This is a genomic window from Streptomyces sp. NPDC060184 (assembly GCF_042728795.1).
In the GTDB taxonomy this organism is placed as follows: Bacteria; Actinomycetota; Actinomycetes; order Streptomycetales; family Streptomycetaceae; genus Streptomyces.
This window is the reverse complement of the sequence record NZ_JBHWYX010000043.1, coordinates 1-56202: the sequence shown is the minus strand read 5'-3', so window position 1 is coordinate 56202 and position 56202 is coordinate 1. Positions and strand designations below refer to the sequence as shown.

Below are 56202 nucleotides of genomic sequence, written 5' to 3'. Positions count from 1 at the left end.
CGCGGCTGGACTACAACCAGGACTGGGCGGCGCACAGCCACGGGCGTCCGATCGACTCCATGGAGATCCGCATCGACGCCTGCCACGATCCGGACAAGCGTGCCCCGGTGGGCCGGCTGCGGGTGCGCGGCGCGTCCCGGGCGCTCGGCTACTACAAGCGGGCCGACGCGTTCGACGCCGAAATGAACGCGGAGGGCTGGTTCGACACCGGCGACGTGGCCCGCGAGGACGGGCGCGGCGGCATCCGGCTGCTGGGGCGGGCGAAGGACGCCATCCTGCGTGACGGGATCGTCGTCCCGATGGCCGAACTCGAGGCCATCATCGCCCGGCACCCCAAGGTGACCGAGGCTGCCGTGGTCGGCCCCGCCGGCCGCCTGGACGACCTGATCCTGGCGGTGGTCGTACCGAGGGGCGACGCTCCGCCCTCCCTGGAGGAGATCCGCGCCCATCTGGCGGACGCCGGCCAGGACGCGCGGTTCCTCCCCGACCGGCTGGAGGTGCTCGCGGCCCTGCCCAAGACGCTCACCGGCAAGGTCCGGAAGATCGAACTGCGGGAGCGGTACGCCGACCACGAGCCGGTCCCGGCCGGCGCCGCACGGTAGGACAACCGGTCCGCAATTCCCCCTCGCCCGAAGGAGAGAGCATGTCTGATCGCGCGCCGGTGGCCATGTCGGCCACCCTCGCCGCCGACGAGGAGCTGACGCGCCGCCGGGCGGCCGGGGAGCAGGTCCTGTCCCTGGCCGGCGGTGAGATCGGCCTGCCCGTCCTGCCGGTCCTGGCGGAGCGGCTCGCCGCGGCGGCGGGCCGCAACGCCTACGGTCCGGTGACCGGGGACCGGGCGATGCGGGCCGCGGCGGCCGGGTACTGGGGCCGCCGCGGTCTGCCGACCGACCCCGACCTGGTGGTCTGCGGGCCCGGGAGCAAGCCGCTGCTGTTCGCGCTGATGCTGGCGATCGGCGGTGACGTGGTGGTGCCGGTGCCGAGCTGGGTGAGTTACGGGGCGCAGGCGGCGCTGGCCGGGGGGCGGGCCCTGCCGGTGGCCGTCCGCCCCGGTGAGGGCGGGGTGCCCGATCCCGACGCGCTGGTCCGGGCCGTGGCGCGGGCGCGGGCCGCCGGCCGGGACCCGCGGTGCGTGGTGGTCACCCTGCCCGACAACCCGAGCGGCACGGTCGCCCCGGCGGCCACCGTGCGCCGGCTGGCCGAGGCCGCCCGGGAGCTGGACCTGGTCGTCGTCTCCGACGAGATCTACTGCGACCTGGTCTTCGACCCCGCCGACCGGGCGGTCTCCCCGGCGGTCTTCGCACCGGAGAGGACAGTGGTGACCACCGGGCTCACCAAGAACCTGGCCCTCGGCGGGTGGCGGACGGGCGTCGCCCGCCTGCCCGACAGCGACCTCGGACGCAGGCTGCACGCGGGACTGGCCGGCGTCGCCAGCCAGATCTGGTCGAGCACCGTGGCCCCCGTGCAGACGGCCGCGGCCTACGCCTTCGAGGAGCCGCCCGAGGTCGTCGCCCGCGTCGCCGCGAGCCTGCGGCTGCACGAGGTCGTCGTCCGCGCGGTGGCCCGGCAGTTCGTCGCCGCCGGCGCCGAGCTGCAGCCGGTGCGGGCCACCTGCTACCTCTACCCCGACTTCGAACCCCTGCGGCAGCGTCTGGCCCGCGTGCACGCTGTGCGGGGCAGCGAAGAACTGGCCCGGCTGCTCTCGCGCCGGTACGGGGTGGGGGTGCTGCCCGCCACGGCCTTCGGCGAACCCGAGGGTCCGCTGCGGATCCGGGCCGCCACCGGCCGGCTGTACGGCGAGAGCGACGCCGAACGCGACATCGCGCTGACCGCCGCCGCCCCGTTGAGCCTGCCGTGGATCAGTGCCTCTCTCGACCGCGTCGCCGAAGTCCTCGGCGACCTCTCCGGCCGCCCCGTACCGGACGCGGCTGCCCTGGGTGGTGTCCGGCGAATCGGGGCCGGACACCAAACGGCCCACTGAACGCGCCGTCCGGCGCGTTCCCCCGACACGGTCCCGCGCGGACGCCGGGTCCGAACGACTTTCTGGAGGTCAGCGACAGCCATGTCCGTCATCTTCGAGTGCGAGTACAAAGGCCGGCGGTACGCGGGGCTGGGCATGCCCGCGGACGGAGTCCACGAGTTGTACGCGGTGGAGGAGGGGCAGTTGCGAGACGCCCTCCTCGCCGGGTCCGGCCCGGCGGACGTCGCGAAGGCCCTCGGGGCCGGCGGGGAGACCCTGTCGGTCGCCGTGGGAGATTCCGAACTGCGTTTTCTGCCGCCCCTGTTGCCCACGTCGACGAACAACTCACTGATCAACGGCTTCATGGGGACCCACCGTTCCAAGTTCGACCGCGCCCCGGAACCCGACGAGGTGTTCGCCGCGCCGAACTACTACATCAAGGGCTTCGGGTCCTGGCTGCGCATGCCGGACGAGCCCCTCGTCACCCCGGCCGATCCCGTCTGGCTGCTGGAGGAGCCGGAGGTCGTGCTGGTCTACGTCAACGACGAGGAGGGGACCCCGCACTACGCGGGCTACACGTTCGGCAACGACCTCAACGACATCGGCCTCCACCTGGAGAAGCCGTGGGCGTGGACCCCGTACGCCAAGCTGTGCGAGACCTCCATCACCCCCTGGCTCTTCCTGGAGGACCCCCCGGAGACGGTGACCGGCCGGGTCGTCATCGAGCGCGACGGGGCCGAGGCGTGGGAAGGGCCGTTCTCCTGCGGCGCGGACTCCATCTTCCAGCGGTTCGGCGACATGGTGCAGTACCTGTTCTCCTACCCGGCGCTCCGCCGACCGGGCCTGGTCAACTACCTGTTCCTGGGAGCGGACAAGGCCACCTACCACGACGGTTTCCGGATCGAGGACGGTGACCGGATGGTGATCGACGTGACCAGCCACGGGGTCTCGCTGCCCAACGTCGTCCGCTTCGGCCCCCAGGCCCCCTCGGCCGTCCGCTTCGGCCCTCAGGCCGCCTCGGTCACCGAATCCGCTCTCCTGTAGCGGACCGCCGGCACCCCGGCGGAGGGCAGCTGGTCCCGGCGCACCACCTCCAGGTAGCCCACGATGGCCTCGTGGCTGCGGAGCAGGCACCGGATGCGGTGCGCCATGCTGTCGCGTTCGCGCTCCAGGGTGGCGATCGTCTCGGCCGTGGCGCCGGAGATGTGGATGGCCGCGGGGTCATCGATGCAGGGGAGGACCTGCTTGATGATCCGCGTGGGCAAGCCGGAATCGAGCAGGCCCCTGATCTGCAGGACCCGGTCCACGCACCCCTCGGCGTAGTCCCGGTACCCGTTCGACGCCCGCCCGGGCACCAGCAGTCCCTGTTCCTCGTAGTACCGCAGCATTCGGCGCGGCGTTCCCGTGCGCTCCGAGAGCTCACCGATCCGCATCTGGATCCACCCCGTTCCCCGTCCACTTGACATTCACATCAGTGTGAAGGTTTGAGGATACATTCATGTCAGCTTCTCAAACAGAGCTCCGCGGCACGTCCGTGCCCGCGGAGAGTCGCAAGCTCCCCATGTCCCCGCTCCTGGCCCTGTCGACGGCCGCCTTCATGGGGATCCTGACGGAGGCCCTTCCCGCCGGGGTGCTCCCCGAAATGGCCCGGGACCTCTCGGTCAGCGAGTCCGCGATGGGCCAGTCCCTCACCATCTACGCGATCGCCACCGGCGTCTCGGCCATCCCCCTGTCCGTCACCACGGCAGCCTGGGCCCGCAAGAAGCTGCTGCTCCTGGCGGTCATGGCCTTCGCCATCGCCAACACGGTCACGGCACTGTCGTCCAGCTACCCCCTGACGATGGTGTTCCGCCTGATCGCGGGCGTCGCCGCGGCGGCCGTCTGGGCCGAACTCGTCGGCTACGCGCGGCGGCTGGCTCCGCCCCATCTGCAGGGCAGGGCCATCGCCATCACCATGGCCGGCGTCCCGCTCGCCCTGTCGCTCGGCATCCCGCTGGGCACCTTCCTCGGCGGCCTGTTCGGCTGGCGGATGACCTTCGGCCTGGTGACCCTGATCTCCGTGGCCCTGCTGGGCTGGATCCTCGCCTCGGTCCCCGACGCCCCCGGCAAGCGGCCGGAAGCCCGTGAGCCGATCCTGAAGGCGCTGGCGCTTCCCGGCGTCGCGGCGGTGCTGTTCGTGGTCGCGGCCTACGTGCTCGCCCACAACATCCTGTACACGTACATCGCCACCTTCCTCGACGAGAACGACATGGGCGACTCCCGTGACGTGGTGCTGCTCGTCTTCGGCATCGCCTCCGTGGTGAGCATCCTGATCACCGGTGCCCTGGTGGACCGCAGGCTGCGCCATCTGACGGTCATCAGCAGCGCCCTGTTCCTCACCGCCGCGGTCCTCCTGGCCCTGCTGGCCGGCAACATCGTCGTGGTCTACGGCGCGATGGTGCTCTGGGGCCTGGGCTGGGGCGGTGTCACAACCCTCCTCCAGACCGCCGTCACCGACGCGGGAGGCGAACGGGGGCAGGCCCTGCTGGTCACCACGTGGAACTCCTTCATGGCCGGCGGCGGAGCCGTGGGCGGCCTCCTCCTGAACGGTATCGGCCCCGACTCCTTCGCCTGGAGCGTCCTGGCACTCATGGCGCCCGTGCTGATCGTGGTGGTCCTGGCCCGCAAGCACGCGTTCCCCGCGAAGCGGCCGGACATGGTCGACGCGGCCTAGCCAGGGCGTGTGGATCACCCCGGCCCGCCCGTACCACCGAACACCGCGAGACGGTGCGGGTCGGGTGTGATCGCGAGATCTTCCAGACACTCCCGGTTCGTCTTTTCGAAGTCCCCGGCGACGGGGAGGGCCCGGCACGCCCGTCCCCCCACGGCGGACGATGCCCCCGCCCGACCGGGCGGGACACGCCCTGACCCGGTGTCCGGACTCCGACGACCGGCTCCCGCCCCGAGCGGGGGAAGACTCCGTGCCCCGCAGAAGAGCTCTTCTGCGGGGCACGGAGTTTTCCACGTGGCCACGGCCCGGGGCGCCGGGTCGACCGCGGGCGGCCGGCGGCCGGTGCGCGGCGGCGAATGATTCCTCCCGGTACGCCGACGGACGCGGGCCTGCGGGCACGGGAGCCTCCTCCGGCGGCGGGATCTGCCGCTCCGTCATGCCGCGTCGGGCGTCGAGCCCTCCCCGGCGACGGGCGGTGCGCCCGCCGCCGCGGCGGTCGCCCGGGCCTCGGCCTCGGCGATGAGGTGAGCGCCGCGCTCGGCGCGCAGGTCGAGCTTGCCCAGGACCGGGGGGATGGCGATGCTGGGCATCACGTGGTGCAGCAGCACGGAGATCCGCTGCGGCAGGTCCGCGTACCCCGCCAGGAGCTGTGACATGTGCTGGAGGCCCGCGAAGGAGCCGACGAACAGCTCGGCGGTGGCGGCGACGTCGACGTGCGCGAGCAGTTCCCCCCGCCGCCCGGCCTCCTGGAGGATCGCGAGGTTGGCCTCCGTCCAGGTACGGAACGCGCTGCTCCGGTCGAGCTCGGCGGCTTGCTGGTCCAGGCTGAGACGGACGCTGGCGCGCACGAGGCGGTCCGTGTGGAGCCGTTCGGCGAGCACCAGGCCCGAGTCCACTATCTCCTGCAGCTTCACGTTCTGCGGCAGGAGTGCGTCCACGGCGCCGCGCTGCTGCTCGTCGAGGATGGTGTGGGCAAGCTCCTCCTTGCCGCTGAAGTGGAAGTACACGGCTCCCTTCGTCATGCCGGCCGCGGCGGCGATCTCACTGACGGTCGTCGCCCGGTAGCCCTCCCGTTCGAAGACCTCCGCCGCCGCCTCCAGCACACGGCGCCGGGTACGTACTGATCGATCCTGTTTAGCCACGTTGCTCCCTGCGGGTACTGCCGAGGCATTTTTAAAGACTGAACCGTATGAATTTAACAGCCCACACACCGCCAAGGCCCGCAGAAGGCCCCGCACCAGCCGACGACGTGCGCCGGTGACGGGCAAAAGCGGCCGAAAAGCCCCGTACGGAATGGCCTTCACCTGCACTTGTGCCGAAGAATCCGGAGGAGAGCTGGCCACTTTCCAGGGGCCATTGCAAAACATACTCCGGCGTACGTATCTTGTCGGCGCGGACTGCGTGGGGCAGTTCGCCACATACGTAGGAGAGTGCAGCGTGTCGGACACGTATGCCCTGGTAGAGGGCGCGAGATCCGGGGTGCCGATGGAACTCGTCCACCGGGCGAGACCGCAGGACGTCGTACCCACGGGATGGGAACGCAGAGCGGAGAACCGGTTTCTGGTGAGCGGAAGGTGGCCCGAGGACCACGCCTTCTTCGCGCCGGCGGACGGCCTGCACGACGCCCTGCTGCTGGTGGAGTCCATGCGGCAGAGCACGATACTGATCGGTCACGGCGCCTACGGCGTGCCGCTGGACCATCACTTCCTGATGTGGGCGCTGGACTTCACCTGCGACCCGGCTCACCTGCGCGCCACCGGCAGTCACGAGGTGGAGATCGAGGTCTCCCTCTCCGGGACGACGTGGCGGGCGGGACGCCTCTCCTCGATGGACAGCCGCGTCACGGTCCGCAGGGAGGGCCAGACGGCCGGCGTCGGCGTCAGCAGCATCAGGATCATGAACCCGCGGACCTACGCGCGGCTGCGCGGCGGGCGGACGGATGCCGCGGGGATGCTCCCTCCCGAGTCCGGCGTCCCCCCGCACACCGTGGGACGGACCCGGCCCGAGGACGTGCTCCTGGCCCCCGCCTCCCGGAGCGGCCAGTGGCGGCTGCGCGTGGACACGGGGCACACCACCCTGTACCAGGGCGCCAAGGACCACATCCCGGGGATGGTGCTGATCGAGGCGGCCAGACAGGCGGCGTACACCTTAATGGGCCCGGCGGCGTTCCACCCCGCCGCAGCGACCAACTCCTTCGGCCGCTACGCCGAGTTCGGCGAGCCGATATGGATCGAGGCGCACTCCGGACAGCGGAGGAACACGGTCGTGGTCACCGGGCGCCAGGAAGGCGAGGAAGTCTTCAGGTCCTCGGTGACCGCCCCCGAGGGCGGAGCGGTCCGTTGATCCTCGTCACCGGCGCCACCGGCGTCACCGGCGCCCTCGTGGCCCGCCGGCTGGCCACGCACCGGGTGCCTGTACGCCTGATGGCCAGGGACCCCCGCCGGATCGACGCGGACATTCCGCGGACCGAGACCGTCACGGCCGACTACGCCGACCCCCTCTCCCTCAGGCGCGCGCTGCGCGGGGTGCACGCGGCGTTCCTCGTGACGAACCATCCGACCGCCCCGCACGACGCGCACTTCCTCAGGGCGGCGACCGTTGAAGGCGTCGGGCACGTGGTGAAGCTGTCCGCCGCGGCGGTGGACGACGACATCGACGACTTCCTCACCCGACGCCAGCGTGAGATCGAGGAGTTGGTACGCGGTGCCGCGCTCTCCTGGACGGTGCTGAGGCCCCGGGCCTTCATGTCGAACACACTGGCCTGGGCGGCCGGCCTGCGCGCGGAAGGGACGGTCGACGCCCTGTACGGGGACGCCCCGAACACCCCGGTCGATCCGCGTGACGTCGCCTCGGTCGCGGTACGCGCACTGACCCGGCCGGAACACCGGGGCAAGACCTACACCCTGGTAGGGCCCGAGGCCCTGACGGCCAGGCAGCAGACCGGAATTCTGGGCGCGCTGCTCGGTACACCGGTGATCTTCCGGGAACGGACCAGGCAGGAAGAGGCGGCGGTACTCGCCCGGCGCCACCCGCCCCACGTGGTGGGGGCGCTGCTCCAGCGGGCCGATCTCCAGGCAGCGGGGAAGAAGCGGCGAACCGGCGACGACCTGGAGCAGCTGACGGGACACCGTCCGCGCTCGTACCACGACTGGGCGTCGGACCACCTGCACCACTTCGGCGGCGACCGGGACAGCGGGTCAAAACCGGACCGCGCGAGCGAGCGGCCCACCACCGCACACCCGCCCGCCCCCAACAGCGGGGCAGCCCACCTCAATTGACGGCTCCCCCCATTTTCGTCAGGCGAGCCGTGCCGGACACATGGGACCTCATGCACGACCTGTACAACCTCAGCTTTGTCATGTACCGCGTAGATCGGGCGCGTCCGCGGCCATCCCTGCGGCACCGCCCACCTCCCCGTGCGCCCTCCACCCCCGTGGAGGGCGCACCGCCGTTTGCGCGCGGACGGGGCCCCGCGGAGCGCGGATCCCGTCCGGACCGTCGGCGACCGGCCCGGACGGGCGCGAGACTCAGGCGTGGAGCAGTACGGGGAGCCGGAGGTGACCGTTCGAGATGAACGACGGCAGCGGCGCCAGGGGTTTCTCCGGCTCCGCGAGCCGCATGTCGGGGAACCGTCGGAAGAGAGCTTCGAGGGCGACGGCGGCCTCCATCCTGGCCAGTGGGGCCCCCAGGCAGTGGTGCACCCCGTGGCCGAAGGTGAGGTGGGTCCGGCGCGTGGCCCGGGTCACGTCGAACGCGTCCGCGTTCTGACCGTGGACCTCGGGGTCGCGTCCCGCTCCCGCCGGAGAGACGAGGATCGCGTCCCCGGCGGCGATCACCACACCGCCCACCTCGATGTCCTCGACCGCGTACCGCAAAGGGACGTGGAAACCGGGAGGATCGCACCGCAGGGTCTCCTCGACGACGTCGCCCCAGGTCGCGACGGAGTCACGGACCAGCGCGAGCTGTTCGGGTTGCCGCAACAGATGGTGCACGGCGTGGTCGAGGAGGTTCACCGTCGTCTCGTAGCCCGCGGAAATGATGAGCAGGACGGTGTCCACCAGCTCCTCCTGGGTGAGCCCTCCCTCCACCTCCTCGTCGCGCGCGGCGATCAGGCAGGTGATCAGGTCCTCGCCCGGCGTGGCCCGCCGTAAGTCGACCAGAGCGTTCAGCGCCGCGTAGAGCTCGCCGACGTTCTGCTCCACGGTCCCGGGCGCCCCGTCCGTGAGAAAGGTGAGGCCGATCGTGTCCTGGAGCCGGCGGCGCGCCTCCTCCGGAATGCCGAGCAGGTCGCAGATGACCTGCACGGGCAGAACAGCGGCGAAATGTTCCCTCAAATCCACCGCCTCGCCTTCCGGGGCGGCGGCGAGTTTCTCCAGCAGCAGGCCGGTGAACTCCTCGACCCGCGGTTTGAGTTCACCGATCCTCCGCGCGGTGAACGCCTTCGCGGTGAGCTTCCTCAGACGCTTGTGATCCTCGCCGTACGCGGTGATCATGCTGCGCACCGAGACCCAGAGGGAAAGAGGCCAGCCGGCTGGGACGTCGCCGTTGATCCAGACCGGCCAGTGCTGTTCCGCGTCCTTCGAGACCCGTGGGTCCGCCATCAACTGCTTGATCTCCTGATGGCCCGTGATCGACCAGACCACGATGCCGCCGGGCAGCACGACCGGAGCGACCGGGCCGTCCCGGCGTATGCGCGCGATCTCCGCGTGCGGATCCGCACCGAGGGCGTCGATCCGGACGAGACCGGGGGAAATGACTGCGGACTGGGCTTTCACCGGTGACCCTGCTCTCCGTAGGAGGACGACAAAGCGAAAATGGCCTCCGCCCCGCCCATTCTCACGGGAGAGCGCCGACCATGTACCAGGGCACAGCAGACTCCATTTGTCGACCACCGTCAACAGGGCCCGCATTCCACCCGGCATTACTCGAGGAACAAAGCAGGTAAGGCCATTTCAAGCAGAAGAGCGAATGGCCGGAACCCCCTTCCTCCCACGCAATGGAGAACGCTCCCGCACGGCAGCAGCGCACGGGAAACAACGCCTCGATCCCGCGCCTTCACCCTCCCCGCACCGCTCCCGGGTGCGTCAGGTGCGCCAGACCGGGGCCCGGCGTCACCGCGCACCCCCCGCAAAGAGGTCAGCAGTTCGACCGGCACCCGGCCCGAGGGGGAAGACCGCGGGAGCGGCCGGCCCGTCGCGCCTGCGCCTTCAGCGGGGTCCGATCTGGAACCCGACCCCGCGGACGGTGAGGATCCAGTCACCCGACCCCAGCTTGTTCCGCAGGCTGCATACGTGGGTGTCCAGCGTGCGCCGGGACCAGGAACCGGCCCAGATTTCCTGCATCAACAGCTTCCGGGGCACCACGTCCCCCCGATGCGCGGCAAGGAGATGGAGGAGGTCGAACTCCTTCGGGGTCAGGTCGAGCGGCTGACCCCCCAGGGTCGCCCTGCGCCTCTCCGCATCGATCCGGAGCCCGCCGCACGCCGTGACACGACCGCCCGGCCCGCCGGGAAGAGGAGCATGCGGCTTGAAGCGCCGCATGACCGCTTCCATACGCGCCATCAATTCCTGCAGTCCGTAGGGCTTCGCCAGGTAGTCGTCGGCGCCGGCACGAAGACCGAGCACCCGGTCCAGTTCACTGTCGCGCGAGGTCACCGCGATCACCGGGATGTCATCCACCTGACGAATGCTCCGGCAGACCTCCAGACCGTCCAGATCCGGGAGGTCCAGATCCAGGAGGATCAGATCGGCCTCCCCGTAAGCGCGCAGAGCGGCCGTCCCGGTCACAGCCCCGGCGGCCCGGTGTCCATGACGGCGCAGGGCCCGCATGAGCGGGTCCGCCTGCGCGGGATCGCTCTCCACCACCAGGACACGCCAGCCCCTGGCCTCCTCGGCGCCCCGCACCGGCGGCGACTCCGCGTTCGGAACCGCCGGAGCACCAATCGGGCCTCTACCTATGTCGCCCCATCCTCCAGGCGCGTCGGGAACACGGCTTGCAAGTAGGCCTGTGGTGCCAGCCATGGCTTCATTTCCCCTCATATGGATCCCCACGCAACCCGTCAGCCAATTATAAGACGCCGGAGAATGTTTTTGTCAACGGCCTGCACTCGAACGAAAAGGTACGTTTTGCACGCCTATCACCTCAGGAGAAGTGCACATTCCCCCCTTTCATCTCATAACCACTTCCAGCCAGCATGGCAAGAAAGCCGACACAAATGGCATATAAGGCGCATAGGGCCCGGCGGACTGGCATCAAATGATTCTTCTTAGTACTGATGTCTCCATGTTGTCGTCACCATCGATGGATGATCTCGAGCAGCCGCACACCCGCCGCGCCGGAAAGGGGAGACAGGAACGCTCCATCCGCACCCGTGAAGCCCTCGTGCGCGCCGCAGCCGAACAGTTCGAAAGGAACGGCTACGAACGGACGCGCCTCAGCGAAGTGACCAGCGCCGCGGGCGTGACCAGCGGAGCTCTCCACTTCCACTTCCCCAACAAGCAGGACCTGGCCGACGCCGTCGAGGAGACAGCCCTCCGCCACCTCTACCGAGCAGTCGAAAAGGACCGTCCCACGGACACCAGCGCCCTGCAGACACTGATCGACGCGTCCCACGCCCTCGCCCGCACACTCCACCACGACGTGGTCACCCGAGCCGGCCTACGACTCAACAGCGAGGCCACCAACCGCACCTGCCTCAACCTCCACCACATCTGGCAGACCTACATCCAGCACACCCTCACCCGCGCCGCCGCCCAGGGAGCCCTCGCACAACACACCACTCCCTGGGAACTCGCCCAGACCATCACCGCAACAACCATCGGCCACGAAGCCCTCGCCCGAACCAACAAGAACTGGCTCACCCACCACGCCATCACCAACCTCTGGCACCACCTCCTGCACGGCAGCGTCACACCGACCGCCCTCACTCAACTCCAGTTCAACGGCACCCGTCCCACCAACGACCAGCCCTGACCGAGCAGTCCCCTCCGCGCGAGCGGAGAGGACGCGCTTGCACAAAGGGAAAGGAGCCTGCCACTGGCTGCGCAGCGACCTTCCTCGACTGGCTGGTGCCGCGAGACGGCCGATGACGGAGTTCGCAGAGCAGGTACGCACGGCGAACCCAGTTCCGAGAGGGGCCTGTTGGGCGGTGCGAGGAAGCCGGCCAGTCGAAGGGCGGCAGGATCTTCAGGTGAGCGGAGGCTCAGCGGAAGAGGCCGGTGCTCCCGTCACGAAGTCCGCTCCGCGCGCGTGAACCCGGCGGACACACGGCCGGCACCGCCGGCTGAAACAGGCTCTATGCGTCGACCCAGCCGCTGAGGGTGTCGCAGGTGTACCACACCTCCTCCATGAGGCGGGTGGCCTCGACGACGAGTACGCCGTAGGGCCGACTGGGGTCGGACAGCGGAAGGTTGCGTGTGTCGGCCTCGACGACGACCTCGCGGCATCGGTCCTCGGTCTCCCCGGCCAGCCGGGCGAGCCTCTCGGTCTGCTGCGGCAGCGTCGCATCGTCGAGGTTGCTCAGCGAGAGGGCCGTCCGCGACACCGCTTCCAGGAAGTCCGCGTACCTGACCAGAAGCGGCTGGTAGACGTATTCGGCCTTTTGGGCGGCATCGGCTCACGCGGGGACGTCGGCTCGTCGACGGACGGCGACACCACGGCAGGCTTGCCCGGAGCCGGTCGACTCGCCGCCCCCGCCGCCCTTCTGGCCCGCCTCCCGCGCGGTTTCCGTACCGAGCCACCTCTCCGACTCGGCGGCGGACATGTTGACGGCATCGCCGAAGGGGTCGAGCACGCTCTGCCGGTCCTCGCCGCCGCCGGTGCTCACGAGCCGCCGCTGCCTCTCCTGCGCAACGATTCCGGGCGGTGCACCGCGGATTTGCCCGTCTTCTCGCTCCGGACCTCGTACTGAGGTCGCTCCTCGGAGGCCTCCACGGTGCGGCCGGCCGCCTCGGTACGCTGGTCGATCCTGCGCTTCACGGTGCCTTCCACGTCCTGGCCGTGGCTCTTCCAGCTGACGTCGTCACCCTTGGAGAGCTTCTTGTCCTTCTTCCTGGCCACGTGAGCGAACCCTTTCTCCCGCAACTCTTGGGGGCGACGTCCGTTCGCATGCCGCCGCCTCCAGGATCGGCGCTTCCCGGCGGCCCCGCACGCCGGGCAGGAACCGGGCCGCCGTGCCTCAGCTGGGCTCTCCGCCGTGGCGAGGCTTCGGAGCGCCCGGAGGTACGAAGCACGCGGTGACGGTCTTGCCGGACGCCTGCGGGTGGGTGGTCCAGCCGTCGGCGAGTGCGTCGACCAGCACCATCCCCCGCCCTCCGGGCGTCGTGAGGTCTTCCGCCTTCTTGGCCGGGGGAAGAGGGTCGGAGTCGTGCACACTCACATGCAGGCAGTGGCTGTCCCACGTCAGGACAAGTTGGGCGTCACTGTGTGCGTGCACGTGCGCGTTGGTCACGAGTTCGGAAACACTGAGCAGGATCGCGTCCACCGTCTCGGGCGCTTCCCTGGTCCATTGCAGGGACCGAAGCCGCTCTCGTGTCCATTGACGGCCAGCTCGCACGCCGTGCGACACCGGAAAAGTCTGGGCCCATCCCACCGCGCGCAGCGAAGTGTCGTTCGCCATTGCTCCTCCCTCGTCCGGTCTTCACTCCCCGTCTACCCGACCGTCGGGTCATCACCGCCCGCGGCTCCCCTCCTTCGCGCACACCGTGGGCACGGGCCCGACGCTTTCCGCCACACCCTCGCGCTGGTACCGGCCGATCCGGGCCGTCGCTTCCCGGGGCCGTAGAGATTCCGGGTCCGCTCGTCGTAGCGGGCGCCGGGCGCCGACCGGAGCAGCCTCGTGGCGATCGTCCTCTACCTGGTTCTCCCGCAGCAGTTGCTGGTCGCCCCCCGATTCGTACTGCCCGGCCTCGAACTGCTGCTTCTCGTTCCCCTGGTGGCGATCAACCCGCGACGTCCGACCCGGCAGACCCGGACGTTCCGTGTGCTGTCCTTGACTCTCGTGCTCGTGATCGCGGCGAGCAACATGACCGCACTGGGCATCCTCGTCCACGAACTGATCCACGCCGGGGTGAAGGACGGGCCCGCGCTGCTCACGGCGGCCCTGCAGGTGTGGCTGACGAACATCATCGTGTTCGGGCTGGCCTTCTGGGAACTGGACCGCGGTGGCCCGGTCACCCGGACCCAGGCGCCCCGGGACGAACTGCCCCTGGCGGACTTCCGGTTCTCCCAGGACGAGAACGACGACGCGATCCAGGAGGTCGCCGACGGCGCGAGCGGTACCTCGGACTGGGTGCCCACCTGGGCCCGCTGGAGGACCTGTGCCCCATGTGCCGGGTGATGCCCAGCGGGGCGTCCCGCGCGGGGCCGGTGGCCTGAGCGCACGAAGGGGGTGGTCGTCTCGGCCGCCCCCTTCGTGCGCTCTCGCCCGTACCGCTACTTCGCGGCCGTCTCCCGGAGCGCCGTGAGGATCGCCAGCGGGGTCGCCGCCGCCCACGCCTGCGGGGAGCAGGAGTGCGGGTACGGGACGGGGCGCGGGTGGTCGGCGCGGCCGTAGCCGGCCATCACCTCGGGCAGCCGGTCGCCGTGGTGGCCTGCCGCGTCCAGCAGACCGCGTGCGAGTGCACGGACCTCGTCGGCCAGACCCGCGCGGGCGAGGCCGAGGACGATGACCGCGTTGTCGTGCGGCCAGGCGGTGCCCCGGTGGTAGGAGAGCGGGTGGTAGCCCGGCTGCCCGGCCGCGAGGGTGCGGATCGCCCAGCCGGAGAAGAAGTCGGGCTCCAGCAGCCGCCGGCCGACCCGGCGGGCGTGCTCCTCGTCGAGGATGCCCGACCAGAGGAGGTGTCCCGCGTCGGAGGCGAGCGAGTCGACCTGCCGGCCCTTCCCGTCCAGCGCGAGCGCCGGGAAGCCGGGGCCGGTCATCCAGAAGTCCCGCCGGAAGCGCTCCCGCAAGTCCTGTGCCGAAGCGTCCAGTTCGTCGGCCCAGGCGCCGTCGCCCCATACGGTGCGGGCGAGCCGGGCGGTACGGACCAGGGCGTCGTACGCGTACCCCTGCGCCTCCGCGACCGCGATCGGGCCTTCGGCCTGGGTGCCGTCGAGGAAGCAGATCGCGCCCTCGGAGTCCTTCCAGTTCTGGTTGACGAGGCCGCCCGGGTCCGGGGTGTAGACGAGGTAGCCACGCTCGGAGAGGCCGCCGTCCCGGAACATCCACGCGACCGCCGCCCGCGCCTGCGGTTCGAGGCGCGCGGCGAGAGCGGTGTCGCCGGTGGCGAGGGCGTGGGCGTCCAGCAGGGTCAGGAAGAGCGGGGTCGCGTCCACCGAACCGTAGTAACGGCCGTACGGGACCTGGCGGAACGCGGCCAGTTCGCCGTGCCGGATCTCGTGCACGATCCGTCCCGGCTGTTCGCCCCGGAACGCGTCGTACTCCGTGCCCTGGGTCGCCGCGAGCGCGGCGAGGGTGGCCGCCGCCGGCTCGGGGCGGTAGGGGAGCGCGAAGTGCGAGGTGAGCAGGGCGTCCCGGCCGAAGAGTGTCAGGAACCACGGCACCCCCGCCCCCGGGACCCGCAGCGCCTCGCCGTCCGGCCCGAGTGCCGGGACCCGCAGCGCCGCCAGGTCGCGGAGCCCGCGCGCACAGGCCTTTGCGAGCCCGTCCGGAGCACCGGCGGGCAGCGGGAGCGAGGCCTGCGGACGCGTGAGGCCGGTGAACTCGTGAGTGTCCAGTGCCTGTTCGGCCGCGACGGCGTCCGGGGTCGCCAACGGACCGGTCGCCGGGGCCCCGTGCGGCTGCGCCGCCACGGTCAGCAGCAGTTCGACGGCGCCCTGCGCGGGCACCTCCAGCCGCCACCGGAGCAGTCGGGCGGTCGACTCGCCCTCCAGATCGGCGACTTCGGCGGGTGCGGGGTCGGCGGCCACCGTCGTACGCGACAGCCAGTCCGCGCCGCGCTCGTACGCGAAGACGACTCCGTTCGGGGTGGGGGTCGCGGTGCGCCGCGCTCCCGTCTTGTCGTACCGGCGGTTGTCCGAGCGCAGTTCGAACTGGTCGGCGAAGTCGGCGTCCACGGTGAGGCCGAGGACGGCGGAGACCGGTGCGTCCCGGTTGCTGACCAGCCGGATGCGCTCGGTCAAGTAGCCGTCACCGAGTGCCTGTTCACGAAAGACCGTGTAGGCGGCCGGCTCGTCACGGGTGCCGGGCGGGGTCAGTACGCACTCCGCGCCCGCCTCCCCGGCGAGCGGGACGAGCACACCGGGAGCCGTGCCGTCCACGGTCAGCGTCCAGCGGCTCAGGTGGCGGGCGTCCCGGCGGAAGAGGCCGTCCGGGGAGGTGCCCCGGCGGCCGGTGATCCCGCCGTCCGCGCCGAGCACGGCGAACGTACCGGCGCGGACCAGGGTGAGTTCTGCGCTCGTGCTCACGCGTTCACCCCCACCGTCGTGTCCGGCCGCTGCCCGAGAACCCCGGCGTCCGCGCCCGGATCCGCAGCCAGCAGGTCCAGGGTGAGTGCGGCGGTCCAGCCGAAGTCGCGGGTGCCGCGGGCGTGCCCGGTGAAGGGGTCGACGTACTCCGCGAAGCCGCTCTCCCCGGCCGCTGCCAGCATCGCCGCGCGCAGCCGGTCGGCCGCGCGGGTCCGCCCGTACTGCCGCAGCCCGCGCTCCACCAGCCAGCTGGTGTTGAACCAGGCGGGTCCGCGCCAGTAGCGGGACGGGTCGAAGGCGGTGCCGGTGAAGTCGTACGACGGGACCATCGGGACCTCGCCGAGCCGGAAGGCGGAGCCTTCGGCCGTCCCGACCAGCGCGTCGACGATCTCCGGCGGGAGGCCGGGGACGATCAACGGGATCAGTCCGGCGACGCTCTTCTCGGGGATGAGCTCGCCGCTCACCAGGTCGCGGCTCAGGAACAGGCCGGCCTCCGGCGACCAGAGCCGCTCGACCAGGGCTTCGGTGAGGCGGGCCGCGCGCCGTTCGTGCGGGGCCGGGTCGGCGCCCGTCTCGGCGGCGATGCGGGCGAGCGCGCGCTCCGAGACGATCAGCAGCGCGTTGACGCAGGGGTCCTCGACGGCGAACGCGTGCTCGGCGCCCGCGTCGGCGTAACCGCCGTCGCGGTAGTCGGTGGCCAGGCGCACGTACCGCCCGTAGTCCAGGTCGGTGGGCCGCTCGGAGGGCTGGCCGTGGTCGAGGTCGGCGCGCCGGTACGAGCCCCGGGCGGCCGGTTCCACGCGTCCCAGCGGGGCGTCCCAGCAGGGGCTGTTGTCCATGCCCGGCTCCCACGGGTGGACCATCGCGGCGAGTCCGCCGCCGCCCAGGTCCCGGGGGCCCGTGAGGTAGTCGTGCCAGGCGGCGAGGCGCCCGTACACCCGGGGCAGGAAACCGCGCCGGCGGGAGTCCGCCGGGTCGGCGAGGTGCACCAGCCAGGCGGCCAGCGCGTGCACCGGGGGCTGCACGATCCCGGAGGTCTCCGTACCCGCGGGGGCACCGGCCGCCGCTCCCGCGCTCGACGAGCGCCAGAAGTCGGGGCTCGGGAAGTACGCGTCGTGCGGGACCGCCGGGTTGAAGACGATGTGCGGGACCCGGCCGTCCGCCCACTGCGCGTGCAGCAGGGTTTCCAGCTCGCGCTGGGCCCGGCGCACCGAGAGGTGGCGCAGACCGATCGCGATGAACGCGGAGTCCCAGCTCCACTGGTGCGGGTAGAGGCCCCGGGACGGAACGGTCGAGGCGCCCATCCAGTTGGTGAGGAGGACGCGGGCCGCGCCGCGCCCGAGAGCCTCGGCGGGGTCGCCGGCGGCGGTCGCCGGGGGACCGACGAGAAGGGAGGTCACGCGCCCGACCTCCGCAGGAACGCCGGGATGGAGCGGACGGCCTCGACCGGGTCGCCGGTCAGGCGGCACTCGGCGGCGAGGTAGCCGTCGAAGCCGATGGTGTGCAGCGCGCCGATCCAGGCCGGCCAGTCCAGGTGGCCGGCGCCCGGCTGGAACCGGTTGGAGTCGCTGACCTGGGCGTGGCCGATGTACGGGGCGGCGGCGAGGATGGCGGCCGACGGGTCGCTCTCCTCGATGTTCATGTGGTAGCTGTCGATGCCGATCTTCACCGAGTCCAGGCCCACCGTGCTCAGCAGGTCCACGGCTTGGTCCAGCCGGTTGACCATGTGGTCCTCGTACCGGTTGAGCGGTTCCAGGAAGAGGGTGACGCCCTCCGCGCGGGCGTGTTCGCCGAGCTCGGTCAGGCCCGCGAGGAGCACCTCGCGGTCCTCCTCCTCGGAGCGCGGCGGCTCGAACGGGGGCAGCCGGCGCGAGAACATCCCGTACGACGCCGGGGTCTGCACGCCCAGCGCGCCGATCTCGGCCGCGACGCTGAGCTGCGACTTCATCTGCTCCAGGGCGTCCTTGCGCAGGCCTTCGTCGAAGGCGGCGAAGAAGTGCAGCATCTCGACGCAGACCGTCGGCATGACGACGCCGTCGGCCAGCGCCCGCTTCAGCTCGGGCAGGCGGTCGCGGAAGTGGAAGTCGCCCCGCGAGCGCAGCTCGACGGCGTCGAACCCGGCGTCCTGGGCGAACGCCCATTTCTCCTGGAGCGTGTCACCGGGGAGCAGCTGCTCCTGGCAGGCGGTCTTCAGCGCGGTCTTCAGCATGGAGGGGCCTTTCGGCGCTGCCGGGCAGCGCGCGGAGGAGTGGCGAGGCGGTGGTGCGGGGCCCGGTACGGGGACGAGCTCGGGGCGTGCGTCGGAACACGGCCTGGCCGTCCCGCGTACCGGGCGTGGGCCGGGCGGCCGAGTCGTGCCCGCACCGGGTGTGGGCCGGGGAGCGGCTCAGAACTCCAGGACGACCTGGAGGGCGTCGGCCGGACGCTCGTCCAGCAGGACGTAGGCGTCGGCGGCTTCGGCCACCGGGACAACGTGGCTGACCAGGGACTTCACGTCGACCAGCCCCTCGGCGACCAGGGAGAGGAAGGTCTGCTGGAGCCGCTCGACGGTCCACCGGCCGGCCAGCTGCGGGGGCACCCCGCCGATCTGCGAGCAGATGAGCTGGACGCGGTTGTGGTGGAACTCGTCGCCGAGCCGCAGCCCGGCACCGTCGCCCTGGTAGAAGCCGGAGGCCACCACACGGCCGCCCACGGTCACCGAGCGCAGGGCCTCGTGGAGTGCCGGGTAGACGCCGCTGATCTCGATGGCGACGTCGGCGCCCTGGCCGCCGGTGGCCTCGCGGACGCGCTCGGCGACGCTGTCGGTGCGGGCGTTCAGGGTGCGGCGGGCACCGTAGACGCGGGCGGTGTCGAGCCGGCCGTCGAGGGCGTCGACGGCGGTGACGCGGGCGCCGTTGAGCTGGGCGAGGCGGGTGGTGAGCAGGCCGATGACGCCCTGCCCGAAGACGGCGACCTCTTCGCCGAGGTGGATGTCGGCGGCGAGTACCGCGTTGTACGCGATGGCGCCGACCCGGGCGAAGGCGCCCGCCAGCGGCTCCAGTCCGGCCGGGAGGGTGTGGCCGACCATGCGCTCGGCGGGCACGATGCCCTCGCTGCGGTGGCCCCAGATGCCCCAGACCAGGTCGCCCACGACCGGCATGCCGGGGACGTCGACGAGTTCGGATGAGACCTCCGTCACCTCGCCGACCTCGGAGTACCCCCAGCCGGCGACCGGGTACTCGATGCCCGCGGCGCCGTCGCGGAAGAGCCGCGCCTCGGCGTCCCAGGTCCGCGTCAGGTACGGGTTGGTGCCCCGGTAGGCGGTGAGCTCGGTGCCCGCGGAGATGCCGGAGTAGCGCGTACGGACCCGGAGGTGGCCCGCCGGCAGGGCGGCGCTCTCGTGCTCGGCGACTTCTACCTGGCGGGGGCCGGTGAACTGGACGACGCGTTCCACGGGGGTCTCCGGGGGTGCTGGGAAGGGAACTGCTGCTGACTTAGGTCGAAGATATCTCAGAGTTATGTCTTGTCAACAAGCAAAAGTGATGCTGAGATGCGTCATGAAAGTGCGTAAGTGGCGTGAGGACACAGCATGGTGATGAAGACCCGACGGTCGAAGGCGGCCCTGTTCGGACTCGCCGCGACCCTGGGCGCCGGCCTGCTCGCGGGCTGCTCCGGCAGCACCGGTGCCGAGAAGCCGGACAACCGGATCACGGTGTGGTCGCAGGAGAACCTGGCGCCGCGCATGGCGGCGACCAAGAAGGTGGTCGGCCGCTTCGAGAAGGAGACGGGGATCAAGGTCGACCTGGTCGGCGTGGACGAGGCCCAGCTGCCGCAGCTGATCATGTCCGCAGCAGCCGCGGGCGACCTCCCCGACGTCATCGGCGCGGTCCCCATGGGCCAGGTCTGGCAGATGTACGGCAGCGGCCTGCTCAACACGGAGGTCGCCGGGAAGGTCGTCCAGGACCTGGACGCCGGGACCTTCAACGCCAACGCCCTCTCCCTCACCGAGGACGCCGGAACCACCCTCGCCGTCCCCTCCGACGCTTGGCTGCAGCTCCTCGTCTACCGCAAGGACCTCTTCGCCAAGGCCGGGCTCGGCGCACCGGACACCTACGCGAGCGCGATCGAGGCGGCCAAGACGCTCGACAAGGGCTCCACCGACGGCATCTCGCTGGCCACCGATCCTTCGGACGCCTTCACCCAGCAGAGCTTCGAGGACCTCGCCCTCGCCAACGGCTGCCAGCTCGTCGACGACGACGGCACCCCCGCCCTCGACTCCCCCGCCTGCCGCACCGCCTTCGCCGCCTACGACGAACTGGGCGGAAAGCACGGCGCCCCCGGCACCCAGACCGTGGACTCCACCCGGGCCACCTACTTCTCCGGCAAGTCCTCCATGATGGTCTGGTCCTCGTTCCTCCTGGACGAGCTGGCCGGCCTGCGCTCCGACGCGCTGCCCAGCTGCGCCGCGTGCAAGGACGACCCCGGGTTCCTCGCCCGCAACACGGGAATCGTCACCTCCCTCCAGGGTCCCGACGGCAAGGAACCCGCCCAGTTCGGCGAGATCACCTCCTGGGCGGTCACCAAGACCGCCGAGACCGGCGCCTCCGCCACGTTCATCGAGTACATGATGGACAAGGGGTACGAGGACTGGTTCGGCATGGCCCCCGAGGGCAAGATCCCGGTCCGCACCGGCACCGCCACCGACCCCGGTGCCTTCCAGAAGGCCTGGCGCGCCAGCGTCATGGGGGTCGACAAGCGCGAGTCCATGCAGAAGGCCTACCCCTCCGAACTCCTCGACCGCCTCGTCTCCGGAGTCGGCGACATGAAGCGGTGGGGCCTCGCCCAGGGCCAGGGCGCCCTCGTCGGCGCCACCAACGGCGAACTGCCCGTCGCCAAGGCCATCGGAGCGATGACCAGCGGCCAGTCCTCACCCGACGAGGCAGCCGAGGAAGCCAACGACGAAGTGGCAGCCCTCCAGAAGTCCCTCCAGTAGCCCCACGGCCGCTCTCCCCCCGAGGTAACCGACCCATGAGTACGAAAACCAGCGGCGCGACGGTGCGCCGCGGCAGCCCACGGACCACCAGCAGCCGGGAGAACCGCGCGGGCCTCGCCTTCGTGACCCCGACCTTCCTGGTCGTCCTGGTCGTGGTGATCCTGCCGATCCTGTGGACCGTGCTGCTCGCCTTCCAGAACGCCAAGCTCGTCGACATCCAGGAGAACGGCCTCTTCGGCCACTGGACCCTGGACAACTTCCAGCAGGTCTTCGGGTCGCCCGGCTTCTGGAGCAGCCTCGGCACCACGCTGCTCTACACGGTCGGCGCCACCGCCGGCTCCATCGTGCTCGGGCTGGTCGCCGCCCTCGCCCTGCGCAAGCCGTTCCGGGGCCGCGGCATCCTGCGCGCCTCGATGCTTCTGCCGTACGTCGCACCGGTCGTCGCCGTCTCCTTCGTCTGGGAGGTGGCCCTCAGCCCGCAGTACGGCATCGTCAACGAGTGGGGAAGCAAGCTCCTCGGATGGGACGACCCCATCGCCTTCCTCTCCACCCGCTCCTACGAAGTCAGCCTGCTCGGGGCCCACTTCGACATACCGCTGGCGCTGCTCACGGTCATCGCCTTCGAGTCCTGGCGCTACTTCCCGTTCGCCTTCCTCTTCATGCTCGCCCGCCTCCAGGCGGTCCCGGACAGCCTGGAGGAGGCCGCCACGGTCGACGGCGCCACCATCTCGCAGCGCTTCCGCCACATCCTGCTGCCGCAGATGATGCCCGTCATCGCCCTGCTGTCCGTCCTGCGCTTCATCATGACGTTCAACAAGTTCGACGACATCTACCTGCTCACAGGCGGCGGTTCGGGCACGGACGTCGTCGCGGTCCGCGTGTACGACTTCCTCACCTCCCGCTTCGACGTCGGCGCTGCCTCCGCCCAGGCACTGATCCTCGCCCTCGTCCTCATGGTCCTGCTGGGCCTCTACTTCATGTTCTTCGGCAAGAAGGTCCAGGAGGAGTCGGCATGACCCACGCCCCGTCCGTGACACGGCCGCAGCCCACCCGGCCCACCGGCGCCGCCACCCCCGCCCCGCGCCGGGCGCGCATGAGCCGCGCCCAGTTCGAGGACCGGTTCTTCGGCATCGCCCGCTGGGTCGTGATCGCCTTCCTCGCCGTGATCACGATCGTGCCCTTCTACTACATGCTGCTGCTGTCGGTGAAGCCCATCGACTCGCTCCTGGTGGACCCCGGAAACCTCTGGGTCTCCTCGAAGGACTTCACCCTCGACACCTACCGCAGCGTCCTGAAGTCCACCGAGGACGGCGGCCAGGGCTTCCTCGGGATGCTCGGCAACTCCGCCCTGGTGGCCCTCGCCACCGTCGCCCTGACCCTGGCCGCCGCCGTCCCCGGCGCGTACGCCGTCAGCCGCCTCAAGTTCTTCGGCAGCCGGCACGTCAGCGCCCTGTTCCTGGCCGTCTACCTCTTCCCGGCCACCCTGCTCGCCGTCCCGCTCTTCGTGATGTTCGCGAAGATGGGGCTCTCCGGCAGCCTCGTCGGACTCGCCATCGTCTACATCGCGCAGACGGTCCCGGTCTCGATCTACATGATGAAGAACTACTTCGTCACCATCCCGTTCTCCGTCGAGGAAGCCGCCGCCATCGACGGCGCCTCCCGCCTCCAGACCGTGCGCAAGGTGATCCTGCCGCTCGCCCTGCCCACCCTGATGGCGACCGGGCTCTACGTTTTCATGATCGCCTGGAACGAGTTCCTCTTCGCGCTCCTCTTCCTCGCCGCCGACCCGGACAAGTGGACGGTCTCCCTCGGCCTCCAGCAGCTCGCCAACGGCATCGAGGTCTCCAAGACGGTCCTGATGGCCGGTTCGGTCATCCTCACCATCCCCGTGGTAATCCTTTTCTTCGCCTCCGAGCGGCTCCTCACCGAGGGACTGACCAGCGGCGCGGACAAGGGCTGACAACCTGACACCGAGCGGATCCGGCTGACGCCGGGTCACTGGTGGCCGCGCCCGGGGGGAGGCGCGGCCGTACGGCCGGCCCGCGGGGGCACGAGAGACGGGACGAGGACGGCGACGATGGCAGGAAACCAGGCGAGCGCGGGACACCTGCTGCGGCTCATCCGCAGCGGCGAGGCCACCACGCGGGGGGAGCTCCAACAGGCCACCGGCCTCTCCCGCTCCACCGTCGGGCACCGCCTCGACCAGCTCTTCAAAGCCGGCTGGCTGCGCGGCGCGACCGGCACCTCCACCGGCGGACGCCCCTCCGCGCGGCTGGAGTTCGACCCCACGCACGCCGTGGTGCTCGTCGCCGACCTGGAGACGCGGCACGGCCGTGCCGCCGTGGTCGACCTGTCCGGGAAGGTCCTCGCCGAACGCACCGGGAGCCTGGTCATCGCGGACGGCCCCGACGCCGTACTCGACCGGCTCGCCCGCTGGTTCGGCCCGCTCCTGGAGGAGGCGCGGACCGCTCCGGACCGGGTCTGCGGCGTCGGCCTCTCCGTGCCGGGACCCGTCGACTGGGAGAGCGCCCAGGTCGTCCAGCCGCCGATCATGCCCGGCTGGGACCGCTTCCCGGTCCGCGAGCGGATGCGCGCCGCGCTCGCCGCGCACCTCGGCCCGACCGCCTTCGGCCCGACCGCTCTGAGCCCGGACGCGCACGCGGACCAGCTCCCCGTCTACGTCGACAACGACGCCAACCTCATGGCGCTGGCCGAACAGCGCGAGAACTACGCCGACTGCGGCGCGTTCGTCCTGGTGAAGGCGTCCACCGGCATCGGCGCGGGCATGGTCGTGGGCGGCGAGATGTACCGGGGCATCGACGGCGGCGCCGGCGACATCGGCCACATCCGCCTGCACGACCGGCCCGACGCGCTCTGCATGTGCGGCTCCTACGGCTGCCTCGCCGCCGTGGCCAGCGGCCGGGCCATCGCCGAACAACTCACCGCGGCCGGCGTTCCCACCGCCTCCGGCTCCGACGTACGCCGTCACCTCGCCGCCGGCCAGCCCGACGCCCTCCGGCTCGCCCGCGCCGCCGGACAGCGCGTCGGCGAAGTACTCGTCACCGTGGTCACCCTCCTCAACCCGGGCGTCCTGATGCTCGGCGGCGACCTGGCCAGCACCCCGTTCCTCACCGGGGTGCGCGAACTCCTCTACCAGCGGGCGATGCCCCGCACCACCGCCCACCTCCAGGTGGTCACCACCTCGCTCGGCGACCGCGCGGCCCTCGCCGGGGCCGCCGTCATGGTCGTCGATCGCCTCTACGACCCCGACCGCGCCGACGCCCGCCTGGGCCGCGTCTGACCATGCGCGTCGGATCACGTCGGATCGCCCGGATCACCCGGATCCGACCGCCCGAGGCGCGCGGCCGGACCCGACCCGGCCGCGCGCGTCCGAGCCCGCACGCCTATCGCCCCGAGCCCACACGCCTTTTCGCCCAGCACCCGCACGCCTTTCGCCCCGCACCCCCGATGGAGAACGTCATGTCCCAGCCCCCCGCCACCAGCACCCCGACCGGCGCCTGGACGTACCCGCCGGTCCGCGTAGGCCTGGTCGGAGCGGGGCCGTGGGCCCGCACCATGCACGCCCGGATGCTGGCGGCCGGACCCGAGACCACCCTCACCGGCGTCTGGGCCCGCCGCCCGGAGGCCGCCGCCGAGGTCGCGGGCACGTACGGCAGCCACGCCGCCGGTTCCTTCGAGGAGCTGCTCGACGGCTGCGACGCGGTCGCCTTCGCCGTACCGCCCGCCGTACAGGCCGAACTCGCCCCCCGCGCCGCGAAGGCCGGCAAGGCGCTGCTGCTGGAGAAGCCGCTCGGCGCCGACCTCGCCGCCGCCCGCACGGTCGCCGACGCGGTCGCCGAGCACGGAGTTGTCTCGCAGCTCGTCCTCACCAAGCGTTACCACCCGACGACCCGCGCCTTCCTCGCGGAAGCGGCCGGCCGCGAGGTCTCCGGTGCCCGCTCCTGCTACCTCCACGGGGCCTTCCTCGGCGGCGAGTTCGCCACCTCGTGGCGTCTGGAGCACGGCGCGCTGCTCGACCTCGGCCCGCACCTGCTGGACCTGCTCGACAGCGCCGTCGCCCCGATCGTCTCCGTACGCGGGACCGGCGACCCCCGCCGCTGGATCGAGCTGACGTGCGAACACGAGAACGGTGCGGTTAGCCAGGCATCCCTCTCCGGCAGCGTCCGGCTCCCCCGCGCCCGGACCCGTATCGAACTCTTCGGCCCCGGTGAGGAACTGGTCTACGACACCGCCGGCATCGACCACGAGGAGTGCTGGCCGGTGCTCCGCCGCGAGTTCGCCGACGCCGTGCGCACCAGGACCGGCACCGGCATCGACGCCGCCCGAGGGCTGCGCATCCAGCAACTCCTCGAGCAGGCCCGGCCGCACGCCGCCTGACGGCCGATCGGAGGAGACTCTGCCGGGCGTCGACGACCGGCTCCGCAGTTGGGGGGCGAGAGAGAGGCGGAGGAGGAGTTTCCGGAGGCGGGCAGTGACCCCGGCGGCCCGCCTCGATGGCTCCGACCGCGGGGCGGAGGCGCCTACGCGCACTTCGTGGGGTCGGCGCCGCCACCGGCAGCACCGTGTCCGACACCTCTCCAGAACGCCCCACCGGGGTCCCACTCGGTGGGGCCTCTGCGCGGCTCGCCTCTCACGCCGCCCCCACAGACCATGCGGACACCCCTCGGACCACGAGGACCTGACCGGGAGGCTGCGCCTCTCCTCCATCGCGTCAACTGGACTTCGCCGGAAGGCCTTTACAACACGTGACAGGTGGCGCTCAAGGAGGGTCCGAACACCCGGACCGAAGCGTCTCCCGGACCGTCGAAGCGGAATCGCAAGGTGTTCGCTGGTGTCTCGCTCACCCGGGGCATCTCATCCCACTCCTTTGCGGCGTCGCACGATTTCCCGCGCCAACTGCCAGGTGGTTGCCACCTGCACAGAACAAGCAAGGCCAACCAACCAGGCGGACTCGCCGGACATATACGCCTGAACACCGCCCGTGAGAAGCATGGCACTGACCAGAACCGCCAAGACCGCGAGCGACAAGCTGAAGCGACTCATCACACGCGAATTATCGCGACCGCTCCCTCTCCCCGCCCAGATCCACGGCCGGCCAGATCAGGACCAACTCTGCCTCGCAGGCGCCTACGGTCAGGCGGTCGGACGGTCAGGCGGTCAGGCGGTCAGGCGGTCAGGCGGTCAGGCGGTCAGCCGAAGATGACCTCAACGTCTTTGTTCAAGCAGAACTTCATAACGGTGACCAGCTGGCAGGCGTCATCGACAGGTCGCCCGAGAACGGGGGTGCTGCCATCGCGTTGGCGCTCGTCAATGATTGCTTCCAGGCGGGGCAGCATGGCCGCGCATTGGGCGGGCGTGAGGTTCGGGCCGGCGTCATCCGGATGGTTGAGCAGGGGTGCCAGCGTTGTGGAGACGCTGGTCCACAAGCGGTCTCCGCCGAAGCCGTACATCTCCGCGAGGACGAACCCCTCGGCCTGGGCCAGCCACGTCCTGAACATGCTGAAGCCGGTGTAGGACCAGGAGATGTCCGGGCTGGTCACATCGCCGTCTCCAGGGAAGAGCACGAGCCCCATCCTGCCCTCCTGGCTTGTCCAGTGCTCAGGATCTGTTGTGGGGAGCGCGTCGGCAACCGAAATGATCTCTCGCAAGGTTGGTGTGATCACGGCGGCGGAGTCGTCCTGGGTGACCCATTCGCCGGGCTGGCCCCGGGGCGCCTTCGGCAAGTTGGTGACCACAGTGCGCTGAGAGGAAGCCCGACGCGCCGCTCCGGGGTCGACCCTGGCAGCTCTCGCTGGAGGATCGGGTGCTGCTCGTCGTGGCCTGCTGGCGCACAAACTTGACGTTGCACCACCCTGGTTCACAGTTCGGGGCTCGAAGTGGGCCGCTGATCGAGTCATCGACCGTCCGCGACCGTTGCTGGCGCCACAGCCCAGCGGCGCTTCGCGAAGAACGCCGCCTTCCACTGGTTCACCTCCGCTGGCGCGGAGAGCACACTGCGCGGTCATCCGTGGTCGAGGGCGCCCTCTTGCCGCCCTCGGCGATCAGGAGTAGCGGATGGCGGTGCCGTATCCCTGATACACCGTCAGGGTCTCGATTGACTCACCAGACAGAAAGCCGATCCGTGTGTAGGTGTTCGACACGGTGACAAAACGCACCCCGATGACCGCGTCAGCCCCCTGCTCCCTCGCCGTGGCCTCAAGACCGGAGTAGGCCTCGGTCAGACTTTGGGCCTGATCACCCCAGATCATCCAACTCAACGCTATGTCGCGCCCCGTCATCGGCGAATCAGTCGTGGTCATGTGCACTCGACGACCCCCTCCTCGATCGCCTCAGTCTGGCGGAACGGCCGACCACCGTGCACCCCCAATCCGAGCCACTTCAGAACTTCATCACCGGGTGGCACCGCGGGCGCGGGCTCGGCCTCAACTCGCCCTCGATGTTCAGCTTCAGCCGCGTCCGGGTGACCGGGTCGCACGCTCCGTCGGCGCAGTGCGCATACCGTTGCGCACCCTCCGGCGGCAGACCGGCTGCGGCTTCCTCCTCGACACGCCTCTACGGGTCCGTGTAAGGCCTGTGGCCACCCAGTTGGCGATAGCGGCATCCGCCCGTGCACGGCCGCGTCCGTACCCACCAGAGGCCGCCTGGAGGCCGCGCGGAACGCCGCCGCCGGGTCCGGAAGCTCACCCGCATCCAGACGGTGCGCGTACACCGCCGCAGCCAAGTTCACCGCAGCACCCCCGAGATCCAGGTACACCTTCAGATCCCGCTCGACCCAACCCGCGTCCAGAGCGGCAGCCACCAGGCCCACCAACTGTCCACACTGCCGGGCACCCGGCGGACGACCACGGAAGTCGAGCGCGGCCACCAGAGACTCCGCCAGCGAGTGCAGAGCCGAAGGGCCAACGGGGGTTGGCCCTCCCCGGCCGATGTACCGCTCGCGGCACCTCGGTCACCCTCTTCCCCGAAGGAGAAACCGCCACCGCCTCCGTCGTCCACCACGGCGTGGACCGCAGGCGACGGCGAGACCGACGCGGGGGGGAAGAGGTCGGTTCACCTCCGCTCGCGCGGAGAGCATCCAGGGATCTTGGCGGCGGTCGCGTTCCAGACCGGCTCACCTCCGCTCGCGCGGAGAGCACTCCCGCATCATCCGCGTCACCGCCACCAAGGTCGGTTCACCTCCGCTCGCGCGGAGAGCACGGCGCCCGCGGCAGCGGCGGGCTCCGTCGGCGCGGTTCACCTCCGCTCGCGCGGAGAGCACCCTTCGCGACCTGCCCCCTTCCAACCGCTTTGCAGTTTCTTTGCCGAGCTTCGTCGCCCATATCTTGCGCCCCTGTGATGGTCGCGCAGCGAGTGTATGGCTCGCCTCTCACATAGTTGGCCAGTTGGGCTACTTGGAGCAGTCCTCAGTGAGGGGCTGTCTCTGCGCTCAGGCTGAAGCACGACGGAGCCGGGTCCTCACCGGGCGAGCGGAGGTGAGCGGCCAGGCACTTAGGACGACCAGTCTTGGAGCTCTCAGGGGACCACGAGGACTTGCTCCGTCGCCTCCTGTACCTGGACGACGGACCGCCCCCGAGGAACCGGGACGGCGCTGGCGAGTCCCGTACGGACAACAGGGGCTACGTGCCGCGGCGGCAAGGCGGCGAGGGGCCGGGGCTGTTCAACCCGATCGTGCGGTCATGCCCGTAGGGGGGTCCGGCCTGCCCGTGTCGCCTCAACACAGGGGCAGTTGGAGTGTCCCCCTTGTTCTGCAGGCATCCCCGGCAGCGCTGCGCGGTCGACCTGCTGACGCCCGCCCGAGTGGCGATGCCGACCGCACGTGCGAAACATTCCCCGGTCACACATGCCGTTCGGGGATCGTCGGAAGAACCGCCTCGGCGATGTCGAGGAGTGCGCGGTCGTCCGGGAACGCTCCGGACTCGCTCCACACGGTGATGTCGTAGTAGCCACCCCGGTCTTTCCCGTCGAAGGCGACGGACAGCGATCTGGCGAGGGGGCCTTGCTCGACGGGTCCGCCGGACCCACCATCGCTCCCGAGATTGATCTCGAACGCCATGGTGTGCTGCGAGGAGAGAACCGCGGGCCGGCCCATGACCGACAGCGTCTTGATGTCCGTCTCCTCCCCGAATTCCATCAACTTCACGTACTGGGCGATCGAAAGCTCGTTGTACGTGGCCGAGACGTTCACCGTGTAGGTGTCGAACTGCACCTCGGCCTCGGGTTGGGCGACCTTCCCGTCGGTCAGGAGAGCGGTGTTGCTGCTGCCGGATGCCACGGTCGCGATCTCCGTGGGCGTTCCGAGCAGCTTGGCCAGGTCTGGCCTGTTGAGCGCCGTGCACAACTGGTCGGCGGTGACGGCCTGGGGCGTCTCCTTGTAGGCGCTCGGCAGTTCCTCGTCTCCCCCGCTCTGACACGAGGCGGCCTGGGGCGTGCTGTTGTCGTCGGTGGGCATCAGATGCGGACCCAGCCACACCGCGACCCCGAGCGCCGCGAACACGCCGAAGGCCGCGGCGGCCTGACCCCACGCGTTGGGCTCCTTCTCCGGAGGGGCCGGGGCGGGGACCTGCCCCACCAGAGCCCGCGGCTGCGGGCTCTGGTGGGGCTGCGGCTGCGGCTGCGGCTGCGGCTGCGGCTGCGGCTGCGGCTGCGGCTGGACGATAGCGTCGGAGACGGCCCCGTCCCCATGAACTGCCGGGTTCGGGTTCCGACGTGCGCGGAGGGCCCGTACCACCGTGTGGACACGCAGCGCGGTGAACACCAGGAACGCCATGCCGATCGCGGCCGGCCCCCATTCCTCCTCGCTGACGGCGAGAAACATGATGCGTACGCCGAAGACCGACCCGACCACGATGAGCAGGGGCTCACGGACCCAGAAGGGTAGGAGGCGAAGGAGGAAGCCGAGCATCTGGCGATCTCACCAGGACAAGATCGTGTTCGCTATGACGGAAGCCACAGTTCCGGCCCGGGACTGCGCTTCTCTGCGGGCCGTTCCGCTCGGCCGTCGATCGGGCGCCAAGTCGACGGGGTCGCTCTCCACGCAAATCCCGCTCCTGCTAATCGAGTTAGCGGCTCTCCCGGGGGGATCTCGCCATGACCGGAGCCGGGCCGACGGGCGTCGCGCATCCCCCGCGAGAGCTACCCGGACCGTCCCTGCGCGGGTGATTCGCGCGGCCCTGCGGATTTCTAGCGTGGTCGTCGGAGCGGTCGCCGTGGGAGCGACCGTCGCCCCAGGGAGGTCACGATGGAAAGCACACCGTCCACCGCACAGCACGACGACGCAGCATCCCGTACGGACAAGGACGGTGACGGGCGGGGTAGCCGTGTCGGCCGGGTCGTCCGCTCTCCGCTGGGCTGGATGCTGACGGGCATGGCGGGTGTCGGCGTGGTCTCGGCGCTGACCGCGACCGGCCCCGGTCCGGTACCGGTTCTCGGCGCGGTCGCCGCGGTCGCCGTGTACGGGGTGGTGATGCGCCGGGTCGCGGGACGTTCCGTACCCGAGGTCGCCCGGCAGGGAGCCGGCCGGGAGGCGCTGCGCGGCGGCGCGGTCGGGCTGGTCTTCGTCCTGGTCTCCACTCTCCTCATCACGGCGTTCGGGGGCTACTCGTTCTCCTGGGCGGGCAAGGGCTTCCTCGTCGTCACCCTCTCCGCGGTGATGGTGCAGACCGGCGCCGCGGTCACCGAGGAGCTGATGTTCCGCGGGTTCGCCCTCCAGGCGCTGGAAGCTCGGTGGGGCAGCCGGGCCGCCCTCGTGATCACCGGGCTGTTCTTCGGCGTCGCCCACCTCGGTGCTCCGGGAGCGAGCGTGTGGAGTGGGCTCGCCATCGCCGTGGAGGCGGGGGTGATGCTCGGGGCCGCGTTCCTGTGGCGGCGTAGCATCTGGTTCGTCGTGGGTCTGCACTTCGCCTGGAACACCGCCGAGCAGCTGCTCGGCATCCCGGTCTCCGGGCAGACTCCCCAGGGCCTGTTCACGGTCGACACCCATGGATCCGCCCTGCTCAACGGCGGCGCCTTCGGTCTGGAGACGTCGATCGTGCCCATCCTCATCAGCGTACTGCTCACCGTTCCGATGCTGGTCCTCGCCGGCCGGAGCGGTGGTCTGCGGCGCCGGCGTCCCGGCCGACGCTGAGAGGAACCGGCTCTGCGGGGACACCGGAGCAAGAAGCAAGAGAAGAGAGGCGAACACGCGCATGGTGGACCGTCAGTTGCGGTTCTTCGCACCTTGGTTGCGGGCAACGATCTCTCGGTGGAGGGAGCAGGACACCTTCCTCACGGATGGGGCCCTTGCCCTGGCGCTCGCTCTGCTGGCCTTCGTGCCGACGCTCTCGGGCATCGGAGCCCAGATCGGCGATCTGCCCGAACGACCGGCGAACGGCTTGAGTTGCGGGCTGATCCTGGCCCAGACCTTGCCGCTCGCGGCGCGCCGCCGCCTGCCCGCGAGCTGTCTCGCGGTCGTCGCCGTCGCGTGCGCCCTGCACCAGGCCCTGGGTTTCACGACCACGTTCGCCAGCGTGGGCCTGTATCTGGCGCTGTACTCGGCCGGAGCCCACCTGGTCCGCTTCCGCCGGGGCTCGGCGGGCGTGGCGAGCGCGGGTTACGCGGTGCTGACGGTCGTCCTGCACCGGCTCGGCTCACCTGGTGACGTGACGGACTATCTCGCGTTCTACCTGGTGCTGGCCGTGGTGTGGCTGGCGGGGAGCGGCGTACGCAGACGGCGCGCGGAGGAGGCGGAGCGGCGGCGGCTGGCCGGTGAGGTGGCCACGGCCGCCGAGCGGGCGCGGATCGCCCGGGAATTGCACGACGTGGTCACCCACCATGTGACGGCCATGGTGGTGCAGGCGGACGCCGCGCAGTTCCTGATCGCGTCGGCGCCGGAACGCGCCACCGCGGGAATGGCATCCGTCAGCGACACCGGACGCCGCGCCCTGACGGAACTGCGTTATCTGCTCGGCGTGTTGGAGGCAACGGGCGAGTCCGCGACCACCGGCCCAGCGAATACCGGGTCGGTGACCGCGAGCCCCACGACCGGCGCCCCCGGCCGGGAGGGCTCCGCGTACGGGAACCGGGGCCCTGCCCTCGGCCGGCTGGAAGACCTCGTCGAGCAGGCCCGCAGCTCGGGTCAGCCGGTGGAGTTCAGCGAGCGGGGTGAGCGGCGGCCCCGGAACGTGGACGTGGAGCTGGCCGCGTACCGGGTGGTGCAGGAAGCGCTCACCAACGCGATGAAGTACGCGGCCGGGCAGCCTACTCGGGTCCTGGTCCGGCACGGCGGGGACCGCGTCGAGATCGGGGTGATCACCGACGGCCCCGTTCCCGTCGCCCCGACTGCCGCCCCGACTACCTCTCCACCGGCCGCCGTACCGGCCCGCCGTGAGCCGGGGCCCGAGGGTGGACGAGGGCTGATGGGGCTACGGACACGGGTACGGATGCTCGACGGTGAGCTGGAGGCCGGACCCCGGCCGGAGGGCGGATTCGAGGTCCGTGCCACGATTCCCTCCGTGCCCGTGCCCGGGCCCGAGCCCGTTCGAGAGTGACCGGAGAAGCCCTGTGAGCGATGCGCCCCCACCGATCCGCGTGCTCGTCTGCGACGACCAGGAACTGGTGCGGACCGGCTACGTCACCATCTTCTCGGCCCAGCCCGACATCGAGGTCGTCGGCGAGGCCGAGAACGGGCACGCGGCGGTCGAGGCGGCACGGCGGCTTCGCCCGGACGTGGTGGTGATGGACATCCGGATGCCCCTGCTCGACGGCATCGAGGCGACCCGCCGACTCGCCGGACCCGACTCCGGACCCGATTCCGGCACAGGAACCGATTCCGGCACCGGACCCGGCTCCGGGAAACCGCCGAAGGTGCTGGTCGTCACCACCTTCAACGTCGACGCCCATGTCTACGACGCGCTGCGCGCCGGTGCCAGCGGCTTCCTCCTCAAGGACGCACCGCCCGCGGAACTGGTCAACGGCATCAGGACCGTTGCCCGCGGCGAGGCCCTGCTGGCCCCCGCCGTCACCCGGCATCTCATCGGCCATTACGCCGAGCACCTGCGCCCCTCCGACACCTCCCGGCCGGCCGGGCAGGACATCGTCCGCGCGTTGACGCCCCGCGAACTGGATGTGCTCCGCCAGATGGCCGAAGGGTTGTCGAACGCGGAGATCGCGGCGGCGCTGTACATCACCCCCGAGACGGTGAAGACCTACGTCTCGCGGATTCTGGCCAAGCTCGCCCTGCGCGACCGAGTCCAGGCGGTCGTCCTCGCCTACCGGGCCGGGCTGGTCTCCGGCGCGCCGTGAACCGACGGGCCGGAACCGGTACCGCCGCCCTCACCTGCGAAGCACAGCTACTCCCCCGTTGCCGACTGCATGGCTCCGCAAGAGGGCCTCCCGCCTTCGGGCCCGCCTTCGGGGATCGGGAAACTGCCGGAGGACCACCCTCTGACGAACACCGGCCGGCCAACTCCTGACAGCGGTCCCTGCCAGGCGTCACTGCGACGAGGAGTCGGGATTCGCCTTCAGAACAGCCTGTAGCTCCGCGAAGCGTCGGCCCTGAAAGGTTCCCGCGGCCAGCTCGCTCAGCGCATAGGCCGTGGTCGTGAAGCCGTCTCCGTGACGGAACTCCGCACCCCACGCACCAAGCCGGACCGAAGCCACCTCGTCCAGCCCCAGGCGGTGGGTCCCCCACGGGTTGACCGCCACGATCCCGTCAGGGCCGACCTCGAGCCGGACCCTGAGGATCGCCCACCAGAAGAACAACGCGACACCGACGGCCAGCCCCGACCACAGGCCGGCCGTCCGTGCCGTCTCGGCTCCCGGAGAGGAAACCCACCCCGCCCACCCGAAGAGCGCCTTCACCCCCACGACAGCCGGGATCGCATGGCCCGCCACGCGAGCTGCCCCACCCACCCGCCACACCGACACCGGGGCCCCACCCTGGTCATCCATGCCCTCATGGTGAACCACACGCTTGACCAAAGACATGGGGCCCCGCACGTGTCCGTCAGCCGATGTGCGGCGACGGGCTCGCCCCCGGCGTGGGCTGCCGCAGTACGGCGACCTCCCGGGGCCGCAGCACGAGTTCCTCGCCGGACGGCGGTCCCACGAGCACCTCGCCGGTCACTCCGGGCAGGGGGACGGGCGCGTCGCCGTGGTTGACCAGGAAGACGTAGCGGGCGGAGCTGTCGTGTCGTACGACCTGCTCGACCGTTCCCCGGGCCGCCTCGGGCAGTTCGCCCGTCACTCCGGCCGGGGCGAGCAGCCGGGGAAGCAGTGCGGCGAGGCCGTCGATGCCCAGGCGGGTGGAGACGTACGTCGCCGAGCCCCTGTCCGCGGGGCGGCGGCGGGTGACGGCTGGGCGACCGGCGTACGTTCCGGTGCGGTAGCGGGCGAGGGTTTCCACGTCGGGGCCGGTGATGTCGATCCGGTCGGTCCACAGTGTGCCGGTCGTGGCGCGTCCGCCGCCGGGTACGGCATCGCCTTCCCACGCAGGGGCCCCGCACGGATCGGAGCCACCCGTTTCGCCCGAGGCCCCGTCCGCGCCGGAGCCGCCGTCGAGGTCCACCTCGACCGTGTCCCCGTCGAGCAGGGGGCCGAACTCCTCGATGCGGATGCCGAGCAGGTCGCGCAGGGCACCGGGGTGGCCGCCGAGCCAGATGTGGTCGTTCTCGTCGACGACGCCGGAGAAGTAGGTGGTGACGAGGTGCCCGCCGCCTTCGACGTAGCGGGTGAGCTCCTTGGCGAGTGCCTGCGGCACGACGTGCAGGACCGGGGCGATCACGACGTCGTACGGGGCGAGACCGGTGCGGTGCGCGGGTACGACGTCGGCGCGGACGCCGAGGCTCAGCAGCGCGGAGTACCAGTCGAGGGCCTCGCGGTGGTAGTCGAGGAGGGAGGTGGGGTGCGAGTCCTGCTCACTGGCCCACCAGGAGTCCCAGTCGAAGAGGATGGCCACCCGGGCGGGTTCGCGCTCGCTCCCGGCGAGAGGTGCGAGCGCCTCAAGGGTGCGCCCCAACTCCACGACGTCACGGAAGACTTGGCTGTCGGCTCCGGCGTGCGGAACCATCGCCGAGTGGTACTTCTCGGCACCGGCCGCGGACTGGCGCCACTGGAAGAAGCAGACGGCGTCGGCGCCGTGGGCGACGTGCAGCAGCGAGTCGCGCGCCAACTCGCCAGCTCTCTTGGGCAGATTGATGGGCTGCCAGTTGACCGCGCTGGTGGAGTGCTCCATGAGGAACCACGGGAGGTGGCCCGCGATTCCGCTGGTCAGGTTGGCGCAGAAGGAGAGTTCGTCGCGGCTGCGGGGTCCGGTGGTGGCGTAGTGGTCGTTGGAGACGAAGTCGACCGCGTCGGCCCAGTCGGCGTAGTCCATGCCCTTCATTCCGCTCATCACCATGAAGTTGCTGGTGACGGGGGTGCCGGGGGTGATCTCGCCGAGGATCTGGCGCTCGGCGAGCAGGTACTCCTTCAAGGTGTCCGAGGAGAACCGCTTGAAGTCGAGCTGCTGGGTCGGGTTGGGGTGCGAGGCCGCCAGGCGCGGTGGCAGGACCTGCTGCCAGTCGCTGTAGCGCTGGGACCAGAAGTGGGTGCCCCAGGCGTGGTTGAGGGCGTCGAGCGTGGTGTAGCGGCGGCGGAGCCAGTCCCGGAAGGCGCGGGCCGCGTCGTCGGAGTAGTCGTAGACGTTGTGGCAGCCCAGCTCGTTGCTGACGTGCCAGGCGACGAGGGCCGGGTGGTCCGCGTAGCGGGCCGCCATCTCCCGTACGAGGCGCAGTGCGTGGCTCCGGAAGACCGGCGAGGTGGGGCGCCAGTGCTGTCGCGCGCCGGGCCACACGGTCTCGCCGGTGGCGGTGACCGGGAGGATCTCCGGGTGCGCGGTGGTCAGCCACGGGGGCGGGGACGCGGTGGCGGTGGCGAGGTCGACGCCGATGCCACCGGCGTGCAGCAGGTCCATGACCTCGTCGAGCCAGTCGAAGTCCCAGCTGTCCTGCGTGGGTTGGAGCCTGGCCCAGGAGAAGATCGCCAGCGAGACGACGTTCACCCCGGCCTCGCGCATCAGCCGGACGTCCTCCTCCCACACCTCCCGCGGCCACTGCTCGGGGTTGTAGTCGGCGCCGTAGCCGAGCCGACTGGTGCCGTCGGGGCCCTTCGCGTACGGGAAACGGGTGATGCGGGGGGAGGTCATGCGCGTCCTTCCACAGGCCGGGGTTGAGAAGAGGTGACGTGGTCGGCCTCGGGTGCTACTTCTCGACGGTGAAGCCCTGCTCGTTGCCGTAGGCGAGCGACTTGTCCTGCCACGACTTCAGCCCGTCCGACAGCTTGGTCGAGGAGATGTACGCCTTGCCGACGGTGTCGTTGAAGATCGAGTTGGCGTACACCTGGTACGGCAGGTAGCTCCATCCGCTGGGCACGCTCTTCGCGGAGGCGGCGAAGATCTCGTTGGCCTTCTGGCCGCCGAAGTACGGGAACGCGGTGTCCTGGAACTCCTTGGAGTTCAGGTCCGCGGTGGTCGCCGGGAACGCGCCGTCGGCGACGCGGGTCTGCACGCCCGCACCGGAGTTGGCGTACTCGACGAACGCGTAGGCGAGTTCCTTGTTCTCGCCCTGCGCGGGCAGGGCCAGCGAGCTGCCGCCGTTCTCGGCGCTGGCGTTCGCACCCTTCTCCCACTGCGGCAGCGGGGCGACGCGCCAGTCACCGGCGGCGTCCTTCACGCCGGAGGCGAAGTTGGCGGGCATCCAGGCGCCGATCGGGAGGGTCGCGATGGTCCCGTCGCCCAGGCCCTTGTACCAGTCGTCGCTCCAGCCCGCGATGGGCGAGACGAGCTTCTCGTCGATCAGCTTCTGCCAGGTGTCGGTGTACTTGACGGCGCCCGCGTCGGTGAAGTCGATGCCGACCTTCGTGCCGTCGACCTTGTACGGGTGCGAACCGGCCTGCCAGAGAAGGCTGGTGGTCAGACCGGCGTCGCCGAGGTCGCTGGTGATGTACGCCTTCGGGTTCGCCTTGTGCAGGGCGCGGGCGGCCTCGACGTACTCGTCCCAGGTCGTCGGCACCGCGATCTTGTACTCGTCGAAGACCTTCTTGTTGTAGAAGAGCGCCATCGGCCCGGAGTCCATCGGCAGGCCCCACACACCGCCGCCGGTCGTCACCGAGTTCCAGGGTCCGGGCGAGTACGAGTCGGCCAGCTTGTCGGCGCCGTACGCCTTGAGGTCGGCGACCTCCTTCGTCAGGGCGTACTGGCCGAGCGCGTAGTACTCCAGCTGGGCGACGTCGGGGACGCCCTTCTTCGCCGAGATGGCGTTGGACAGCGCCTTGTACTCGTCGTTGTTGGTGCCCGCGTTGACCAGCTTGATGTCGACCTTCGGGTACTTCTTCTCGAAGTCCTCGGCGACCTGCTTCAGGGTGGGCTCCCAGGCCCACACCGTGACGGTGCCGCCCTTCTGCAGCGCGGCCTGGATGTCGGACGAACCCACCTGCTTCTGGCCGGAGTCGTCGTCGGAGCCACCGCAGGCGGTCGCCCCCAGGGCCAGGGCGCAGACGAGACCGAGGCCGCGCAACAGGCGGCGGGAGTGCTGGGACATGGCGGTATTTCCACTTCCTCGTGGGTCGACATGGCGTGCGGACGGTGAGAGGGGGCCGGGCGGCACCCGCGCGACGTGCGCGCGTGCGTTGCCCGGGGCTATTCCTTGACGCTTCCGGCGGCGAGCCCGGACTGCCAGTACTTCTGGAGCAGCAGGAAGGCGGCGATCAGCGGCACGATGGTGAGCAGCGAGCCGGTGACGACCAGGTTGAAGACGGCCTCGCCGCCGGCCGTGGCGGCCTGTTTGTTCCAGGCGTCCAGGCCGAGGGTCAGCGGGTACCAGTCGGGGTCCTTCAGCATGATCAGCGGCAGGAAGTAGTTGTTCCAGGTCGCGACCGTGGTGAAGAGGAGCACGGTGACGGTGCCCGGGGCGAGCAGCGGCAGTGCGACCTGGAAGAAGGTGCGCAGTTCGCCCGCTCCGTCGATGCGGGCCGCTTCCATCAGTTCGGCGGGTACCGCCTCGGTGGCGAACACCCACATCAGGTAGAGGCCGAACGGCGAGATCAGTGAGGGGATGATGACCGCCCACGGGGTGTCCGTCAGGCCGATCTTGCTGAACAGCAGGAAGGTCGGGACGGCGAGTGCGGTGGTCGGTACCGCGACCGCGCCGATGACGACAGCGAACACGGCGCGTTTGCCCGGGAACTGGAACTTGGCGAGCGCGTAGCCGCCGAGTACCGCCAGGAGGGTGGCGCCGCCCGCGCCGACGACGACGTACAGGAGGGTGTTGAGGAGCCAGCGGCCGAAGACCCCGTCCTGGTAGGTGAAGGTCTGGCTGAGGTTGTCCCACAGGGCGAAGTCGCCGTCGAACCAGAGCCCGAAGGAACGGGCCAGCCCTGTCTGGGACTTGGTGGCGCTGATGACCAGCCAGACCAGCGGCAGCAGGCTGTAGACGAGGACCACGCCCGTGACGGCGGTCAGCAGGACGCTGCGCCGGGGGCGGCCCGGGGTGTGGGCGCGGCGCGGGGCGCGCAGGCGCGGCGCGGCGGCACGCTGTGGAGTCGCGGTGGGTCGGGGGGTCTCGGTCGCACTGCTCGTCGTCATCACGTTCACGCTTCCTTGCGCATGCCGCGCAGTTGGACGACGTAGGCGACGACCATGGTGATCACGCCCATGACGATGGCGACCGTCGCCGAGTAGTTGTGCTGCTGGCCGGAGAAGGACAGCGAGTACGTGTAGTAGTTCGGGGTGTAGTCGGTGGTGATGGTGTTCGGCGCGAGCTTCTGCAGGATGGCGGGCTCGTTGAAGAGCTGGAAGCTGCCGATGACGGAGAAGATCGTCGCGATGACCAGGGCGCCCCGGATCGCGGGGAGTTTGATCGCGGCGACGACCCGCCACGGGCCGGCGCCGTCGATCTCGGCGGCCTCGTAGAGCGAGTGCGGGACCACGCGCAGCGCCGAGTAGAAGATCAGCATGTTGTAGCCGACGAACTCCCAGGTGACGATGTTGCCGATCGAGGCGAGGACCAGTTGGGAGGAGAGCGGGTCGGGCAGGTGCAGGCCGAACGCGTCGTTGATGTCGCCGACCAGGCCGAACCGGGGGCCGTACAGGAAGCCCCACATGAGGGTGGCGACGACGGCGGGGACGGCGTAGGGCAGGAAGACGGATATCCGGAAGAACTCCTTGCCGTACAGGCGGCCACTGTCGACGGCGAGCGCGACGAAGAGCGCGATGCCGAGCATGATCGGCACCTGGACCACGAGGAAGAGTCCGACGCGGGCGACTCCGTCCCAGAACTGCGGGTCTTGCAGCGCCTGTTGGTAGTTGTCGAAGCCGACGAACGTGGTGCCGCCGATCAACTGGGTGCGGAACAGGCTCAGATACACCGAGTATCCGATCGGCACCAGGAAGACCAGGGCGAAGACGAGCACGAAGGGGCCGATGAACCCCCATCCCGCCCATGAGCGGCGGGGCCGCGTCACCGGCGGTCCGGCCGGGCGGGCCCCTGTGGCCGCCGGCGGTTGCAGCGTCGTCATCTCGCGCCCCTCGCTCGTGCTTCACCGGACCGGAAAGGACGTTCACGCGCACGTTCCGGCAGGTGAACGGGCTCGCCCCGACGGCCCGACTGGCATTATGTTTACGTAAACATCCGGTGGCGGCATGTCTACACTGCCCCCAGATGGGCGGTCAAGAGCCGTACACGAAGGCGACATCCGATGAGGGAGACGGTGGACGAAGCAGGCGAACGCCCCCCGGGCGCAGACACGTTCCCGGCCGGACCGGCCCCCGGGGGCGGAAGTCCGAAGCGGCGCAGAACCGTCTCGATGGCGGATGTGGCCCGGGTCGCGGGGGTGTCCTCCCAGACGGTCTCCCGCGTCTCCAACGGCTTCCCCGGCGTCAACGAGGAGACCCGCGGGCAGGTCCTCGCCGCGATGAGGGACCTCGGTTACCGCCCCAACAGCGCGGCGCGCGCGCTCAAGCGCGGCGAGTTCCGCACCATCGGGGTCATCACCTTCACGCTCTCCACCACCGGCAACGTGCGGACCCTGGAGGCCATCGCGACCTCGGCCGCCCAGGAGGGGTACGCGGTCACCCTGCTGCCGGTCGCCGTCCCCACCCAGGACGAGGTGCGGGGCGCCTTCTCGCGTCTCGGTGAACTCGCCATCGACGCGGCCATCGTCATCATGGAGGTCCACCTCCTCGACGAGGCGCGCCTCTCGCTGCCGCCGCACGTGAAGGTCGTCGTCGCGGACTCCGACGCCGGGGACCGCTACAGCGTCGTCGACACCGACCAGGCGGGCGGCACCCGGGACGCCGTCCACCACCTGCTGGGCCTCGGCCATCGCACCGTCTGGCACCTCGCGGGCCCCGAGGGCTCCTACGCCGCGCAGCGCCGGGCGGACGCCTGGCGCTCGGCGCTGGAGGACGAGGGAAGGGTTCTGCCGCCCCTCGTACGCGGCGACTGGTCGGCGGAGTCGGGGTACCGGGCGGGGCTCCGTATCGCCGAAGAGGCGGAGTGCACCGCCGTGTTCGCGGCCAACGACCAGATGGCGCTCGGCCTGTTGCGCGCCCTGCACGAGCGCGGGCGGAGCGTGCCGGGGGACGTGTCCGTCGTCGGTTTCGACGACATCTCCGAGGCCGGTTCCTTCCTGCCTCCGCTGACCACCGTCCACCAGGACTTCGCCGAGGTGGGCCGCCGCTGCGTCGAGGGCGTCCTGCACCAGATGCGGCAGAGCGGCCCCGGGCACGGTACGACGCTCGTACCGACGCGGCTCGTCCTGCGGGAGAGCACGGCTCCGCCGCCCGCCTGACAACTTCACATCTACTGGCGCTCCGCACCTTCGAGGCCGATGGAGGGGAGGCGCCCAGGAAGGTTCTCGCATCCAGGGAGCAGCGCCGGCGCGGCGCTGCCGTCCAGTGCCGACGCTGCGCGCAGTTGGCCCGTACCGGCGGACAAAGTCGCACGGAACGGCAAGAACAACTCTTGTCCTCGCAGATCAGAGGCGCTGCCTGCCGATGCGTTCTTGCAACATGGGTTCACGTGACTCACCGCAACAACCTCCCTGTGAGTTCGCGCCCGAGTCACGCCGAGCTGCATGCTGCACTCACGGCAGCGAGCGTTGCGACCGCGACTGAGGCGCCTCAACCGGCGACGGCGTGTGCATCTGCAGCAGCCCATCGAGGGCATTCTCGGCTGCGACCCGGACTTGATCGTCACGCCGTCCGAGCTGATCCGGGCCATGCGGGTTCTTCGCATCCAGGTCGGGCAGCCCTCGCTTGCGGAGGTTGAAGTCTGGCAAGGCCGTGCGCTGCCACCCACAGCATTGCTTCGGAGACCATCAGCGGCATGACGCATGAGAGCGATCGGTGCGTGGTGACGCATGCGACCGCCGCGAGGCCGAGGTCACATTCCTCGGCCTCGTCGCCGACATCACGGTCATGGCCCCTCAGGGCGTGGCCGCGGAGACCACGTACACGACCGGGGACGCCGGGTCGGTCATGTTCACGGTGATGTTCTGGGTGGGCCGGGGGTCCTTGTTCCGGTGCGTCGTCCCGGCCCAGGACGCGCCGGACCAGAAGTTCCAGTCCGTGATCCGGATGTCCCGCTGGGAGATCGTGATCTTCCCGGTCTTCAGGGCCGCGCGGTCGGTCCCCACGCCGCTCAGGAAACGGTCGAGACCGGCGGAGGTGGTCCGGAACTTCAGGTACATCCGGCTCGCCTTCCAGTTGTTGGTCTCGTAGTACTGCACTCCGGTCGCGTTCCCCGGTACGGGTACCTCGAAGATCCGTCGCTGCATCCGTGACGGCCAGCTCGCACGGAGCCCCTGGGCGGCGGCCTCGGCCTCCTTGTCCTTGCCCGAGTCACGGCTCTGACCGGCCGAGACCAGCAGGTACCCGGCCGGGATGCCGATCAGCAGCACGATGATCGTCGCGGTGATCAGCCGTCTGCGGAAGACCCGGCGCGGATCGGGCGCGGCTTCGCCGTCCCCCGGCGCGCACTGGCGCGGCACCACGGGCTGCTCGGCGGCGTCGGCGATCGCGGTTCCCTCGGAACGCGGATGCTCGGCTGCGGTCATGATCTTCGGTTCCCTGGGAGCTTGGGTGCGCGGGCGGGTTTCGGTACGGGGCGGCCGGGGCCCGCCGGGCGGGAGGGCCCCTCCCGGCGGGCCCCGGCGGTCAGTCGCCGGTCCGGGCGCTCCGCGTGCTGCGCAGCGTGCTCGCGGCCTGGTCGTAGATCTGCGCGTAGCGCTCGTACCGCTCGACCCGGCGGCGGTTGGCGCGGCGGAAGCGGCGGGCGACGAGCCGGGCGAGGTCGGCGGCGCCGACCATGCCGGCCTCGGGGCCGAGCTGGGCCCGGACGATCCTGGCCTCGGGGCGGTAGCCGCGGCCGGTGAGCTGGCGCTTGAAGGCGTCCCGGGCGGGGTTGATCAGCAGGTCGTCGGCGGCGCTGACGCCACCGCCGATGACGAAGCAGGAGGGGTCGAGCGCGGCGGCGAGGTTGGCGATGCCGACGCCGAGCCACTGCCCGATGTCCTGGAACAGCTCGATGCACATCGGGTCGCCCTCGCGGGCCAGCTCGGTGATGAGCGGCCCGGTGATCTCCGGGACGTTGCCCTTGACGCGCTCGATGATGTTGTACGCGACCGGGGAGTCGGCGGCGGCCAGCTCCTTGGCCTCACGGACCAGCGCGTTGCCGGAGCTGTACTGCTCCCAGCAGCCGCGGTTTCCGCAGGGGCAGCGGTGGCCGCCGGGGACGACCTGCATGTGCCCGAACTCGCCGGCCACGCCGTACTTGCCCCGCTTGACCTGCCCGTCCTCCAGGATCGCGCCGCCGATGCCGGTGCCGAGAGTGATCATCACCAGGTGGTCCTCGCCCCGTCCGGCTCCGAAGCGCCACTCCGCCCAGGCGGCGGTGTTGGCGTCGTTGTCGACCATGACGGGGACGACGAGGCGGGAGGCGAGGGCGTCGCGCAGCGGCTCGTCGCGCCAGGCGAGGTGCGGGGCGAAGAGCACCCGGGAGCGGTCCGCGTCGACCCATCCGGCCGCGCCGATGCCGACGGCGTGCACGTCGTGGCGGTCGGAGAGGTCCAGCACCAGCTCGACGATGGTGTCCTCGACGACCCGGGGGCTCTTGGACTTGTCGGGCGTCTCGGTGCGCAGCTGCTCCAGGATGTTGCCGTCCGCGTCGACGACGCCGGCCATGACCTTGGTGCCGCCGATGTCGATGCCGACGGTGGGCACGCGGGGCGCCGTGAGGTGGGAGCGCCGCTCCCTCGTACCGACGGTCTTGAGGACGGTGGCGCGGGCGGAGCCGCGGTGGGTGAAGTCGCGGTACGTGCTCATCGTCCCTGCGGTGTCTGGGGTGGCCGGCGGGTCAGTGCCACCGGCGGCGGACGGCGCCCACCTCGATCGATTCTGCCACTGCCGTCCGCCCACAGCCGCCTCGGCGGTTCCGGCCGCGGCCGGGTCGCCGCCCGGTCACTCGGTGTCGTCGTCCACCGGGTGGCCGCCGATGGAGGTCGGCGCGGGGGCTCGCTCCAGCTCGTGGCTGAGCTCGTCGAGCTCGCTGCCGCCCGCCATCTGCCGGGTCAGCTCGTCGAGGGTGACGTCGCCCTTGGTGTGGCTGCCGGCCATCGCGCCGCGCTTGAGGAGGACGAACCGGTCGCCGACGAGGTAGGCGTGGTGGGGGTTGTGCGTGATGAGGACCACTCCGAGTCCGGCGTCCCGGGCGGCGGCGACGTACTTCAGTACGACTCCGGACTGCTTGACGCCGAGCGCCGCCGTCGGCTCGTCCAGGACGAGGACCTTGGCGCCGAAATGGACGGCGCGTGCGATGGCCACGCACTGCCGCTCGCCGCCGGAGAGGGTGCCGATCGGCTGGTCGACGTCGCGCAGGTCGATGCCCATGCGGTGCAGTTCGGCGCGGGTCGTCTCGCGCATCAGCCGGACGTCCAGGCGCTTGAAGGGGCCGGAGCCGGTGGTCGGCTCCGAGCCGAGGAAGAAGTTGCGCCAGACCGGCATGAGCGGGACGACGGCGAGGTCCTGGTAGACGGTGGCGATGCCCCGGTCGAGGGCGTCGCGCGGGTTGACCAGGGTGGTCTCCTCGCCTTCGATCCGGAAGACGCCCTCGTCGTGCCGGTGCAGCCCGGCGATGATCTTGATGAGGGTGGACTTGCCGGCGCCGTTGTCACCGAGCACGCAGGTGATCTCACCCGCGTGGACCTCCAGCGACACGTCGGTCAGCGCCTTGATGCTGCCGTAGTACTTGCTGACGTGGTCGAGCTGGACCAGCGCCTGGGGGCTCGTCGTCCGGGGGGCCGGGGCCGTCATGTCGTCGCCTCCGCGCGCTTGCGTACCCATGCGTTGAGCAGGGTGGCCAGGAGCAGCATCGCTCCGAGGAAGAACTTGAACCAGTCCGGGTTCCACTCGGCGTAGACGATGCCCTTGCTGGTCATGCCGAAGATGATGGCGCCCACGGCCGAGCCGACCGCGGAACCGTAGCCGCCGGTGATCAGGCAGCCGCCGATGACGGCCGCGATGATGTAGATCAGCTCGTTGCCGACGCCCTCGCCGGACTGGACCACGTCGAAGCTGAAGAGCAGGTGCTGGCCGGAGACCCAGGCGGCGAAGGCCACTCCGAGGTAGAGGCCGATCTTGGTACGGATCACGGGGACGCCGACCGCGCGGGCCGCGCTCTCGTCGCCGCCGACCGCGAAGATCCAGTTGCCGAACCGGGTGCGGATCAGGATCCAGGTGGCGACGGCGACCAGGCCCAGCCACCAGAGGATCGTCACCTTGAGCTCGACGCTGCCGAGGGTGAGCTGCGAGGCGAAGACCGCGTGGGCGGAGTCGAAGCCCCACATGTCGCCGATCGCCTTGGTCGACACGGTGCCGCTGATGAGTTTGGTGAGGCCGAGGTTGAGGCCGGTCAGCATGAGGAAGGTGCCGAGCGTGATGATGAAGCTCGGCAGCTTCGTCCGGGTCAGCATGAACCCGTTGAACGCACCGAAGCCCAGGGTGACCAGGAGCGACACGAAGACGCCGACCCAGACGTTGGCGGTCATCTGATAGCTGAACATCGAGGAGACCAGAGCCGAGCTGGTCACCATGACGCCGGCCGAGAGGTCGAACTCCCCGCCGATCATCAGCAGCGCGACCGGCGCGGCCATGATCCCGATGGTGGAGGCCGCGTAGAGCACGGTGCCGAAGCTGGACAGCTGGAGGAAGCTGTCGGCGACGACGGCGAAGAAGAGGAAGACGGCGAGGGCGCCGACGACCGAGCCCAGCTCGGGGCGGCCCAGGAGCCTGCGCAGCGGTGAGGTGCGCAGCAGCCGTTCGTCGGTGCTGCCGGAGGCCGGGGCGGGGGCCGTGGGCTGTCCGGTTCCCGTCATCGGGTGCCCCGGGCGGTGTACTCGGCGAGTTCGTCGGCGTCGGCGGCCGTGATGACCTGCGGGCCGGTGAGGACGGGCAGGCCGCCGCCGAGGACGTTGCGGTTGAAGCGGTAGAGCCAGAGCAGGTCGACGGCCTCGTAGCCCTGGAGGAAGGGCTGCTGGTCGACGGCGAAGCCGAGCGTCTTGGCCTTGAGGCCGGCGGCGACCTTGGCGTTCAGGTCGAAGGTGTCGATCTCGGCGTCGCTGCCGGCGGAGTTCTTGGCCTGCACGGCCGCGTCGGCGAAGGGGGCGCCGAGGGTGACGACGGCGTCGATGCTCTTGTCGGTCTGGAGCTTCGCCTCGATGGACGCCTGGACGTCCGGCATGTTGGTGCCGTCGACGTAGAGGTTGGTGGTCTTGCCCTCGAAGTTCTTCTTCACACCGGCGCAGCGCTGCTCGTGGCCGACGTTGCCCTGCTCGTGCAGGACGCAGAGGACGTTCTTGCGGTCGCGCGTGTTCAGCTCGTCGCCGACCGCCTCGCCGGCGATCGACTCGTCCTGGCCGATGTGGGTGAGCGCGCCGTAGGCCTTGGACTCGGCGGAGCCGGAGTTCACGGTGATCACCGGAATCCCGGCCGCGGTGGCCTTGGCGACGACGTCCTTCATCGCCTCGGGCTTGGCGAGCGAGACGATGATCCCGTCGACCTTCTTGTCGATCGCGGCCTGGACGAGCTGCGCCTGCTGCTGCGCCTCGTCGTTGTGCGAGTACAGGAAGTTGATGTTGTCCTTGCCCGCCGCCTCCTTGGCGCCCTTCTGGACGATGTCCCAGAAGGTGTCACCGTCACCCGAGTGGGTGATCATGGCGAACGTCCAGCGGGGCGTGTTCACGGCCGAATGACCCTCGGAGGCGGCCTGGGATGCTGCCGCGCGTTCCTCCGCCCGCCTGCCGCCGGTGCTGCTGCATCCCGCGAGGGAGGCCCCGAGCACCACTGCCAGCACGGCGCCCATCGCGCGTACCCCTGTCCGAACCCTTGCCACGAAGCCGTGCCCTTCTTGTGCCGCTCACTGTGCCGTCTGGTGCGCCGCGGACGTGTGGAGTCCCGGCCCGGCTGCCCAAGTATCCCCGAGGTTCGACGGGCGGCACCCGGCAGGGCCCGGGCACATGAATGTGTCGTCCGGCCGCACGGGCGATTTCCCAGGTGGCAGAGGGCTGTGGAGCGGGGTGCGGGGCCTTTGCGCGTGCTTGACACGGCGACAGGGCGAACGCCACGGTGAGGCCATGCGTATCGGACTGGTCGGAACGGGACGTATCGGTACTTTCCACGCGGTGGCGCTGAGCCGTCATCCGGCGGTGGAGTCGCTGCTGGTCGCGGACGCCGACCCGGCGCGGGCGGCTGCGGCAGCGGCGCGTACGGGCGGGCGGGCGGTGACGGTCGACGAGGTGTTCGCGGGCGGGGTGGACGCGGTGGTGATCGCCTCGGCGACGGCCGCGCACGCCGGTCTGATCGGCCGGGCGGCGCGGGCGGGGCTGCCCGCGTTCTGCGAGAAACCGGTCGCCCTGGACCTGCCGGGGACGCTCGCCGCGCTGGCGGAGGTGGAGGCCGCGGGCTCGGTCCTCCAGCTCGGTTTCATGCGCCGCTTCGACGCCGGGTACCGCGCGGCGCGCGAGGCGGTCCGCGAGGGCAGGCTGGGCCGGCTGCACACGGTACGGGCCGTCACCTCCGACCCCGCTCCACCGCCCGCCGCGTACCTCCCGCTCTCCGGCGGGCTCTTCCGCGACTGCCTCATCCACGACTTCGACATGGTGCGGTGGGTGACCGGCCGGGAGGTGACCGAGGTGTACGCCACCGGGTCGGACGCGGGACCGGCCGCCTTCCGCGAGGCGGGGGACGTGTCGACGGCCGCGGCCCTGCTGACCCTGGACGACCGGACCCTGGTGACGGCCACGGCGACCCGGTGCAACGGTGCCGGGTACGACGTGCGGATGGAGCTTGCGGGCGATCTGGACCAGATCGCGGTGGGCCTGGACGACCGCACGCCCCTCACCTCGGTGGAACCGGGCGGCCCTGACGCGCCGCTGAAGGCCTGGCCCGGTTTCCTGGAGCGGTTCGCCCCGGCGTACGAGGCGGAGCTCGACGCCTTCCTCCGGCTGGCGGCGGGCCGGGCGACGAACCCGTGCGACGCCCGGGAGGCCCTGGCGGCGCTGCGGATCGCGGAGGCGTGCGAGCGCTCACGGCGGGAGCGGCGCCCGGTGGCGCTCGCCGAGATCCCCGGCGGCTGACCGGACACGCCCTGGTGCCGGGCCCGGCACCAGGGCGTGTGCCGGAAGTCCCCTACCAGGCGATCGGCAGGTGCTCGGGGCCCCGGATCAGCATCCCCGTGCGCCAGGTGAGCTGCTCCGGACCGGTGTCCAGCCGCAGTCCGGGGCAGCGCGCCAGCAGCGAGCCGATCGCCACCCTCGCCTCGACGCGGGCGAGCGGTGCGCCGAGGCAGTAGTGGATGCCGTGGCCGAAGGAGACGTGGCCGCGCGCGTCGCGGGTGATGTCGAAGCGTTCCGCGCCCTCGAAGCGGGCGGGGTCCCGGTTGGCGTCCGCCAACGCGACGAGGACGAGCTCGCCGCCGCCCGGGATCACCTCGCCGCCGACGTCGAGCGGCCCGGTGGTGAAGCGGAACGTGGGGGTCTCGACGGGGCTGTCGTAGCGCAGGATCTCCTCCACCGCGTTGCCGAGCAGCCCGGGGTCCGCGCGCAGGGCCGCCAGCTGGTCGGGGTGGGAGAGGAGGTGGAGTACCCCGTTGGTGATGAGGTTGACGGTGGTCTCGTGTCCGGCGACGAGCAACAGCCACGCCATTCCCGCCAGTTCGTCGCCGGAGAGCCGGTCCCCCTCCTCGTCGGCTGTGTGGATGAGCGCGCTCATCAGGTCGTCGCCCGGCTGCTTGCGCTTGTCGTCGAGCATCACAGCGATGTAGGCGTTCATCGAGGTGACGGCGGTACGGCGCGCCTCGGCGTCGGTGGAGGAGAGGGCGGTGTTGGACCACTCCCGGAAGCTCACCCGGTCCATGTCGGGCACGCCGAGCAGCTCGCAGATCACCGCCATGGGGAGCGGGAACGACAGTGCGTCGACGAGGTCGGTGGCGCGGCCGGGCTCCGCCAGCATCGCGTCCAGCAGATCATCCGTCATGCGCTGCACGCGCGGCACGAGTTGTTCCATCCGGCGCGGGGTGAACTCGCGGCTCACCAGCTTGCGGAGCCGGGTGTGGTCCGGCGCGTCGGAGCTGAGCATCGACGGACCGGCGGTCATCTGATGGAGATTCAGGAGGGGCGAGGCGTTCCGCCACTCCTTGGACAGCCGCTGGTCGGCGAGGAGTTCGCGCCCGGCTTCGTAACCCACCACGAGCCAGGCGGGGGTGCCGCCGGGCAGGACAACCCGGTGGACCGGTCCCCGGGCGCGGAGTTCGGCGTAGCAGGGGTACGGGTCCCGGGTGAACGCCTCGCCGAGTGCGCCCAGATCCAGTATCGCGTCGGTGGTCACTGCGGTTCCTTTCGGAGGTCCGGGCGTCGGCCGGGTGCGTACCCCGGCCGGCGGCGGGAGCGGCCCGGCCCCCGTGCGAGTCCCTACCTCACCGCCGGGCGGTCCAACCCTCCCGTTCCCGGGACGCGGTTGCGGATGGCCGGTTCAGGCCTGTGCGCCGCGCCGCCCCCACGCCGTTCCGGCCAGGACCAGCACGGCGCCCGCCGCCCCGAGGACCCCGAGGCGCTCGCCTCCGATCGCGATACCGACGGCGGCGGCCCACAGGGGTTCGGTACCGAGCAGCAGGCTGACCCGGGACGGCGAGGTGCGCCGGACCGCCCACATCTGCACGAAGAACGCGAAGAGCGTGCAGAAGGCGGCCAGGAACAGCAGTCCGGCCCACTCGCCGGCATCGAATCCGGCGGCCACCGTCCAGGGCGCGGGGCCGGTCCCGGGCATGGTGGCGAGCACGGCGAAGACGGCTACCGCGCCGCCGAGTTGGACCGTGGTCAGGGAGAGCGAGTCGGCCGACTGGACGGCCTTGATCCGGGCCATCGCCAGGACGTGGACCGTACGGGCGAGGGCGGCGAGCAGCATCAGCAGGTCACCGCCGGACGGGCTGGTGAACCCTCCTCCCTGGGTCAGCAGCACCACGCCCAGGACGGAGAGCCCGGCGGCGAGGAGGAAGCGGCCGGTGGGCCGCGTGCGGGTGACGGCCGACTCCGCGAGCGGGGTGAAGATCATGGTGAGGCTGATGATGAGCCCGGCGTTGGTGGCCGAGGTGTGCACGATTCCGTACGTCTCCAGCAGGAAGATCCCGCTGAGGATCAGCCCGAGCAGCCCGGCGCCCCGCCACTGGGCCGCCGTCAGGGCCTTCAGTCCGCGCGCTCCGGCGACGACCAGCACGGGCAGCACGATCGCGAAGCGCAGCACGAGGACCGCGACGACGGTCCCCGGGGTGGTGATGCCCTTGGCGGCGAGGTAGCTCGATCCCCAGACGACGGCGACCGCCAGGACGGGCAGGTCGGTCGACCAGGCGGGGCGGGACGGGGCGGCGGCGGGCACGACGACAGCGGACACCTGGCACTCCTGGGTTCTCCACGGCGGAAACAAGCGTGGAGACCTCGCTGGCTCGCACACGGCCGGCTCACGCTACCGGGCGCCGCCCCCGCGCGGAACCCGCGTCCCGGCCCGTGGTCACCCGTTCGCCCCGCCCTCGTGCACCGCTCCCCCGCCCCGCACGGGCTCCTTCCGCCGCGACCTGCCCGGAACCACGGGGCGTCCTACGCTGGCGGGACCGTACGGATCGCGGATTCGGACCGCGGATTCGGACCGCGGACCGCGGATTCGGACCGCGGACCGCGGACATACGGATCACGCACGTACGGATCACACACGCAGATCACGGAAGGACGATCATGAGCGCCGTCCCCCAGCTCCCCCTGCTGGACCACCGCACCCTCCCGGCAGTCGGTCTCGGCACGTACCCGCTGGACGACGAGGAGGCGGAGAAGGCGGTCGCCGGGGCGCTGGGCCTCGGCTACCGGCTCGTCGACTCGGCGAAGAACTACGGCAACGAGCGCGGCACCGGACGCGGCATCGCCCGCAGCGGCGTGCCGCGCGAGGAGGTCACCGTCACCACCAAGGTGCCCGGCCGCCATCACGGCTACGAGGAGACGCTTGCCTCCTTCGAGGAGTCGCGGGCCGCGCTCGGCGTGGAGTACGTCGATCTCTATCTCATCCACTGGCCGCTGCCGCGCGTGGACAAGTACGTGGACACCTGGAAGGCGATGATCAAGCTTCGCGAGGACGGTCTCGTCCGCTCCATCGGCGTCTCGAACTTCACTCCCGCGCAGCTCGACCGGCTGGAGCGGGAGACCGGGGTGGTGCCCGCGGTCAACCAGATCGAGCTGCATCCGCTGCTCCCCCAGGACGAGTTGCGGGAGGTGCACGCGGCGAAGGGCATCGTGACGGAGGCGTGGAGCCCGCTGGCGCGGGGCCGCGAGGTGCTGGAGGCACCGGAGACCGTGGCGATCGCCCGTGAGCACGGGGTGACGCCCGGTCAGGTGGTCCTGCGGTGGCACACCCAGTTGGGGGTGGTGCCGATCCCCAAGTCGGCGGATCCGGGGCGGCAGCGGGAGAACCTGGACCTGTTCGGCTTCGAGCTGACGCCGGACCAGCTGGACCGGATCGGCTCGGGGAGCAGGCACCGGTTCGGCGGCGACCCGGACGACCACGAGGAGTTCTGACCCGCCGCCCGCACCGTCGGCCGCAGGCCACCGGTCACCAGTCACCGGCCACCGGCCACCGGCCACCGGCCACACTCCGTTCACCGATTGACCGGGGCGACCTCCGCCATCCGGGACCAGCCCTCGCCGGGGACCTCGACGTTGACGATCTCGGGGACCTCGGCGACCAGGGACGACATCGTCTTGACGGCCGCCTGGAAGTGGGCGGATTTCACGTGCGCCTCGCCCGCCTCCGCCGACGCGAACGCTTCGAGCAGGACGAACTGGTTCGGGTTCTCCACGCTGTACGACCAGTCGAAGAACAGGTTCCCCGGCTCGGAGCGGGTGGCGAGGGTGAACTCCTCCATCGCGGGGAGCCAGTTGTCGCGCTCGGCGACGAGGACGGTGAACTTGACGGCGATGAAGATCATGGCTGCTCCTGGTCGGGACGTACGGGGAGGCGCCGCCGGGCGCCGGAGGCCCGGACGGCACCGCGACCAGGGTGACATACCGCCCCGTACCGAACCTTCCGGGCGCACCGGGCCGCCTCTCGTCACCGCCTCACCTGGCTCGGGCGGCCCTGCCCGCGGAACGTCGGTGGCCCGTGGCACACTTCCTCGACGCGCGGGGCGGATGGGCCTCGTGCCCTGAGGGGGGACGTACGTGAGCAGAGTGGGGTGGGCTGCCGCCGGTGCGGTGGCCGTGGTGCTGGGTGTCTCGGGTTGCGGCGGCGACGGAGCCGACCGGAAGGAGGAAGCGGTTCCCGCCACCGTCATGGACGCGCCGGGGGTGGAGGACTCCGGGCCGGTCACCCGGGCGAAGATGCGCGTGGTGCTCAACAGGATCACCGCCGGCGTGGGCGCCCCGCCGAACGATCCGGACTGGGCCCGCACGGAAGCGGAGCCCCGGCCCGGCTCGCTGCAGGAGTGCTCCGTGAGCTACCGGGCGTTCGAGAAGGCCAAGACCCTGGACACGGAGCGCACGGACGCCCTGGCAGCCGCGCTGATCGATCGCGGCTGGGCCAAGTCCCCGACGGAGCAGACGAAGAAGGCCAAGGACGGCACGATCACCATGACGCAGTCGGTCTTCAAGAAGCTCGGCTGGAGCCTGGTCATGGAGGACTGGCTGTTCGCCGAGAATCGCACCCTCAAGCTGACCGCCTTCGACGACGCATGCGTCCAGGGGGCCACGATCGACCCCTCCATAAGCGCCCTCCTTCCCGCGGCACAGTGACCTCGCCGGGGGCCCCGGACCGCCCGCCGTCCCAGGACGGCCTCCGGCTCAGCCGCCGAGCTCCTGGTGACGGGCCGCCAGCCGCCTCGCCCCGGCCTCGGTGAGGGAGCCGAAGAGGCGGAGCCGGGAGATCCCGCCGTCCGGGAAGATGTCGATGCGCACCCGGGTGGCGCGGACCGGGGTCTCCAGGACGAAACGGTGGTTGGTGTCGGGCTGGAGTCGGGTCCGGGGCAGGAACTCGGTCCACGCCTCGCCCGCCCCGTCGGATCCGGCCGCCCCGTCGGCTCCGTCCGCCCCGTCGCGGAGCGAGAGCGCCGCCCAGCCCGCCGCGTTGCCCTTGAGGCAGGCGGTGTCGATCTCGACGGCCCGGATCTCCGCCTGCGCGGGCAGCGTGTAGCGGATCCAGTCGTTGCCCCGGTCCCGGCGGCGGCGGGTCTCCCAGCCGTCGTCCATCTGCCGGGAGCGGCCCGGCTGGATGCTGTTGGTGGCCGGGGAGTAGAAGCGGTCCGAGGCGTCCTCGACCTGTCCGCCGTTCTCCAGGGCCAGCAGGTCGAAGGTGCCGAGCGCGGTGAGCCAGGCGGGGTCGGGGGCGACCTCGCCGTGGACCCGCAGCCGGGCGATGCCGCCGTCGGGGTGCTGGTTGACGCGGAGGTGGGTGAAGCGCTGTTCGGCGGCGACCGTGAAGCCGTTGGCGGCGTGGCCGGCGATCTCCGTACGGGGCACCAGTGTCGTCCACTTCACGTCCGGCGCCAGCAGTTCCTCGGGCGAGGGCGAGCCCGGCAGTGCGGTGGCCTCCACGGAGACGGCGCGGGGGTAGTTGCCGCGGAAGTGGGCGGTGTCGACGACCAGGCCCCGGACGATGCCGGGGGCGCCGAGCCGTACGAGCGCCCAGTCGTGGTCGTCGTCCTCGGGGTGCGGGCGGTCGGCGCTCGCCCCGCGCCTGCGGCGGGTCTCCCAGCCGTCCATGATCTTGCCCTTGTGCCCGAAGCGTTCGGGGTCGAAGACGGCGGGGCCCGGCTTCAGCAGGTTCTCCCGCTCCGCGAAGAACTCGTCGTTGGCGGCGATCACCCCGGCGCCGAGCTGCCGTCCGGCGAGGTCCACGAGGTGGCCGAAGGGGAATCCGGCGGGGCCCGGGGTGCGGTAGTCGGCGTACGGATCGCCGCCCGCGTAGGGGAGGGCGTCTCCGGTCCAGCGCGGCGGCACGGACTCCGTCATGGTCAGTGGTTCCTTTCGAGGAGGCGGCCGGAGGGTTCGGTGAACACGCCGTCGTGGAAGATCCGTTCGCCACGCAGCCAGGTCGACGTGACGACGCCGTTCAGGGTCCGGCCCGCGTAGGCGGTGACCCGGTTGCGGTGGTGGAGTCCGGCGGGGTCGACGGTGAAGCCGGCCTCGGGGTCGAGTACGGCGAAGTCGGCGTCACGGCCGGGTTCGATGGCGCCCTTCCGGTCGAGCCCGGCGAGCAGGGCGGGGCCGGTGGACATCCAGCGCGCCACGTCGTCGAGCGAGTGGCCGCGTCGGCGGGCCTCGGTCCAGAGGGCGGGCAGTCCCAGCTGGAGGGAGGAGATGCCGCCCCACGCGGAGGCGAAGTCGGGCGTCTTGAGGTCGGTGGTGCAGGGTGAGTGGTCGGAGACGACGCAGCTGATCACCCCGTCGGCGAGGCCCTGCCACAGCGCGTCCTGGTTGGCGGCCTCCCGGATGGGCGGGCAGCATTTGAACTCGGTCGCGCCGTCCGGAACTTCCTCGGCGGTGAGGGTGAGGAAGTGCGGGCAGGACTCCACCGTGACGCGTATGCCCTCGCGTTGGGCGGCGGCGATCAGCGGCAGCGCGTCGCCGGACGAGAGGTGCAGGACGTGGACGCGGGCGTCCAGCCGTCTCGCGTGGGCGATCAGCCCCTCGATCGCCGCGTTCTCGGCGGCCCTTGGGCGCGAGGCGAGGAAGTCGGCGTACGCGGGGCCGCCGCGCTGCGGGGCGGTGTCCAGGTGTCCGGGGTCTTCGGCGTGGACGATGAGCAGCCCGCCGAAGCCCCCGATCTCGGCCAGCGAGCGCCCCAGCCCCTCCTGGTCCAGGTGTGGGAACTCCTCGACGCCGGACGGGGAGAGGAAGCATTTGAACCCGAAGACGCCTGCCTCGTGGAGCGGGCGCAGATCCTTGGCGTTCGCCGGGATCGCACCGCCCCAGAAGCCGGTGTCCACGTGCGCCTTGGGGGCGGCGACCCGCTGCTTGGTTCTGAGGTTCGCGACGGTGGTGGTCGGGGGGAGGGAGTTGAGCGGCATGTCGAGGAGGGTGGTGATGCCTCCGGCCGCCGCAGCCCGGGTGGCGGTCCAGAAGCCTTCCCACTCGGTGCGCCCCGGATCGTTGACGTGCACGTGCGTGTCCACGAGCCCGGGGAGGAGGGCCCGGTCGCCGAGGTCCTCCAGCCGGACGTCCGGGGCGACCGGGGTGTCGTACGGGAGGACCGCCTCGATCCTCCCGCCGGAGACCGCGACCGCGGCGGGTCGGGTCCCGGTGGGGGTGACGACACGGGTCGAGCGCAGGAGCAGCCCGGCGTGCGCGGGCCCGTCCTCGTCCCCGTCGGCGTTCAGGTCTTTCCGCACGTCCGCACCGAACACCCGTGCTCCTCGCTCCGCTTGCGTCGGGACACCTCAGCGATTTCAACGAACTGTTGAAGGAGTCTTCACGCGGGTTTCCGCTCCGTCAAGCCCCCTCCGCCGCCGGAGCGACCTACGCCGGTGCCGCCCCACGGGCACGCGAAAACCGGCGGAAACTTCCGGGAAACAGAATCGGGCTTCCGTGCTCCGGAAGGCGCGCCGGGCCGGCCGATGTCCCGCACACACCCCCGGGACCTGCCCGCGGCAGCCGGAAGCACCCCCTCTGACCGGCAGATACGTCGTGCCACGAGCAGTGCGCGGACCGCGACCGTCCCGGTACGCTGCTACCTTGCCTCCCGCTTCGAAAGGAACGTTGACGTGCCGCCGTCCGACGCCAGCACTTCCGACTCCAGGACCGTCGTTCCCAGCGGTGGGGTGCAGTCCCTGGAGCGCGCCTTCGACCTGCTGGAGCGGATGGCGGACGCCGGGGGCGAGGTGGGCCTGAGCGAACTCTCCACGACCAGCGGGCTGCCGCTGCCCACCATCCACCGCCTGATGCGCACCCTGGTGCTCTGCGGATACGTACGCCAGCAGCCCAACCGCCGCTACGCCCTGGGCCCCCGGCTCATCCGCCTGGGCGAGTCGGCGTCCCGGCTGCTGGGCACCTGGGCGCGGCCCTACCTCCAGCACCTGGTGGAGGAGACCGGCGAGACCGCCAACATGGCGCTGCTCGACGGCGACGAGGTGGTGTACGTCGCGCAGGCGCCCTCGAAGCACTCGATGCGCATGTTCACCGAGGTCGGCCGCCGGGTGCTGCCGCACTCCACGGGCGTCGGCAAGGCGCTGCTGGCGCACGCGTCGCCGGAGGAGGTACGCGCGCTGCTGGCGCGCACCGGGATGCCCGCCGCCACCGAGAAGACCATCACCACGCCGGACGGCTTCCTGGAGGCGCTGGAGCAGGTCCGCCAGGCCGGTTACGCCGTCGACGACAACGAGCAGGAGATCGGGGTGCGGTGTCTGGCCGTCGCCGTGCCCGACTCCCCCACCGCCGCCGCGATCTCCATCTCGGGGCCGGCCGGACGGGTCACGGAGGCGGCGACGGAACGGATCGTCCCGATCCTCCAGCAGACGGCGAAGGACCTCTCCGAGGTGCTCACGGCGGGCGGTTGAGCGTACGCACCCGGGGAGCGCGGGAGGGGCGGCGGGCATGGCG

General features: G+C 71.0%; 51 protein-coding genes and 1 CRISPR repeat array (1 of these 52 only partly in view). Of the genes, 21 read left to right on the top strand and 30 right to left on the bottom strand.

All coding sequences use genetic code 11. The features are described from left to right. The 3 genes from ACFWEE_RS25400 to ACFWEE_RS25390 all read left to right on the top strand — a co-directional run. Positions 1 to 602: the final stretch of an AMP-binding protein gene (locus ACFWEE_RS25400; protein WP_386892411.1), read on the top strand. It extends 1090 nt beyond the left edge of the window; the window shows 602 of its 1692 coding nt (coding positions 1091–1692); the start codon falls outside the window, past its left edge; the stop codon is at positions 600 to 602. Positions 603 to 643: 41 nt separating this feature from the next. Beyond that, positions 644 to 1981: a pyridoxal phosphate-dependent aminotransferase gene (locus ACFWEE_RS25395; RefSeq protein ID WP_386892410.1), complete on the top strand. Its 1338-nt coding sequence runs from the start codon at positions 644 to 646 to the stop codon at positions 1979 to 1981. Between the two features lie 81 nt (positions 1982 to 2062). Further along, positions 2063 to 3004, top strand: coding sequence for a fumarylacetoacetate (FAA) hydrolase (locus ACFWEE_RS25390; RefSeq protein ID WP_386892408.1), 942 nt, complete (start codon positions 2063 to 2065; stop codon positions 3002 to 3004). On the opposite strand, the gene ACFWEE_RS25385 is transcribed toward ACFWEE_RS25390, so the two are convergent. Beyond that, complete coding sequence (locus ACFWEE_RS25385; protein WP_386892449.1) at positions 2968 to 3393, bottom strand: MerR family transcriptional regulator; 426 nt, start codon at positions 3391 to 3393, stop codon at positions 2968 to 2970. The genes ACFWEE_RS25390 and ACFWEE_RS25385 overlap by 37 nt on opposite strands. 65 nt (positions 3394 to 3458) lie before the next feature. On the opposite strand from ACFWEE_RS25385, the gene ACFWEE_RS25380 reads away from it, so the two are divergent. After that, positions 3459 to 4673, top strand: coding sequence for an MFS transporter (locus ACFWEE_RS25380; protein ID WP_386892407.1), 1215 nt, complete (start codon positions 3459 to 3461; stop codon positions 4671 to 4673). Between the two features lie 431 nt (positions 4674 to 5104). Here the strand turns inward: ACFWEE_RS25380 and ACFWEE_RS25375 are convergent, their stop codons facing one another. Then, the gene (locus ACFWEE_RS25375) at positions 5105 to 5812 is read right to left on the bottom strand and encodes a ScbR family autoregulator-binding transcription factor (protein WP_386892405.1); all 708 of its coding nucleotides are present in this window, start codon (positions 5810 to 5812) and stop codon (positions 5105 to 5107) included. A 151-nt stretch (positions 5813 to 5963) separates the two neighbouring features. On the opposite strand from ACFWEE_RS25375, the gene ACFWEE_RS25370 reads away from it, so the two are divergent. Then, on the top strand, positions 5964 to 7013 hold the full coding sequence (locus ACFWEE_RS25370; protein ID WP_386892403.1) for a ScbA/BarX family gamma-butyrolactone biosynthesis protein: 1050 nt from the start codon (positions 5964 to 5966) through the stop codon (positions 7011 to 7013). Then, entirely contained in the window at positions 7010 to 7948 is a 939-nt protein-coding gene (locus ACFWEE_RS25365; RefSeq protein ID WP_386892402.1) for an NAD(P)H-binding protein, read from the top strand. The genes ACFWEE_RS25370 and ACFWEE_RS25365 overlap by 4 nt, the downstream gene beginning before the upstream one ends. A 249-nt stretch (positions 7949 to 8197) precedes the next feature. Here ACFWEE_RS25365 and ACFWEE_RS25360 read toward each other — a convergent pair whose 3' ends face one another. Continuing rightward, positions 8198 to 9445 (bottom strand): cytochrome P450, encoded by a 1248-nt coding sequence (locus tag ACFWEE_RS25360; protein WP_386892400.1) that lies wholly within the window; start codon positions 9443 to 9445, stop codon positions 8198 to 8200. Positions 9446 to 9877: 432 nt separating this feature from the next. Further along, positions 9878 to 10531, bottom strand: a complete 654-nt coding sequence (locus ACFWEE_RS25355) for a winged helix-turn-helix domain-containing protein (RefSeq protein WP_386892398.1) — start codon at positions 10529 to 10531, stop codon at positions 9878 to 9880. Between the two features lie 439 nt (positions 10532 to 10970). On the opposite strand from ACFWEE_RS25355, the gene ACFWEE_RS25350 reads away from it, so the two are divergent. After that, the gene (locus ACFWEE_RS25350) at positions 10971 to 11642 is read left to right on the top strand and encodes a ScbR family autoregulator-binding transcription factor (RefSeq protein WP_386892397.1); all 672 of its coding nucleotides are present in this window, start codon (positions 10971 to 10973) and stop codon (positions 11640 to 11642) included. A 322-nt stretch (positions 11643 to 11964) separates the two neighbouring features. Here the strand turns inward: ACFWEE_RS25350 and ACFWEE_RS25345 are convergent, their stop codons facing one another. The 4 genes from ACFWEE_RS25345 to ACFWEE_RS25330 all read right to left on the bottom strand — a co-directional run bounded on the left by ACFWEE_RS25345 (position 11965) and on the right by ACFWEE_RS25330 (position 13287). Further along, positions 11965 to 12213 (bottom strand): hypothetical protein, encoded by a 249-nt coding sequence (locus ACFWEE_RS25345; RefSeq protein WP_386892396.1) that lies wholly within the window; start codon positions 12211 to 12213, stop codon positions 11965 to 11967. A gap of 72 nt (positions 12214 to 12285) precedes the next feature. Continuing rightward, complete coding sequence (locus tag ACFWEE_RS25340) at positions 12286 to 12495, bottom strand: DUF3140 domain-containing protein (RefSeq protein WP_386892395.1); 210 nt, start codon at positions 12493 to 12495, stop codon at positions 12286 to 12288. Further along, a complete protein-coding gene (locus tag ACFWEE_RS25335) occupies positions 12492 to 12728 on the bottom strand; it encodes a DUF2945 domain-containing protein (RefSeq protein WP_386892394.1) in 237 nt (78 codons plus the stop codon). Before ACFWEE_RS25335 ends, ACFWEE_RS25340 begins: the two co-directional genes overlap by 4 nt. Before the next feature lie 118 nt (positions 12729 to 12846). Then, a complete protein-coding gene (locus tag ACFWEE_RS25330) occupies positions 12847 to 13287 on the bottom strand; it encodes an ATP-binding protein (protein ID WP_386892393.1) in 441 nt (146 codons plus the stop codon). Between the two features lie 219 nt (positions 13288 to 13506). Here ACFWEE_RS25330 and ACFWEE_RS25325 point away from each other — a divergent pair, with 219 nt between their 5' ends. Then, positions 13507 to 14007, top strand: a complete 501-nt coding sequence (locus ACFWEE_RS25325; protein WP_386892391.1) for a hypothetical protein — start codon at positions 13507 to 13509, stop codon at positions 14005 to 14007. A 95-nt stretch (positions 14008 to 14102) separates the two neighbouring features. On the opposite strand, the gene ACFWEE_RS25320 is transcribed toward ACFWEE_RS25325, so the two are convergent. From ACFWEE_RS25320 to ACFWEE_RS25305, 4 genes are all read right to left on the bottom strand, one after another. Then, positions 14103 to 16076 (bottom strand): glycogen debranching N-terminal domain-containing protein, encoded by a 1974-nt coding sequence (locus tag ACFWEE_RS25320; RefSeq protein WP_386892389.1) that lies wholly within the window; start codon positions 16074 to 16076, stop codon positions 14103 to 14105. After that, positions 16073 to 17476, bottom strand: coding sequence for a trehalase family glycosidase (locus ACFWEE_RS25315; RefSeq protein WP_386892387.1), 1404 nt, complete (start codon positions 17474 to 17476; stop codon positions 16073 to 16075). Before ACFWEE_RS25315 ends, ACFWEE_RS25320 begins: the two co-directional genes overlap by 4 nt. Next, positions 17473 to 18285 (bottom strand): sugar phosphate isomerase/epimerase family protein, encoded by an 813-nt coding sequence (locus ACFWEE_RS25310; protein WP_386892386.1) that lies wholly within the window; start codon positions 18283 to 18285, stop codon positions 17473 to 17475. Before ACFWEE_RS25310 ends, ACFWEE_RS25315 begins: the two co-directional genes overlap by 4 nt. Positions 18286 to 18462: 177 nt before the next feature. Continuing rightward, a complete protein-coding gene (locus ACFWEE_RS25305; RefSeq protein WP_386892384.1) occupies positions 18463 to 19509 on the bottom strand; it encodes a zinc-binding alcohol dehydrogenase in 1047 nt (348 codons plus the stop codon). Positions 19510 to 19644: 135 nt separating this feature from the next. On the opposite strand from ACFWEE_RS25305, the gene ACFWEE_RS25300 reads away from it, so the two are divergent. The 5 genes from ACFWEE_RS25300 to ACFWEE_RS25280 all read left to right on the top strand — a co-directional run bounded on the left by ACFWEE_RS25300 (position 19645) and on the right by ACFWEE_RS25280 (position 25446). Then, positions 19645 to 21048 carry an ABC transporter substrate-binding protein gene (locus tag ACFWEE_RS25300; protein ID WP_386892382.1) on the top strand — a complete coding sequence of 468 codons (1404 nt, stop codon included), beginning with the start codon at positions 19645 to 19647 and terminating at the stop codon, positions 21046 to 21048. 35 nt (positions 21049 to 21083) lie between these two features. Beyond that, positions 21084 to 22064 (top strand): sugar ABC transporter permease, encoded by a 981-nt coding sequence (locus tag ACFWEE_RS25295; RefSeq protein ID WP_327177461.1) that lies wholly within the window; start codon positions 21084 to 21086, stop codon positions 22062 to 22064. Positions 22065 to 22141: 77 nt separating this feature from the next. Continuing rightward, the gene (locus tag ACFWEE_RS25290) at positions 22142 to 23008 is read left to right on the top strand and encodes a carbohydrate ABC transporter permease (protein WP_386892448.1); all 867 of its coding nucleotides are present in this window, start codon (positions 22142 to 22144) and stop codon (positions 23006 to 23008) included. Between the two features lie 117 nt (positions 23009 to 23125). Next, positions 23126 to 24349, top strand: a complete 1224-nt coding sequence (locus ACFWEE_RS25285; RefSeq protein ID WP_386892380.1) for an ROK family protein — start codon at positions 23126 to 23128, stop codon at positions 24347 to 24349. Between the two features lie 179 nt (positions 24350 to 24528). Beyond that, the gene (locus ACFWEE_RS25280; protein ID WP_386892378.1) at positions 24529 to 25446 is read left to right on the top strand and encodes a Gfo/Idh/MocA family protein; all 918 of its coding nucleotides are present in this window, start codon (positions 24529 to 24531) and stop codon (positions 25444 to 25446) included. An 812-nt stretch (positions 25447 to 26258) separates the two neighbouring features. Here ACFWEE_RS25280 and ACFWEE_RS25275 read toward each other — a convergent pair. From ACFWEE_RS25275 to ACFWEE_RS25265, 3 genes are all read right to left on the bottom strand, one after another. After that, entirely contained in the window at positions 26259 to 26804 is a 546-nt protein-coding gene (locus ACFWEE_RS25275; protein WP_386892376.1) for a hypothetical protein, read from the bottom strand. Between the two features lie 306 nt (positions 26805 to 27110). Continuing rightward, complete coding sequence (locus ACFWEE_RS25270; RefSeq protein WP_386892374.1) at positions 27111 to 27374, bottom strand: hypothetical protein; 264 nt, start codon at positions 27372 to 27374, stop codon at positions 27111 to 27113. Between the two features lie 741 nt (positions 27375 to 28115). After that, a CRISPR array of direct repeats spans positions 28116 to 28327; the repeat unit is 29 nt; unit sequence CGGTTCACCTCCGCTCGCGCGGAGAGCAC. 576 nt (positions 28328 to 28903) lie between these two features. After that, positions 28904 to 29971, bottom strand: coding sequence for a DUF6215 domain-containing protein (locus tag ACFWEE_RS25265; protein WP_386892372.1), 1068 nt, complete (start codon positions 29969 to 29971; stop codon positions 28904 to 28906). A gap of 336 nt (positions 29972 to 30307) precedes the next feature. On the opposite strand from ACFWEE_RS25265, the gene ACFWEE_RS25260 reads away from it, so the two are divergent. The 3 genes from ACFWEE_RS25260 to ACFWEE_RS25250 all read left to right on the top strand — a co-directional run bounded on the left by ACFWEE_RS25260 (position 30308) and on the right by ACFWEE_RS25250 (position 33348). After that, positions 30308 to 31192 (top strand): CPBP family intramembrane glutamic endopeptidase, encoded by an 885-nt coding sequence (locus ACFWEE_RS25260; protein ID WP_386892371.1) that lies wholly within the window; start codon positions 30308 to 30310, stop codon positions 31190 to 31192. Between the two features lie 61 nt (positions 31193 to 31253). Continuing rightward, positions 31254 to 32594 (top strand): sensor histidine kinase, encoded by a 1341-nt coding sequence (locus ACFWEE_RS25255; protein ID WP_386892369.1) that lies wholly within the window; start codon positions 31254 to 31256, stop codon positions 32592 to 32594. A 13-nt stretch (positions 32595 to 32607) separates the two neighbouring features. Beyond that, positions 32608 to 33348: a response regulator gene (locus tag ACFWEE_RS25250; RefSeq protein ID WP_386892367.1), complete on the top strand. Its 741-nt coding sequence runs from the start codon at positions 32608 to 32610 to the stop codon at positions 33346 to 33348. Between the two features lie 189 nt (positions 33349 to 33537). Here ACFWEE_RS25250 and ACFWEE_RS25245 read toward each other — a convergent pair whose 3' ends face one another. From ACFWEE_RS25245 to ACFWEE_RS25225, 5 genes are all read right to left on the bottom strand, one after another. Then, positions 33538 to 33996 (bottom strand): PH domain-containing protein, encoded by a 459-nt coding sequence (locus ACFWEE_RS25245; RefSeq protein ID WP_386892366.1) that lies wholly within the window; start codon positions 33994 to 33996, stop codon positions 33538 to 33540. 55 nt (positions 33997 to 34051) lie between these two features. Then, entirely contained in the window at positions 34052 to 36229 is a 2178-nt protein-coding gene (locus ACFWEE_RS25240) for a beta-galactosidase (protein WP_386892365.1), read from the bottom strand. A gap of 55 nt (positions 36230 to 36284) precedes the next feature. Then, positions 36285 to 37622: an ABC transporter substrate-binding protein gene (locus ACFWEE_RS25235; protein ID WP_386892363.1), complete on the bottom strand. Its 1338-nt coding sequence runs from the start codon at positions 37620 to 37622 to the stop codon at positions 36285 to 36287. Positions 37623 to 37720: 98 nt separating this feature from the next. Then, on the bottom strand, positions 37721 to 38665 hold the full coding sequence (locus ACFWEE_RS25230; protein ID WP_386892362.1) for a carbohydrate ABC transporter permease: 945 nt from the start codon (positions 38663 to 38665) through the stop codon (positions 37721 to 37723). 5 nt (positions 38666 to 38670) lie between these two features. Then, positions 38671 to 39597, bottom strand: coding sequence for a carbohydrate ABC transporter permease (locus tag ACFWEE_RS25225; protein WP_386892361.1), 927 nt, complete (start codon positions 39595 to 39597; stop codon positions 38671 to 38673). A gap of 288 nt (positions 39598 to 39885) precedes the next feature. Between ACFWEE_RS25225 and ACFWEE_RS25220 the strand changes: the two genes are divergently transcribed. Next, positions 39886 to 40872 carry a LacI family DNA-binding transcriptional regulator gene (locus ACFWEE_RS25220; RefSeq protein WP_386892359.1) on the top strand — a complete coding sequence of 329 codons (987 nt, stop codon included), beginning with the start codon at positions 39886 to 39888 and terminating at the stop codon, positions 40870 to 40872. 636 nt (positions 40873 to 41508) lie between these two features. Here the strand turns inward: ACFWEE_RS25220 and ACFWEE_RS25215 are convergent. The 5 genes from ACFWEE_RS25215 to ACFWEE_RS25195 form a co-directional block, all read right to left on the bottom strand. Continuing rightward, entirely contained in the window at positions 41509 to 42138 is a 630-nt protein-coding gene (locus tag ACFWEE_RS25215; RefSeq protein ID WP_386892358.1) for a hypothetical protein, read from the bottom strand. 100 nt (positions 42139 to 42238) lie between these two features. After that, entirely contained in the window at positions 42239 to 43405 is a 1167-nt protein-coding gene (locus ACFWEE_RS25210; protein WP_386892357.1) for an ROK family glucokinase, read from the bottom strand. A gap of 135 nt (positions 43406 to 43540) precedes the next feature. Next, the gene (locus ACFWEE_RS25205) at positions 43541 to 44392 is read right to left on the bottom strand and encodes an ATP-binding cassette domain-containing protein (protein ID WP_386892355.1); all 852 of its coding nucleotides are present in this window, start codon (positions 44390 to 44392) and stop codon (positions 43541 to 43543) included. Next, positions 44389 to 45453, bottom strand: coding sequence for an ABC transporter permease (locus tag ACFWEE_RS25200; RefSeq protein ID WP_386892353.1), 1065 nt, complete (start codon positions 45451 to 45453; stop codon positions 44389 to 44391). The genes ACFWEE_RS25205 and ACFWEE_RS25200 overlap by 4 nt, the downstream gene beginning before the upstream one ends. Next, positions 45450 to 46439, bottom strand: coding sequence for a substrate-binding domain-containing protein (locus tag ACFWEE_RS25195; protein WP_386892446.1), 990 nt, complete (start codon positions 46437 to 46439; stop codon positions 45450 to 45452). Before ACFWEE_RS25195 ends, ACFWEE_RS25200 begins: the two co-directional genes overlap by 4 nt. A gap of 271 nt (positions 46440 to 46710) precedes the next feature. On the opposite strand from ACFWEE_RS25195, the gene ACFWEE_RS25190 reads away from it, so the two are divergent. Then, entirely contained in the window at positions 46711 to 47712 is a 1002-nt protein-coding gene (locus ACFWEE_RS25190) for a Gfo/Idh/MocA family oxidoreductase (protein ID WP_386892351.1), read from the top strand. Positions 47713 to 47764: 52 nt separating this feature from the next. Here ACFWEE_RS25190 and ACFWEE_RS25185 read toward each other — a convergent pair whose 3' ends face one another. After that, positions 47765 to 48961 carry a cytochrome P450 gene (locus tag ACFWEE_RS25185; protein ID WP_386892349.1) on the bottom strand — a complete coding sequence of 399 codons (1197 nt, stop codon included), beginning with the start codon at positions 48959 to 48961 and terminating at the stop codon, positions 47765 to 47767. 144 nt (positions 48962 to 49105) lie between these two features. Then, positions 49106 to 50020 carry a DMT family transporter gene (locus ACFWEE_RS25180; protein ID WP_386892348.1) on the bottom strand — a complete coding sequence of 305 codons (915 nt, stop codon included), beginning with the start codon at positions 50018 to 50020 and terminating at the stop codon, positions 49106 to 49108. A 338-nt stretch (positions 50021 to 50358) separates the two neighbouring features. Between ACFWEE_RS25180 and ACFWEE_RS25175 the strand changes: the two genes are divergently transcribed. Further along, the gene (locus ACFWEE_RS25175; protein ID WP_386892346.1) at positions 50359 to 51189 is read left to right on the top strand and encodes an aldo/keto reductase; all 831 of its coding nucleotides are present in this window, start codon (positions 50359 to 50361) and stop codon (positions 51187 to 51189) included. An 80-nt stretch (positions 51190 to 51269) separates the two neighbouring features. Here the strand turns inward: ACFWEE_RS25175 and ACFWEE_RS25170 are convergent, their stop codons facing one another. Next, positions 51270 to 51599, bottom strand: coding sequence for a putative quinol monooxygenase (locus ACFWEE_RS25170; RefSeq protein WP_386892345.1), 330 nt, complete (start codon positions 51597 to 51599; stop codon positions 51270 to 51272). A 232-nt stretch (positions 51600 to 51831) separates the two neighbouring features. Here ACFWEE_RS25170 and ACFWEE_RS25165 point away from each other — a divergent pair, with 232 nt between their 5' ends. After that, positions 51832 to 52401 carry a hypothetical protein gene (locus ACFWEE_RS25165; protein ID WP_386892344.1) on the top strand — a complete coding sequence of 190 codons (570 nt, stop codon included), beginning with the start codon at positions 51832 to 51834 and terminating at the stop codon, positions 52399 to 52401. A 48-nt stretch (positions 52402 to 52449) separates the two neighbouring features. On the opposite strand, the gene alc is transcribed toward ACFWEE_RS25165, so the two are convergent. Both alc and allB read right to left on the bottom strand, forming a co-directional pair. Next, positions 52450 to 53616: an allantoicase gene (gene alc / locus ACFWEE_RS25160; RefSeq protein ID WP_386892342.1), complete on the bottom strand. Its 1167-nt coding sequence runs from the start codon at positions 53614 to 53616 to the stop codon at positions 52450 to 52452. A 2-nt stretch (positions 53617 to 53618) separates the two neighbouring features. Beyond that, the gene (gene allB / locus ACFWEE_RS25155) at positions 53619 to 54995 is read right to left on the bottom strand and encodes an allantoinase AllB (RefSeq protein WP_386892340.1); all 1377 of its coding nucleotides are present in this window, start codon (positions 54993 to 54995) and stop codon (positions 53619 to 53621) included. A gap of 372 nt (positions 54996 to 55367) precedes the next feature. Here allB and ACFWEE_RS25150 point away from each other — a divergent pair, with 372 nt between their 5' ends. Continuing rightward, complete coding sequence (locus ACFWEE_RS25150; RefSeq protein WP_386892338.1) at positions 55368 to 56159, top strand: IclR family transcriptional regulator; 792 nt, start codon at positions 55368 to 55370, stop codon at positions 56157 to 56159. The last annotated feature ends 43 nt before the right edge of the window (positions 56160 to 56202 follow it).

Bases quoted from the DNA above. Each gene is read 5' to 3' on its own strand.
- ACFWEE_RS25395 (WP_386892410.1), top strand. From the start codon at position 644: ATGTCTGATCGCGCGCCGGTGGCCATGTCGGCCACCCTCGCCGCCGAC.
- ACFWEE_RS25390 (WP_386892408.1), top strand. From the start codon at position 2,063: ATGTCCGTCATCTTCGAGTGCGAGTACAAAGGCCGGCGGTACGCGGGG.
- ACFWEE_RS25385 (WP_386892449.1), bottom strand. From the start codon at position 3,393: ATGCGGATCGGTGAGCTCTCGGAGCGCACGGGAACGCCGCGCCGAATG.
- ACFWEE_RS25380 (WP_386892407.1), top strand. From the start codon at position 3,459: ATGTCAGCTTCTCAAACAGAGCTCCGCGGCACGTCCGTGCCCGCGGAG.
- ACFWEE_RS25370 (WP_386892403.1), top strand. From the start codon at position 5,964: ATGGCCTTCACCTGCACTTGTGCCGAAGAATCCGGAGGAGAGCTGGCC.
- ACFWEE_RS25350 (WP_386892397.1), top strand. From the start codon at position 10,971: ATGGATGATCTCGAGCAGCCGCACACCCGCCGCGCCGGAAAGGGGAGA.
- ACFWEE_RS25330 (WP_386892393.1), bottom strand. From the start codon at position 13,287: ATGGCGAACGACACTTCGCTGCGCGCGGTGGGATGGGCCCAGACTTTT.
- ACFWEE_RS25310 (WP_386892386.1), bottom strand. From the start codon at position 18,285: ATGCTGAAGACCGCGCTGAAGACCGCCTGCCAGGAGCAGCTGCTCCCC.
- ACFWEE_RS25300 (WP_386892382.1), top strand. From the start codon at position 19,645: ATGGTGATGAAGACCCGACGGTCGAAGGCGGCCCTGTTCGGACTCGCC.
- ACFWEE_RS25295 (WP_327177461.1), top strand. From the start codon at position 21,084: ATGAGTACGAAAACCAGCGGCGCGACGGTGCGCCGCGGCAGCCCACGG.
- ACFWEE_RS25290 (WP_386892448.1), top strand. From the start codon at position 22,142: ATGAGCCGCGCCCAGTTCGAGGACCGGTTCTTCGGCATCGCCCGCTGG.
- ACFWEE_RS25285 (WP_386892380.1), top strand. From the start codon at position 23,126: ATGGCAGGAAACCAGGCGAGCGCGGGACACCTGCTGCGGCTCATCCGC.
- ACFWEE_RS25280 (WP_386892378.1), top strand. From the start codon at position 24,529: ATGTCCCAGCCCCCCGCCACCAGCACCCCGACCGGCGCCTGGACGTAC.
- ACFWEE_RS25265 (WP_386892372.1), bottom strand. From the start codon at position 29,971: ATGCTCGGCTTCCTCCTTCGCCTCCTACCCTTCTGGGTCCGTGAGCCC.
- ACFWEE_RS25260 (WP_386892371.1), top strand. From the start codon at position 30,308: ATGGAAAGCACACCGTCCACCGCACAGCACGACGACGCAGCATCCCGT.
- ACFWEE_RS25255 (WP_386892369.1), top strand. From the start codon at position 31,254: ATGGTGGACCGTCAGTTGCGGTTCTTCGCACCTTGGTTGCGGGCAACG.
- ACFWEE_RS25245 (WP_386892366.1), bottom strand. From the start codon at position 33,996: ATGGATGACCAGGGTGGGGCCCCGGTGTCGGTGTGGCGGGTGGGTGGG.
- ACFWEE_RS25240 (WP_386892365.1), bottom strand. From the start codon at position 36,229: ATGACCTCCCCCCGCATCACCCGTTTCCCGTACGCGAAGGGCCCCGAC.
- ACFWEE_RS25235 (WP_386892363.1), bottom strand. From the start codon at position 37,622: ATGTCCCAGCACTCCCGCCGCCTGTTGCGCGGCCTCGGTCTCGTCTGC.
- ACFWEE_RS25230 (WP_386892362.1), bottom strand. From the start codon at position 38,665: ATGACGACGAGCAGTGCGACCGAGACCCCCCGACCCACCGCGACTCCA.
- ACFWEE_RS25225 (WP_386892361.1), bottom strand. From the start codon at position 39,597: ATGACGACGCTGCAACCGCCGGCGGCCACAGGGGCCCGCCCGGCCGGA.
- ACFWEE_RS25220 (WP_386892359.1), top strand. From the start codon at position 39,886: ATGGCGGATGTGGCCCGGGTCGCGGGGGTGTCCTCCCAGACGGTCTCC.
- ACFWEE_RS25215 (WP_386892358.1), bottom strand. From the start codon at position 42,138: ATGACCGCAGCCGAGCATCCGCGTTCCGAGGGAACCGCGATCGCCGAC.
- ACFWEE_RS25210 (WP_386892357.1), bottom strand. From the start codon at position 43,405: ATGAGCACGTACCGCGACTTCACCCACCGCGGCTCCGCCCGCGCCACC.
- ACFWEE_RS25205 (WP_386892355.1), bottom strand. From the start codon at position 44,392: ATGACGGCCCCGGCCCCCCGGACGACGAGCCCCCAGGCGCTGGTCCAG.
- ACFWEE_RS25200 (WP_386892353.1), bottom strand. From the start codon at position 45,453: ATGACGGGAACCGGACAGCCCACGGCCCCCGCCCCGGCCTCCGGCAGC.
- ACFWEE_RS25195 (WP_386892446.1), bottom strand. From the start codon at position 46,439: ATGGGCGCCGTGCTGGCAGTGGTGCTCGGGGCCTCCCTCGCGGGATGC.
- ACFWEE_RS25190 (WP_386892351.1), top strand. From the start codon at position 46,711: ATGCGTATCGGACTGGTCGGAACGGGACGTATCGGTACTTTCCACGCG.
- ACFWEE_RS25175 (WP_386892346.1), top strand. From the start codon at position 50,359: ATGAGCGCCGTCCCCCAGCTCCCCCTGCTGGACCACCGCACCCTCCCG.
- ACFWEE_RS25170 (WP_386892345.1), bottom strand. From the start codon at position 51,599: ATGATCTTCATCGCCGTCAAGTTCACCGTCCTCGTCGCCGAGCGCGAC.
- alc (WP_386892342.1), bottom strand. From the start codon at position 53,616: ATGACGGAGTCCGTGCCGCCGCGCTGGACCGGAGACGCCCTCCCCTAC.